This window comes from Stenotrophomonas sp. FW305-C-20-S1 (assembly GCF_058783335.1).
In genome coordinates, this window is record NZ_JBYTEK010000007.1 from 55,908 (window position 1) to 110,414 (window position 54,507).

Annotated in this window: 57 protein-coding genes and 1 tRNA gene (2 of these 58 running past the window's edge); 45 read left to right on the forward strand and 13 right to left on the reverse strand. The window is 65.4% G+C overall.

The window, feature by feature from the left end; all coding sequences use genetic code 11:
• From AC3WTC_RS05515 to AC3WTC_RS05625, 23 genes are all read left to right on the forward strand, one after another.
• Nucleotides 1-332, forward strand: partial view of a head-tail adaptor protein gene (locus tag AC3WTC_RS05515; protein WP_033832778.1) — the 3' portion only. The gene continues 19 nt to the left of window position 1, outside the view; the window shows 332 of its 351 coding nt (coding positions 20-351); its start codon lies off the left edge, out of view; it ends in the stop codon at nt 330-332.
• A gap of 14 nt (nt 333-346) precedes the next feature.
• On the forward strand, nt 347-703 hold the full coding sequence (gene gp17 / locus AC3WTC_RS05520; RefSeq protein WP_032978188.1) for a tail completion protein gp17: 357 nt from the start codon (nt 347-349) through the stop codon (nt 701-703).
• Nucleotides 704-781: 78 nt separating this feature from the next.
• Nucleotides 782-1,441 carry a phage tail protein gene (locus AC3WTC_RS05525; protein ID WP_431601527.1) on the forward strand — a complete coding sequence of 220 codons (660 nt, stop codon included), beginning with the start codon at nt 782-784 and terminating at the stop codon, nt 1,439-1,441.
• Entirely contained in the window at nt 1,441-1,749 is a 309-nt protein-coding gene (locus AC3WTC_RS05530) for a phage tail assembly chaperone (RefSeq protein WP_032978191.1), read from the forward strand. The genes AC3WTC_RS05525 and AC3WTC_RS05530 overlap by 1 nt, the downstream gene beginning before the upstream one ends.
• Before the next feature lie 50 nt (nt 1,750-1,799).
• Nucleotides 1,800-2,057 carry a DUF1799 domain-containing protein gene (locus AC3WTC_RS05535; RefSeq protein WP_032978329.1) on the forward strand — a complete coding sequence of 86 codons (258 nt, stop codon included), beginning with the start codon at nt 1,800-1,802 and terminating at the stop codon, nt 2,055-2,057.
• 162 nt (nt 2,058-2,219) lie between these two features.
• A complete protein-coding gene (locus tag AC3WTC_RS05540) occupies nt 2,220-3,494 on the forward strand; it encodes a phage tail tape measure C-terminal domain-containing protein (protein ID WP_492710912.1) in 1,275 nt (424 codons plus the stop codon).
• A complete protein-coding gene (locus AC3WTC_RS05545) occupies nt 3,491-3,820 on the forward strand; it encodes a phage tail protein (RefSeq protein ID WP_025875719.1) in 330 nt (109 codons plus the stop codon). The genes AC3WTC_RS05540 and AC3WTC_RS05545 overlap by 4 nt, the downstream gene beginning before the upstream one ends.
• 8 nt (nt 3,821-3,828) lie before the next feature.
• Nucleotides 3,829-4,977 (forward strand): hypothetical protein, encoded by a 1,149-nt coding sequence (locus AC3WTC_RS05550; protein WP_492710914.1) that lies wholly within the window; start codon nt 3,829-3,831, stop codon nt 4,975-4,977.
• A 69-nt stretch (nt 4,978-5,046) separates the two neighbouring features.
• Nucleotides 5,047-6,192, forward strand: a complete 1,146-nt coding sequence (locus tag AC3WTC_RS05555; RefSeq protein ID WP_134831858.1) for a hypothetical protein — start codon at nt 5,047-5,049, stop codon at nt 6,190-6,192.
• A gap of 38 nt (nt 6,193-6,230) precedes the next feature.
• Complete coding sequence (locus AC3WTC_RS05560; RefSeq protein ID WP_492710916.1) at nt 6,231-7,385, forward strand: hypothetical protein; 1,155 nt, start codon at nt 6,231-6,233, stop codon at nt 7,383-7,385.
• Between the two features lies 1 nt (nt 7,386).
• Entirely contained in the window at nt 7,387-7,857 is a 471-nt protein-coding gene (locus AC3WTC_RS05565) for a hypothetical protein (protein ID WP_223483431.1), read from the forward strand.
• A 10-nt stretch (nt 7,858-7,867) separates the two neighbouring features.
• Complete coding sequence (locus tag AC3WTC_RS05570; protein ID WP_492710918.1) at nt 7,868-9,004, forward strand: hypothetical protein; 1,137 nt, start codon at nt 7,868-7,870, stop codon at nt 9,002-9,004.
• Nucleotides 9,005-9,153: 149 nt separating this feature from the next.
• Complete coding sequence (locus tag AC3WTC_RS05575; RefSeq protein ID WP_099786232.1) at nt 9,154-9,849, forward strand: phage minor tail protein L; 696 nt, start codon at nt 9,154-9,156, stop codon at nt 9,847-9,849.
• Between the two features lie 61 nt (nt 9,850-9,910).
• On the forward strand, nt 9,911-10,651 hold the full coding sequence (locus tag AC3WTC_RS05580; protein ID WP_492710920.1) for a C40 family peptidase: 741 nt from the start codon (nt 9,911-9,913) through the stop codon (nt 10,649-10,651).
• Entirely contained in the window at nt 10,644-11,258 is a 615-nt protein-coding gene (locus AC3WTC_RS05585) for a tail assembly protein (protein ID WP_492710922.1), read from the forward strand. Before AC3WTC_RS05580 ends, AC3WTC_RS05585 begins: the two co-directional genes overlap by 8 nt.
• Entirely contained in the window at nt 11,255-14,743 is a 3,489-nt protein-coding gene (locus AC3WTC_RS05590) for a TipJ family phage tail tip protein (protein ID WP_492710924.1), read from the forward strand. Before AC3WTC_RS05585 ends, AC3WTC_RS05590 begins: the two co-directional genes overlap by 4 nt.
• Nucleotides 14,743-15,021 carry a hypothetical protein gene (locus AC3WTC_RS05595; protein ID WP_492710926.1) on the forward strand — a complete coding sequence of 93 codons (279 nt, stop codon included), beginning with the start codon at nt 14,743-14,745 and terminating at the stop codon, nt 15,019-15,021. The genes AC3WTC_RS05590 and AC3WTC_RS05595 overlap by 1 nt, the downstream gene beginning before the upstream one ends.
• A 1-nt stretch (nt 15,022) precedes the next feature.
• Complete coding sequence (locus tag AC3WTC_RS05600; RefSeq protein ID WP_099786231.1) at nt 15,023-15,700, forward strand: hypothetical protein; 678 nt, start codon at nt 15,023-15,025, stop codon at nt 15,698-15,700.
• Between the two features lie 225 nt (nt 15,701-15,925).
• Complete coding sequence (locus AC3WTC_RS05605; RefSeq protein WP_492710928.1) at nt 15,926-17,386, forward strand: SulP family inorganic anion transporter; 1,461 nt, start codon at nt 15,926-15,928, stop codon at nt 17,384-17,386.
• Between the two features lie 7 nt (nt 17,387-17,393).
• Nucleotides 17,394-17,945, forward strand: a complete 552-nt coding sequence (locus tag AC3WTC_RS05610; RefSeq protein ID WP_223483434.1) for a hypothetical protein — start codon at nt 17,394-17,396, stop codon at nt 17,943-17,945.
• A gap of 210 nt (nt 17,946-18,155) precedes the next feature.
• Nucleotides 18,156-19,019, forward strand: coding sequence for a lysozyme inhibitor LprI family protein (locus tag AC3WTC_RS05615; RefSeq protein ID WP_105163268.1), 864 nt, complete (start codon nt 18,156-18,158; stop codon nt 19,017-19,019).
• 129 nt (nt 19,020-19,148) lie between these two features.
• A complete protein-coding gene (locus AC3WTC_RS05620) occupies nt 19,149-19,739 on the forward strand; it encodes a lysozyme inhibitor LprI family protein (RefSeq protein WP_099844663.1) in 591 nt (196 codons plus the stop codon).
• 41 nt (nt 19,740-19,780) lie between these two features.
• A complete protein-coding gene (locus tag AC3WTC_RS05625) occupies nt 19,781-22,201 on the forward strand; it encodes a VgrG-related protein (protein ID WP_492710931.1) in 2,421 nt (806 codons plus the stop codon).
• Between the two features lie 57 nt (nt 22,202-22,258).
• On the opposite strand, the gene AC3WTC_RS05630 is transcribed toward AC3WTC_RS05625, so the two are convergent.
• A complete protein-coding gene (locus AC3WTC_RS05630) occupies nt 22,259-22,837 on the reverse strand; it encodes a hypothetical protein (RefSeq protein ID WP_301864373.1) in 579 nt (192 codons plus the stop codon).
• Between the two features lie 146 nt (nt 22,838-22,983).
• Here AC3WTC_RS05630 and dusA point away from each other — a divergent pair, with 146 nt between their 5' ends.
• The 4 genes from dusA (at nt 22,984) to AC3WTC_RS05650 (ending at nt 26,799) form a co-directional block, all read left to right on the forward strand.
• Nucleotides 22,984-24,015: a tRNA dihydrouridine(20/20a) synthase DusA gene (gene dusA, locus AC3WTC_RS05635; protein ID WP_492710933.1), complete on the forward strand. Its 1,032-nt coding sequence runs from the start codon at nt 22,984-22,986 to the stop codon at nt 24,013-24,015.
• A 212-nt stretch (nt 24,016-24,227) separates the two neighbouring features.
• Complete coding sequence (locus AC3WTC_RS05640; RefSeq protein WP_025878314.1) at nt 24,228-24,596, forward strand: hypothetical protein; 369 nt, start codon at nt 24,228-24,230, stop codon at nt 24,594-24,596.
• Nucleotides 24,597-24,668: 72 nt separating this feature from the next.
• Nucleotides 24,669-25,352, forward strand: coding sequence for a response regulator transcription factor (locus tag AC3WTC_RS05645; protein ID WP_004136763.1), 684 nt, complete (start codon nt 24,669-24,671; stop codon nt 25,350-25,352).
• A 22-nt stretch (nt 25,353-25,374) separates the two neighbouring features.
• The gene (locus AC3WTC_RS05650; protein WP_032978238.1) at nt 25,375-26,799 is read left to right on the forward strand and encodes an ATP-binding protein; all 1,425 of its coding nucleotides are present in this window, start codon (nt 25,375-25,377) and stop codon (nt 26,797-26,799) included.
• Nucleotides 26,800-26,895: 96 nt separating this feature from the next.
• Here AC3WTC_RS05650 and AC3WTC_RS05655 read toward each other — a convergent pair whose 3' ends face one another.
• Both AC3WTC_RS05655 and AC3WTC_RS05660 read right to left on the reverse strand, forming a co-directional pair.
• Complete coding sequence (locus AC3WTC_RS05655; protein WP_492710943.1) at nt 26,896-27,684, reverse strand: M90 family metallopeptidase; 789 nt, start codon at nt 27,682-27,684, stop codon at nt 26,896-26,898.
• Nucleotides 27,651-27,926 carry a hypothetical protein gene (locus AC3WTC_RS05660; protein WP_492710945.1) on the reverse strand — a complete coding sequence of 92 codons (276 nt, stop codon included), beginning with the start codon at nt 27,924-27,926 and terminating at the stop codon, nt 27,651-27,653. The genes AC3WTC_RS05655 and AC3WTC_RS05660 overlap by 34 nt, the downstream gene beginning before the upstream one ends.
• Nucleotides 27,927-28,069: 143 nt before the next feature.
• Here AC3WTC_RS05660 and birA point away from each other — a divergent pair, with 143 nt between their 5' ends.
• From birA to AC3WTC_RS05690, 6 genes are all read left to right on the forward strand, one after another.
• A complete protein-coding gene (birA, locus tag AC3WTC_RS05665) occupies nt 28,070-29,035 on the forward strand; it encodes a bifunctional biotin--[acetyl-CoA-carboxylase] ligase/biotin operon repressor BirA (protein ID WP_492710946.1) in 966 nt (321 codons plus the stop codon).
• Nucleotides 29,032-29,763, forward strand: a complete 732-nt coding sequence (locus AC3WTC_RS05670) for a type III pantothenate kinase (protein WP_025878323.1) — start codon at nt 29,032-29,034, stop codon at nt 29,761-29,763. Before birA ends, AC3WTC_RS05670 begins: the two co-directional genes overlap by 4 nt.
• 9 nt (nt 29,764-29,772) lie before the next feature.
• On the forward strand, nt 29,773-30,606 hold the full coding sequence (locus tag AC3WTC_RS05675; RefSeq protein ID WP_025878324.1) for an SPOR domain-containing protein: 834 nt from the start codon (nt 29,773-29,775) through the stop codon (nt 30,604-30,606).
• A 41-nt stretch (nt 30,607-30,647) separates the two neighbouring features.
• A tRNA-Thr gene (locus AC3WTC_RS05680) sits at nt 30,648-30,723 on the forward strand.
• A 55-nt stretch (nt 30,724-30,778) separates the two neighbouring features.
• Nucleotides 30,779-31,099, forward strand: a complete 321-nt coding sequence (locus AC3WTC_RS05685) for a type II toxin-antitoxin system RelE/ParE family toxin (RefSeq protein ID WP_492710949.1) — start codon at nt 30,779-30,781, stop codon at nt 31,097-31,099.
• Nucleotides 31,100-31,145: 46 nt separating this feature from the next.
• A complete protein-coding gene (locus AC3WTC_RS05690) occupies nt 31,146-31,523 on the forward strand; it encodes an addiction module antidote protein (RefSeq protein ID WP_154879128.1) in 378 nt (125 codons plus the stop codon).
• Between the two features lie 21 nt (nt 31,524-31,544).
• Here AC3WTC_RS05690 and AC3WTC_RS05695 read toward each other — a convergent pair whose 3' ends face one another.
• On the reverse strand, nt 31,545-32,480 hold the full coding sequence (locus AC3WTC_RS05695) for a hypothetical protein (protein ID WP_492710951.1): 936 nt from the start codon (nt 32,478-32,480) through the stop codon (nt 31,545-31,547).
• A 161-nt stretch (nt 32,481-32,641) separates the two neighbouring features.
• Between AC3WTC_RS05695 and AC3WTC_RS05700 the strand changes: the two genes are divergently transcribed.
• Nucleotides 32,642-33,418: a DUF3011 domain-containing protein gene (locus AC3WTC_RS05700; protein WP_134831872.1), complete on the forward strand. Its 777-nt coding sequence runs from the start codon at nt 32,642-32,644 to the stop codon at nt 33,416-33,418.
• 58 nt (nt 33,419-33,476) lie between these two features.
• Nucleotides 33,477-34,421, forward strand: a complete 945-nt coding sequence (locus tag AC3WTC_RS05705; RefSeq protein ID WP_492710954.1) for an ankyrin repeat domain-containing protein — start codon at nt 33,477-33,479, stop codon at nt 34,419-34,421.
• Between the two features lie 18 nt (nt 34,422-34,439).
• Here AC3WTC_RS05705 and AC3WTC_RS05710 read toward each other — a convergent pair whose 3' ends face one another.
• Nucleotides 34,440-34,787: a hypothetical protein gene (locus AC3WTC_RS05710; RefSeq protein ID WP_093820738.1), complete on the reverse strand. Its 348-nt coding sequence runs from the start codon at nt 34,785-34,787 to the stop codon at nt 34,440-34,442.
• Between the two features lie 130 nt (nt 34,788-34,917).
• Between AC3WTC_RS05710 and rocF the strand changes: the two genes are divergently transcribed.
• The 3 genes from rocF to AC3WTC_RS05725 all read left to right on the forward strand — a co-directional run bounded on the left by rocF (nt 34,918) and on the right by AC3WTC_RS05725 (nt 36,576).
• Complete coding sequence (rocF, locus tag AC3WTC_RS05715; protein WP_492710956.1) at nt 34,918-35,838, forward strand: arginase; 921 nt, start codon at nt 34,918-34,920, stop codon at nt 35,836-35,838.
• Between the two features lie 167 nt (nt 35,839-36,005).
• Nucleotides 36,006-36,143: an entericidin A/B family lipoprotein gene (locus AC3WTC_RS05720; protein WP_019661832.1), complete on the forward strand. Its 138-nt coding sequence runs from the start codon at nt 36,006-36,008 to the stop codon at nt 36,141-36,143.
• Between the two features lie 211 nt (nt 36,144-36,354).
• A complete protein-coding gene (locus AC3WTC_RS05725) occupies nt 36,355-36,576 on the forward strand; it encodes a CsbD family protein (protein ID WP_025878332.1) in 222 nt (73 codons plus the stop codon).
• Between the two features lie 78 nt (nt 36,577-36,654).
• On the opposite strand, the gene AC3WTC_RS05730 is transcribed toward AC3WTC_RS05725, so the two are convergent.
• Nucleotides 36,655-37,461 carry a hypothetical protein gene (locus AC3WTC_RS05730; protein ID WP_140227886.1) on the reverse strand — a complete coding sequence of 269 codons (807 nt, stop codon included), beginning with the start codon at nt 37,459-37,461 and terminating at the stop codon, nt 36,655-36,657.
• A gap of 108 nt (nt 37,462-37,569) precedes the next feature.
• Here AC3WTC_RS05730 and AC3WTC_RS05735 point away from each other — a divergent pair, with 108 nt between their 5' ends.
• The 4 genes from AC3WTC_RS05735 to AC3WTC_RS05750 all read left to right on the forward strand — a co-directional run bounded on the left by AC3WTC_RS05735 (nt 37,570) and on the right by AC3WTC_RS05750 (nt 42,181).
• Nucleotides 37,570-38,862, forward strand: a complete 1,293-nt coding sequence (locus AC3WTC_RS05735) for a tryptophan--tRNA ligase (protein WP_025878334.1) — start codon at nt 37,570-37,572, stop codon at nt 38,860-38,862.
• 126 nt (nt 38,863-38,988) lie between these two features.
• Complete coding sequence (locus AC3WTC_RS05740) at nt 38,989-39,297, forward strand: hypothetical protein (RefSeq protein WP_317219398.1); 309 nt, start codon at nt 38,989-38,991, stop codon at nt 39,295-39,297.
• A gap of 149 nt (nt 39,298-39,446) precedes the next feature.
• On the forward strand, nt 39,447-40,379 hold the full coding sequence (locus tag AC3WTC_RS05745) for an MBL fold metallo-hydrolase (RefSeq protein ID WP_032978267.1): 933 nt from the start codon (nt 39,447-39,449) through the stop codon (nt 40,377-40,379).
• A 149-nt stretch (nt 40,380-40,528) separates the two neighbouring features.
• Nucleotides 40,529-42,181, forward strand: a complete 1,653-nt coding sequence (locus AC3WTC_RS05750) for a M28 family metallopeptidase (protein ID WP_492711006.1) — start codon at nt 40,529-40,531, stop codon at nt 42,179-42,181.
• 167 nt (nt 42,182-42,348) lie between these two features.
• Here the strand turns inward: AC3WTC_RS05750 and AC3WTC_RS05755 are convergent, their stop codons facing one another.
• Together AC3WTC_RS05755 and AC3WTC_RS05760 are read right to left on the reverse strand one after the other, a co-directional pair.
• Nucleotides 42,349-42,684 (reverse strand): hypothetical protein, encoded by a 336-nt coding sequence (locus AC3WTC_RS05755; protein WP_492711008.1) that lies wholly within the window; start codon nt 42,682-42,684, stop codon nt 42,349-42,351.
• A 31-nt stretch (nt 42,685-42,715) separates the two neighbouring features.
• The gene (locus AC3WTC_RS05760; RefSeq protein ID WP_032978271.1) at nt 42,716-44,050 is read right to left on the reverse strand and encodes an MFS transporter; all 1,335 of its coding nucleotides are present in this window, start codon (nt 44,048-44,050) and stop codon (nt 42,716-42,718) included.
• 221 nt (nt 44,051-44,271) lie between these two features.
• Between AC3WTC_RS05760 and yedA the strand changes: the two genes are divergently transcribed.
• Entirely contained in the window at nt 44,272-45,177 is a 906-nt protein-coding gene (gene yedA / locus AC3WTC_RS05765) for a drug/metabolite exporter YedA (RefSeq protein ID WP_025878341.1), read from the forward strand.
• The gene (gene rarD, locus AC3WTC_RS05770; protein ID WP_025878342.1) at nt 45,174-46,073 is read left to right on the forward strand and encodes an EamA family transporter RarD; all 900 of its coding nucleotides are present in this window, start codon (nt 45,174-45,176) and stop codon (nt 46,071-46,073) included. Before yedA ends, rarD begins: the two co-directional genes overlap by 4 nt.
• Nucleotides 46,074-46,208: 135 nt before the next feature.
• Here the strand turns inward: rarD and AC3WTC_RS05775 are convergent, their stop codons facing one another.
• From AC3WTC_RS05775 to AC3WTC_RS05795, 5 genes are all read right to left on the reverse strand, one after another.
• The gene (locus AC3WTC_RS05775) at nt 46,209-49,067 is read right to left on the reverse strand and encodes a TonB-dependent receptor plug domain-containing protein (protein WP_140227884.1); all 2,859 of its coding nucleotides are present in this window, start codon (nt 49,065-49,067) and stop codon (nt 46,209-46,211) included.
• 454 nt (nt 49,068-49,521) lie between these two features.
• Complete coding sequence (locus tag AC3WTC_RS05780) at nt 49,522-50,838, reverse strand: ABC transporter permease (RefSeq protein ID WP_025878344.1); 1,317 nt, start codon at nt 50,836-50,838, stop codon at nt 49,522-49,524.
• A 13-nt stretch (nt 50,839-50,851) separates the two neighbouring features.
• Nucleotides 50,852-52,009: an ABC transporter permease gene (locus AC3WTC_RS05785; RefSeq protein ID WP_032978283.1), complete on the reverse strand. Its 1,158-nt coding sequence runs from the start codon at nt 52,007-52,009 to the stop codon at nt 50,852-50,854.
• Nucleotides 52,010-52,023: 14 nt separating this feature from the next.
• Nucleotides 52,024-52,713 carry an ABC transporter ATP-binding protein gene (locus tag AC3WTC_RS05790; protein WP_025878346.1) on the reverse strand — a complete coding sequence of 230 codons (690 nt, stop codon included), beginning with the start codon at nt 52,711-52,713 and terminating at the stop codon, nt 52,024-52,026.
• A 117-nt stretch (nt 52,714-52,830) separates the two neighbouring features.
• Nucleotides 52,831-54,078 (reverse strand): efflux RND transporter periplasmic adaptor subunit, encoded by a 1,248-nt coding sequence (locus tag AC3WTC_RS05795; RefSeq protein WP_032978286.1) that lies wholly within the window; start codon nt 54,076-54,078, stop codon nt 52,831-52,833.
• Between the two features lie 202 nt (nt 54,079-54,280).
• Between AC3WTC_RS05795 and AC3WTC_RS05800 the strand changes: the two genes are divergently transcribed.
• Nucleotides 54,281-54,507, forward strand: partial view of an ATP-binding cassette domain-containing protein gene (locus AC3WTC_RS05800; RefSeq protein ID WP_025878348.1) — the 5' portion only. The gene runs 109 nt beyond the window's last position; 227 of the gene's 336 nt are visible here — the first part of the coding sequence; its start codon is at nt 54,281-54,283; its stop codon lies off the right edge, out of view.

Here is a 54,507-nt window from a genome sequence, read left to right on the forward strand (position 1 = left end):
ACCGTCGCATCCGCATCGAGCGCCAGGATGGGCGCGTCGATGCCTGGGGCCAACCTCTGGATGCGTGGGTGAGCGTTGCCGATCTGTGGGCGGCAATTCCTCTTGAACGTGCCGACACGGTGCAGCGGGTGAAGCTGGACAGCGGGCTGTCCGCAGCGATTCGCCGCCAGCGCTTCCAGGTGCGCCTGGCGCCGGCGCAGCGAGCCGGCATTGGCATCGGAATGCGCATCGTGCACGACGGCCACGCGTTCGATATTACCGGTGTGGTGCCCGACCTTGGCACGCGACACACCGCCGTGCTGTTCACCGAACAGCTGGCTGCAACCGCCTGAGCGAGGACACTGCGATGAGTTACGAACCGAAGTTGCAGCAACTGCTTGGCGGATTGCTGCAGGGGCGCCTGTACCCGGATGTTCCACCGGACCGAGTCACCTATCCCTGCGCGGTCTACCAGCAGGTGGGTGGGCAGGCGCTGTGGTTCAACGAAGGGTCCATCCCCGACCAGAAGCACGCTCGCGTGCAGCTGACCGTCTGGGCAGACACCCGTGCCCAGGCCAACACCCTGATCCGTGACATCGAAGATCAGGTCTGCGCGGGTCTGCCGAAGTCTGAATCCTATGGCGCCGCCATTGCCGTGCATGAACCGGCACTCAGGAAGTACGGCGCACGGCTCGATTTCGGGCTGTGGTACGCCAACCCGTAGTTCCACTGCTCCACGTACCACCTGAAGCCCGGCACACGCCGGGCTTCGTCTTTTTCAATCCACATGAGGAAATGCAACATGGCACTCAAGCTTCCCAAGGGCACCCAGTTCGGCTTCGCACCGGTCGTCTCCACCGCCATCGCCACCAGCGCGATCTCCAAGGCTGCGCCGGCACTGGCCAGCGTCGCCGCCAACAGCGTCGACACCGGCGATGTGGTGGTCATCGAGCTGCCGGGTTGGCCGGCCCTGAACAACCGCGCCACCCGCGCCGGTGCCGAAGCCGCTGGCAGCGTTGAACTGCTGGGCATCGATACCACCGACAACGTGCTGTTCCCCGCCACCAGCGGTGCCGGCGTGCTGCGCAAGGCCGGTGCCTTCGTCGACCTGGACCAGCAGGGCGACCCGACCACCGCAGGTGGCGAGCAGCAGTACTGGAGCGGCACCCTGCTGGAGGACCCGACCGGTCGCCAGGTGCAGATGCCGACCTTCAAGAACGCCAAGACCATCACCCTGCCGCTGTTCTACGATCCGAAGAAGCCGTGGTACTCGGCCCTGAAGAACGTCGACGCCAAGGGCGAACCGGTGATCCTGCGCGCCAAGCTGGTCGGTGGTGACGTGCTGTACTGGTACGGTTACCTGAGCTACAACGGCGACCCGACGATGGCCGCCAACACCCCGATGGGCACCACCGCGACGTTCACCGCGCTGGCCGACTCCATCCTGGTCGAGGGCGCCTGATGTTCCAGGTAAAGGCGCCAGAGAGCTTCAAGAGCACCCTGACCATCATCGGTCATGGTCGCGAGCAGAAGCTCAATCTGACCTACCGGCACCTGCCGGTGGCCGACTATGCGCAGCTGCTGGAGCGCCTGGGCGATGACACGCTGAGCGTGGCCCAGGCGATCCTGGACATCGTGGTGGATTGGGATGCCGACGTGCCGCTGGACACTGCCGGCGTCGAGCTGGCCCTGCAGCAGCAGGCCGGCCTGGATGGCGCCATCATCGGTGGCTACACCCAGGCCCTGCAGGTCGCACGCAAGGGAAACTGATCGAGGCGGTGGGGGCCCTGTACTGGCGGGCCCCCACCGAGTCCGAGCTGATGCAGCTTGGATTGAAGGCCAAGCATTTTCCGCCGCCACGGGTTGAGCTGTGGCCGGAGTGCGTGCTTCCCATCGAACTCTTTTCGCGGGTTGCCACCCAGTGGCGCGTCGGCGCAGGTGGCCCGATCGGGCTGGATTACAACGTGGTCTACCGGGAGCTGGAGCGCGAAGCGCTCGATGGCGACCAGTACGACGAGGTGATGGCGGCCATCCGCGTCATCGAACGCGCTGCCCTGGAGCAGATGCAGCAGGAATGAGCCGGCCATCGCGGCAACGCCGATGCCCGGTCCCGACTCCGCCGATGCGGAGCCGACTCTCCCGAGGAACACTCAATGAGCACTACATCGCCTGGCAGCACACGGGCCACCGTGGACGCCAGCAATGCACTGGAAACGGCCATGCAGGCAGCAAGGCGCAGCATGACCGAGATGACCGGCACCACACAGGAGTTCCAGCGGCAGCTGGAAAAGATCAATACGGTGCAGCAGGCATTCAACGCCGTGCTGACAACCAGCGCCTCGCTGGTCACCGCCCTGTCCACGCAACTGACTGCCCTGAACACGCAAATGCAGGCGGTGGCGAAGTCTGCTACGGCCGCAGCGGGCGGTGACGCGGGCAAGGCCGCGAAGGCGGAGGAGAAGGCGGACAAGGACGACATAGGCCTGGCGGGCATCCGTAAGGGTCTGGGCGGCGCGCTCGGCGACTATATCGGCAAGACCGAGAACACCGCCACGGCCGCCAAGAAGGCCTTCGGCAAGGCATTCACTGGCGCCGACGAGGCGCTGCGGAGCTTTGTGACCACCGGCAAGTCCAAGTACAAGGAGCTGGCCCAGTCCATCCTGTCCGACCTGAAGATGATTGCCGCACAGCAGACTCTGGTCTGGGGAGCGAGGAAGATCGCCGGCATGATGGGTGTCGACCTGGCGCCCAAGGACGCTGCGACGGACGCGGCGGCAGCTGCAGCAGGCGTGGCAGCTCCCAAGGATGCCAAGGCCGGCGATGCCAAGGCAGGTGATACCAAGGGCGGCAAGGATGACAAGGACGCCAAGGGGTTTTCGGGGTTCCGCAAGGGTTTCGGCAGCGCGCTCGGCGAGTACATGGAAAAAACCGAGAACTCCGCCAAGACCACCCAGGATGCATTTTCCAAGGCATTCACCGGAGCCGAGGCCGCATTGCAGAGCTTCGTGAAGACGGGCAAGTCCAATTACAAGGAACTGGCCAAGTCGATCATCGCCGACCTCAAGATGATCGCCATCCAGCAGGCAATCGTCTGGGGCGTCAAAAAGATCACGGGCATGCTCGGTTATGGCACGGGGGTGGAGGCCAACGCCAAGGGTGGTGTCTACCAATCGCCCAGCCTTTCCGCCTACTCCGGCGGTATCTACAACACCCCACAGCTGTTCGCATTCGCCAAGGGCGCCGGCGTGTTCGGTGAAGCGGGGCCTGAAGCGATCATGCCGCTGCAGCGCGGGCCCGATGGCCGCCTGGGAGTGGCGGCACACGGTGCCGGCGGCGGCGGGGTGGGTGTGAACATCCGCATCGACAACAACGGTGGCAAGGAAGTCACCAGCAACGAAAGCATGCTGCAGCAGTTCGGCAACGAGATCGGCCAGTTCGTGGAGCGAAAATACCGTGATCTGCAGATGCGTGACATGAAGGCTGGCGGCGTCCTCAGCAGGAGTGCAGCACGATGACCGACACCTTTACCTGGGCAGCAACCAGCCAGAGCACTGGCACCACCACTGCCACCGTCAAGCGCGCGCGCTTCGGCGATGGATACGCACAAGCCGCACCGGATGGGCTCAATGCCCGCCTGCGCAGCTACCAGCTGCAGTTCGTCGGTAATCGCAGCACGATCAACGAGATCGTTGCGTTCCTGGATGGCCATGTGGGCCAGAGCTTCTTCTGGCGGGGCCCGCTGGGCACTGGTCTGTATGGCTGCGACACCTATACCGACAGCCATCTGGGTGGATCGGTGTTCAGCATCACTGCGACGTTCGAACAGACGTATCAGCCGTAGGAGCGGACATGGACCTTCAGCAGATCGACCTGGACACCATCCAGCCCAACGGCAAGCGGGGCGAAACGCAGCGCCCCGCTTTCACCAAGATCAACCAGAATTTCAAGGAAGTGGCCTTGGCGGTGGATGCAGTACCCGAGGCGGTCGCACGTGCGGTCTCGGGAAGAAATCGCCTGATCAATGGCAATTTCGACTGCTGGCAGCGGGGTGCCAGCTTCAACACATCGGGAAGGTACACGGCCGATCGCTGGTTCCTTCAGATGCAGGGCATCGCCGATCCGGTATTCAGGCGGAACCCCACGGCTATGGGGGACAACAATTTTCCCCGGAGCAAGTACACGCTGTCCGTCAGCTCGAGTGGAAACACCGACGCAGAGAAGCATTTCTTCGTGTTCGAGCAACGTGTGGAGGACGTGCGAACCTTCGCCGATACCCCAAGCACGGTGTCCTTCCTGGTATTCAATGCAGGTGCGGGGGGGCGCAGGATCGCACTGGAGTTCGCGCAGACCTTCGGCGCAACGGGCAGCGCTCCGGTACTGGCCGTTGCACCTGAGATTTTCGAGCTCGCTCCTGGCCTGAACAGAATCCGCAAGACAGTGACGCTGCCCTCCATCTCGGGAAAAAAACTATCTGATGAAGGTGCCGCCGTAATGTGCGTGTGGGTATCTGCGGGCACGCAGTTTGCCAACCGCACCGCCGGCCTTGGCGCGCAGCATGGCCAGGTCTACTTCGGAGAATTCCAGTGGGAGCGCGGCGCTACGGCCACGGCTTTCGAATGGCGTCCGCTGGACGAAGAAGTACAGCGTTGTCGGCGCTACTACCAGGCCGATGCCACGGGCTCCTCCTTTGACGGCGGAGTTCGCTTCAACGCGGGTGTCGGCCTCATCCGTGGTGACAACAAGGTGTACCTGATCTATCCATTCAGCCAGCGGATGCGGACCATCCCCGCGGTCGGATTCTCAAACCTGCCGCAGTGGCGACTCCTTACGGGATCGGGGGCGACGAGCCTGACGGCGCTCAACGCGGTCGAAGTGTCTTCGACGAGGATGACCATCATCGGGTCCTTGAACGAAGCCGCTGCCGGTCAGGCCGGGATCCTGCAGAGCGCAGACTCCGCCGACGCGGGTACCGGAATCAGTCTGGACGCGGAAATCTGAGATCCGCGAGCACCACTGCGGAATGCGCTGCTTTGGTGCAATCCCCGAAAAGACAAGGAAACAGCAGAAATGTCACGACGAATCATCGACCTCGATTCCATTCAACCGAATGGAAAGCGGGGTGAAACACAGCGCCCGGCCTTCACCAAGATCAACGAGAACTTCGCAGAGGTCTACGATGCCCTGGCGACGATCCCGCAAAGCATCGACGCGGTGATCATCGAGCGCATCCCGGGAAGGAACCTGTTCATCAACGGCGGCCTGCAGTTCTGGCAGCGCCGGACTTCCGGTCGGGTCGGCAGTGGGTCAGGAACATTGGGGGCTGAAACCTTCTTTGCCGACCGCTTCTCCAACTCCGCGTTGAGCTGCAATCAGGATATCCAGCGCGTCGTCTATGACGGCCAGCAGGCAGGCTACCCGGAGGATACCCGCTCCATCCTCGTTTGCACGGTTTCCGGTGCTGTCGCCACCAGTGGTGCCTGGATGGGACAGAGGATCGAGGGCGTCCGTAGTGCAAGCGGTGATATCACGATATCGGTATGGGCAAACAGCGACGTACCGGGACGCAAGGTAGGCGTACGTGTCATTCAGGATTTCGGAACGGGTGGCTCGCCCGCACCTCAAGTGGTGACCGAAGCCGGCGTTCTCACACTGGGCGCGACAGCAGCGCGCCACAGCGTCACCGTGACGGTGCCGAGCACCAAAGGGAAGACGCTCGGCAGCAATGGAAACGATCATCTGTACGTGGTGTTCGACCTGTGCGGTACCGGCCAGGGCGGGGAGCTGGTGGGGCAGAACGGCTCGTTTGGCTTCACCCAGTTCCAGGTCGAAGAAGGGCGCACGGCGTCGCGTTTCGACTGGCGGCCAGCGGGTGTGGAGCTGGCACTTTGCCAACGCTATTACGAGAAGAGCTACAAGCTGGACGTACCGCCGAACACGGTCACCAACGAAGGGCGCGAGGCGTTCTCATCCAATACACCGGGTATCGCCCACTACCAGAGCGTCCGATTTCAGACCTCCAAGCGCGCGCATCCCAACGTGAAAATAATCTCGGCCGACACCGTGCAGCAGGATGGACATATCGCCGAAGACAACATCTCAAGGGTGCCGTGCGTTGTGAACTATGCGTCCAACTCAGGCTACGAAGTCAGCTGGTCGAACAATGCAGGGCGTTGGGGCGGCTGGTGGCATTGGTGGGCCGACGCTGAGTTCTGATCCGTAGCGGTCTCTCACCAGAACAATAGGATCCCGACATGACAAGAAAGATTATCGACCTCGATTCCCTTCAACCGAATGGAAAACGAGGCGAGACACAGCGGCCGGCGTTCACCAAGATCAACGACAATTTTGCCGAGGTGTATAGCGGTTTGAAGGACGCTCAAGAGGCCGTCACGGCAATTCCAGCAGCCCTGGATGCAGCGTTGGCCGGTAGATCACTGGCCAGGAACTACCTCGTCAATGGTGACTTCCGCTTCTGGCAGCGCGGGTGGGGCCTGGCACAGGGCACAGGTTCGAACTATCTGGCCGATCGCTGGAAGCGTGACAACGGCAACGGAACGCTTTCAATGGCGCGCTTCCCGCTGGAGCCGGGGCAGACCGCAGTTCCTCGCAATCCGCGCTGGTACATGAATGTCAACGTAGGCGCCTCTTCGGCCAGGAACAGCTACCAGCGCGTTTCGCAATTGATCGAAGACGTAACACTGCTCAGTGGCAGGAAGCTGACGCTTTCCTTCTATGCGAAGGCAGCGCCCGGATCAAAGATTGCCGTGGAAATCGAGCAGGATTTCCGTGGTCAGGACTCCTCGACACAGATGTTTGCTGGCATCGCCACGCTGACAGGAACCTGGAGCAGGTACACGATGACGTTCGATGTACCCAGTGTTTCCGGAAAGAACACCAACGGTGCCGGACACTGCACATGGGTCTCGCTGTGGATGTCCACCGGTCCGGACTTCAGCAATCGGGTTCCAGGCCTGGGGCATCAGACAGGCAACTTCGACATCGCGATGGTGCAGTTGGAAGATGGCGCTGCAGCCACCGACTTCGAGCGTAGACCAGACGCATTGGAGCTGCTGCTGTGCCAGCGCTACTTCGAGAAGAGCTACAACATAGATGTACCGCCTGGCACCGCTGATGGGGCCGGTCGGGACAACCAGTTCTATGACCGCTCGGTCGGCGTGGGCAGTACCTCGCACATCCGCTGCCGCGTACTGAAGCGGGCGACGCCTGCTTACACCGTCTACAACGACACAACCGGTGCCGTCAGCCAGGTCTCTGGTGCATCTGGTGGTGCCGGCACGGTGACGTCGATCGTCAACCCAGGCCAGTCCGGAGCCCAGGTCAACTATGTGTCGGCACCCGGGAACTGGGGTTCCTCCTTCCACTGGACTGCAGATGCGGAGCTTTGACATGTATCAACTGACGCACGATCCGGACATCATCAAGTGCACAGGCACCGGAGCGTTCATTCCGCGTGGCCACTGGATGTGGCGAGATTATGAGACGTGGATCCTGGCTGGCAACGCGCCCTCGCCAGCGCCGCCGCCCTACCCGGCGGGTTCCACCGAGCACCTCCATCTGCTGCGCCGCCAGGCGGAGCAATGGATGTGCGAGTACGTCCAGACACTGGGGCATACATCCATAGAAAGCTGCTGTAGCTACATCAGCAGCGTGATCTCGGGACTCTCCTGCGAGGCCCGAGCGATGGTGGCGTGGCGCGATGCAGTCAATCTGGCATTGACAAATCTGACCATCGCATCGCCCGAAGATGCGCAGACCTGGGAACAGATCAGGCAGAGACTACCGCAGCCGGAGACATTCGACTGGGTGCGCGGGACTTCCGACAGCGGTCCGCCGGAGCGCGGGCCCACAGGAATCTAGAGGAGCGTTCATGGCAAGAAAAATCATCGACCTCGATACCATTCAAGCGAATGGTAAGCGAGGGGAAACGCAGCGCCCGGCGTTTACCAAGATCAACGACAACTTCGCCGACGTCTACGCAGGCCTGGAGGGCGTACAGACCGCCGTGGACGGCCTGGACAGCCGAATGGCAGGCCGCAACCGCCTTATCAACGGTGACTTCCGGGTCTGGCAAAGGGGTACGGCGTTTTCCGCATCTACCGGTGCCCGTCCTACCGCCGATCGCTGGCTGGTGAACTCGCACGCGACCACTCTCTCTGCATCGCGCGACGACATTGCGGCAGGCGGTGGTGCGGCGGGAAGGCTGATCGCAGGTTCCCGTCACCTGCTGAAGCTCGTCGTCGAAAGTGTCGCCGGCGCCGACAGCATGGCACTCGTCCAGCAGCGCATCGAAGACGTGCGTACGTTCGCGGGAAAGCGGGTCACCGTCAGCTTCAAGGCGAGGGCCACGGTCGACAACTTCAAGGTGGGCCTGGAATTCCAGCAGTCGTTCGGCGCCGGCGGCTCAACGGCAAGGGACAGCATCGGCGGCGGCGTCACGCTCGATACGATGTGGCGCTGGCACCAGTTGACCGTGGATGTGCCTAGCATCGCAGGGCAGACCCTGGGCGCCGACAGCTATCTACAGCTCAGCCTGTGGCTGGACGCGGGCGCGAACTTCGCAGGTCGCGCGTTCGGGGCGGGACAGAAGAGTGGCGTGGTCTATCTGGCTGAAATGCAGGTCGAGGAGGGTGACACCGCGACCGATTTCGATCGCCGGCCCGAAGCGCTTGAACTGTTGCTGTGCCAGCGCTACTACGAAGCAGTTGATGTGAACCGGATCCTGGGAATCACCTACACCGCCAACGGCGATTCGCGCGCCTGCATCCCGTTCAAGGTACGCAAGCGCGTGGCGCCCAGGATCACCTCGCCCTCCACCGCGCTCAACCTGGTGGGCTTCGGCTCCGAAGGCAGTCTCATCAACTTCAACGGCGGCGATCCGGGCTGGCAGTCCACCGTGGACGCGGCCGTGTTGTCCTCGATGTCCAACAACATGCAGCAGTACGGAGCGGTCGTGGTGTGGTCGACCACCTCCCAGGTTCTGGTGCACGCAGACGCGGAGCTCTGAGCCATGAGCGCAATCACGACCGAAACCGGCCGCGTCAGCGGCTTCACCACCAATGCGTCACTGCGCCCCGGACACCGTGTGATCGTGCCCTGCGGTCAGCCGTCCCATCCCGTACCGCCTCATCCCGCCACCGCCCAGGAGCGCACCTCATGATCACCGCCGATGCCCAGCAACTCGAGCCGGGTGGCCGCATTACCGTCTTCGAACTGGACGCCAGCAGTTTCGGTGCCGACCAGCTGTTCTTCCACGCGCACCTGCAGAGCGGTGTGATCATCTGGCAGGGTCAGGAGTACGGCCCTTGGCCGATCGAAGCCAGCGGCTTTGAACGAACCGGCGACCAGCCGCCGAACCCGAAACTTCGGGTCAGCAACATCGATGGCCGCATCACCGCGATGTGCCTGCTGTTCGATGATCTGGTCGGCGCCCGTGTCATCCGTCGGCAGACGCTCGCCAAGTACCTGGATGCAGCCAACTTCGAAGAGGGCAATTCCAGCGCCGATCCGGCAGAACACTTCCCCGACGAGGTCTGGTTCATCGAGCGCAAGGTCGGTGAGGACAAGCAGACGGTGGAGTTCGAACTGACCACGGCCATCGACCTCAATGGTGAGCAGTTGCCTGGTCGGCAGATCATCGCCGGCATGTGTGGCTGGCTGGTGCGGGGTGGCTACCGCGGCCCTTATTGCGGCTACAACGGGCCGGCGGTTGCCGATGGCGACGACGTGGCCACCGATGACCCCGCCCGCGACCAGTGCGGGGGCCGTGTGCGCAGCTGCAAGATGCGTTTCGGCCAGGACAAACCCTTGCCCTACGGCGGCTTTCCCGCCGCTGGCCTGCTTCGTTCCTGATCCCGCTCTCCGACTTTCCACTTCAAGGCCCGCTCGCGCGGGCTTTTTTCATGGGTGAAACATGCAACCAACAACCCTGCAGGCCATCCAGGCACATGCCGTGGCCGAGTACCCGCGCGAGTGCTGCGGGCTGATCGTGGCCATCGAAGGCCACGAGCACTATCTGCCGTGCCGCAACCTCGCGGGCACACCCAGTGAACACTTCCGCCTGCCGGCCGAGGACTATGCCGTGGCCGAAGACAAGGGCGAGGTGCTGGCCCTGGTGCACAGCCATCCGGACGCAGCTGCCACACCGTCGGACGCGGATCGGGTGATGTGCGAGCACAGTGGCCTGACCTGGCACATCGTCAGCGTCGGTCAGGTGGATGGCGAGGCACCCGAATGCGGTGACCTGCAGACCATCCAGCCGAATGGCTATGTTGCGCCGCTGGTCGGCCGCCAGTTCGCCCACGGCGTGCTGGACTGCTACAGCCTGGTGCGCGACTTCCACGCGCGCGAACTGGGCATTTCCTTGTCCGACTACACCCGCGACGACGACTGGTGGGACAACGGCCAGGACCTGTACAGCCTTGAACGACTGCATGCGGAAGGCTTCGACCTGATCGAAGGCGAGCCGCGGCGTGGCGACATGATCCTGATACAGATCCGCTCGCCGGTGACCAATCACGCCGGCGTCTACCTGGGCGACGGGCAGATGCTGCATCACCTGCACGGTCGTCTTTCCGAAACCGTGCCCTACGGCGGCATGTGGGCCGAGCGCACCCGTTGCATCGTCCGCCATCGCGAGGTGCGCCATGACTGACCGTCTTCGTACCATCCGCCTGTACGGCAAGCTGGGCGCGCGCTTCGGGCGCAAGTTCCGGCTGGCGGTGAACAGCCCGGCCGAGGCCGTGCATGCCCTATGCGTGATGCTGCCTGGCTTCCAGCAGTACCTGATGGGTGCAAAGGCCAAGGGCATGGAGTTTGCCGTGTTCAACGGTAAACAAAATCTCTCCCGGGAGCAGTTGCACGACCCGCCGGGGCAGGATGACATCCGTATTGCGCCTGTCATGGTGGGCAGCAAGCGAGGAGGCATATTGCAGACCGTCATTGGAGTGGTCCTGATCGTCGTTGGCAATGTCATTACCGGACTGTCGTATGGCTGGGCGGCCCCCGTCGGAGGCGCGTTGGTCAACATCGGTTGGGGCATGGTCTTCGGCGGTGTCGCCCAAATGCTCACCCCACAACCAAAAGGTATAGGCGCCAAAGACTCCCCCGACAACGCTCCCAGCTACAGCATGAACGGCACCGTCAACACCCAGGCGCAAGGCAATCCTGTCCCGGTGGCCTACGGCGGCCATGACAAGAAAGGCATGTTCATCGGCTCGGCCGTGATCAGCGGCGGCATCCTGGCGGAGGACCAGTTTTGAACCAGATCATTCATTCCGCACAGCGTGAGCGCAGTGCACCCATACCCACATTGGTGGGTGCAAAGAAGGGCGCCAGCAATGCACGCACGCCGGTGGAAACGCCGGACAGCCTGCACTCGATGGCAGTGGCCCGCATCATCGACCTGGCCAGTGAAGGCGAGATCCGCGGGCTGGTAGCGGGCAAGCAGTCGATCTACCTGGACCAGGTGCCGATCGAGAACCCGGACGGCACGCTGAACTTCTCCGGCGTGGACGTGCAGACGCGTTCCGGTACCCAGGACCAGGAGCACATCAGCGGCTTCCCCTCGATCGAGAACGAAGTCGGCGTCAACGTCGAACTGCGCAGCGACGCGCCGGTGGTTCGCACCGTGTCCGGTGCCGATCTGTCGGCGGTGCGCATCCGCTTTGCGGTGCCCGCGCTGCAGAAGACCAACACCGAAAACGGTGATACCGAGGGCTATCGCATCATGTATGCGGTGGACCTGTCCACGGACGGCGGCCCGTTCAGCACCGTGCTGAACGACGCTTTCAGTGGCAAGACCACCAGCCAGTACGAACGCAGCCGCCGCATCGATCTTCCGGCAGGCAGCCAGTGGCAGGTGCGCATCCGACGGCTGACCGCGAACGCCAACAGCAGCACCATCGCCGATACCGTCAACGTGCTGTCGATGACCGAGATCATCGATGCCAAGCTGCGCTATCCCAACTGCGCGCTGGCGGCGGTGCAGGTCGATGCCAGCCAGTTCCAGAACATTCCCACGCGCTCGTATCAGCTGTGGGGGCGCATCGTACGCATTCCGTCCAACTATGACCCGCTCACCCGCGTCTACAGCGGTGTGTGGGATGGCACCTTCAAGAGCGGCTGGACCAACAATCCGGCGTGGGTGTTCTTCGACATCGTCACCAACGATCGCTTCGGCCTGGGTCATCGCATCCCGCTGGACTGGGTGGACAAGTGGCGCCTCTACCAGATCGCCCGCTACTGCGACGAACTGGTCAGCGATGGCCAGGGCGGCAGGGAGCCGCGATTCACCTGCAGCCTGTACCTGCAGACCCGCGCTGAGGCATACAGGGTGCTGCAGGACATCGCCACCATGTTCCGTGGCATCAGCTTCTATGCAGCCGGCCAGGTCATGGCTTCGGCCGACATGCCCAAGGACCCGCTGCTGACCTACAGCCAGGCCAATGTCATCGAGGGCCGCTTCCACTATGCGGGCAGCAGCCGCACGGCGCGGCACACCGTCGCTCTGGTGTCCTGGATCGATCCGGATGATTTCGGCCGGCAGAAGGTCGAAGTGGTGCAGCACCTGCCGGGGGTCGCCCGCTATGGCATCAACCAGACCGAAGTGACGGCGGTGGGTTGCCATTCGCGTTCGCAGGCGCAGCGCGTGGGCAACCACATCCTGCACACCGAGATGCTGGAAACCGAGACGATCAGCTTCTCGGTGGGGCTGGATGCCCTGGGTTGCATGCCCGGCGACATCATCCAGGTGGCCGACCCGAACCGCGCCGGTCGCCGCAATGCAGGGCGCATCCGCAGCGCGGGTGCGCGCACCTTGGTGCTGGACCAGCCGCCGGAGAAGATTGAAGCCGGTGATACCCTGCGTGCGACGCTGCCCAATGGGCATTCCGAAGCACGTACCGTGCAGTCGGTTGATGGCGAGACGGTCACCGTCACCGCGCCGTGGTCGGCAGTACCGGTCGCGCAGTCGGTCTGGGCACTGGAGTCGCCGGAGCTGGCGCTGCAGCAGTACCGCGTGCTGTCGATCAGTGAAGGCGAAGAGCTGACCTACCAGATCACCGCGCTCAAGCATGTGCCGGGCAAGTACGCCGCCATCGACGATGGCACGCGCCTGGAGCAGCCGCCGATCAGCATCGTGCCACCCAGTGTGCAGCCGCCGCCAGCGAACGTGCGGATGGCCTCGCATGTGGTCGTCGACCAGGGTATCGCCACTTCCGTACTCACCATCGAGTGGGACGCGGCGGACAAGGCGATTGCCTATGACGTGGAATGGCGTCGTGGTGATCTCAACTGGGTCCGTGCCGGCCGCGTGGGTACGCAGAGCCTGGAAGTGCGCGGCATCTACGCCGGCCAGTACCTGGCCCGGGTTCGTGCAGTCAATGCGCTGGGAGCGGTGTCGCAGCCGATGGTCAGCGCGCTGACGACGATTGAGGGCAAGACCACGCCACCGCCGTCGCTCTCATCGTTGACCAGCACCAGTCGCCCCTTCGGCATCGCACTGTCCTGGGGCTTCCCCGAAGGCGCAACCGACACCGAGCGTACCGAACTTTGGTACAGCACCGGTCCCAATCGTGAGAGCGCGATCAAGCTCGGTGACTTCGCCTATCCGCAGGCCCAGCACCAGATGAACGGCCTGGCAGCGGGCGCGCGTTTCTGGTTCTGGGGAAGGCTGGTGGATCGCAGCGGCAACATCGGCCCTTGGTATCCCCTTGATGTCGGGGTGATCGGCGAATCGAGCAGCAACCCAGACGACTACGACAGTTACTTTGCTGGCCGCATCAACGAAAGCGCGTTGGGTCAGCAACTGAGGGGCAAGATCGAGCGCCTCACCGGGGTGCTGCCGCTGGTCTGGGACGCGGCGGCGACCTACGCCCCAGGCGAGTCCGTCATCCACGACGGTCGGATCTGGAGCTGGCAGGGCAGCGCCGCAGGCAACGAAACGCCACCGGGCAGCCACTGGAAGGACATCGGCGACGCTGTTGCTGAAGCGGGTGCCATTGTTGGTCGTGTCGATCAGCTTGAGATGGACGTCACCGACGTGGATGGCAAGGTGGCCGCACAGGGTCAGAAGGTCGACGGATTGTTCGCCCAGGTCAGTGACCACAGCGCGGGCGAGGAGGACTACAACGTCGGTGAGAACGACGTTACTGCTGGCGCCATCACCGTCTACAGCGTTATGGCCGAGAAGGACACGGCATTGGCCAAGCGGGTGGATACGGTCGAGGCATCCATCGATGGTGTGCCTGGCAAGATTGAAGGTGTCAGCGCAGCCGTGCAGCAGGTCTCGCAGGCGGTGGTGAACCTGGATGGCAAGGTCAGCGCGACCTATACGGTCAAGGCGCAGATCACCAGCGCTGGGCAGATCTATATGGCCGGCATGGGCCTGGGCGTCGAGCAGCAGCCCGATGGCAGTTACCAGAGCCAGATCCTGATGCAGGCCGATCGGTTCGCCCTCATCAATGAAAGGAACGGGCAGATCACCACGCCTTTCGTGGTCGAGAACGGACAGACCTTCATCAGCCAGGCATTGATCGGCAACGGCAGGATCCAGAACGCGATGATCGGCGATTTCATCCAGTCCAACGCAGTGGGTGCCCGAGGGCAGCCCCGCTGGCGGTTGGACAAGAGCGGTGCGATGACCATGACCGGCCCCGACAACGGCGGCTATCTGACCATCGTCAACAACGTGATCCAGGTATTTGATGCAGCCGGAACGCTGCGCGTGCAGATGGGGGTGTGGTGATGCCAGCAGGAATCCAGGTATTCAATGCCGACGGCAGCCTGGGTTACGACCCTCGGGGCAGGCTGTTCCGCGTGCTTGCACGCGTGCAGTACAGCACGGTCGACGGCAGCGCCCCCTTCTCTCGGCAACCGGAGGATACCGATCTAACAGCGGTCGCTCGCGGCTGGTATGCCCCGGATTTCACCATCGATATGGCCTCGGGCACCATCAGCTGGCGCCATGTCAATGTTCCTCTGAAGGACCGCTATCCAGGCACTGTCGAAATATGGGCGCGCTGACATGACCGCAGGAATCAAGATCATCAATGACTGGGGCACGGTGCTGATCGACGATGCCTTCCCGACACTGGCGATGCTCGCTCAAGGTACCGCTACGCTGGACAGTGAAGGCAGCCGCTACATCGGCAACCATGCTGGTTCCGTGGCCGTGCGCTCGACCGCAGTGGTGGGCAGCCAGTACTACAACCAGATCGATGGCTATCCGGCCGGGCTGTATCTGTTCGGTCCACCCGGCGCGGTGGTGCAGTGGTATGTCTACGCGCCGCCACAGGAACCGCCGAGCAGTTTTGGCCTGATCATCCGTGACAGTGCTGGCCGGCTGATGTTCGACGCAGGCAGGAAGGCCGCACGGGTGGCAGGTCTGCGTTCGGCATCGACGCGCCCCGGGTGGCAGGGCAGTGCACAGTTCGATCCTGGTCGGGCGTGGGCGGTGATGCCTCTGGTCTCCGCGTTCGATTCGGTGAATTCGTTCCGGCGATGGGGCGATCCACAGGAGTACCTGCAATACGAGGACGTAAGTGTTTCCGGAGGGGCAGTGAATGGTGGCACCATCACGTTCGGGATGACGTCCACGGCTCGTCGCACCTATGGTCCCTACTATGGGCTGCCTCTGCCGACCGGGTTCACCTATACCGGGAACAACGCGTCCCTCGCAGTGCTCGATGTCACCGGCTACTAGCGCCGCCAGCGCATAATGTCGGATGCAAAGGAGCCGGGCGGCCATTTGAGCCGCCCGGCCCCTTCCCGTAGACTGCGCCCCTTCCACGCTCCCCGACGACGCACTGCAGTGATCACGCCACCCTGACCCTTGCCGCCCCTCGGCAGCCGGCCCAACCGGCTCAGGAACCCGCGTCTTTCACTGCAGCGCCACGTGGCCCGGCCCACGTGTGCGCGGAGTTTTCCCATGCAAACGTCTTATCCCCTGCGCCAGCAATGGCTCGGCAACCTCCGTGGTGATCTGCTGTCCGGCACCGTCGTCGCCCTGGCACTGATTCCCGAAGCCATCGCGTTCTCGCTGATCGCCGGCGTCGACCCCAAGGTCGGCCTGTACGCTGCTTTCTCCATTGCCGTCATCACCGCGATTGCAGGCGGCCGCCCCGGCATGATCTCTGCCGCCACCGGCGCGATGGCCCTGGTGATGGTCGACCTGGTCAAGGACCACGGCCTGCAGTACCTGTTTGCCGCCAGCATCCTGGCCGGCCTGCTGCAGGTGCTGGCCGGCGTGTTCAAGCTGGGCTCGCTGATGCGCTTCGTCTCGCGCTCGGTCATCACCGGCTTCGTCAACGCGTTGGCCATCCTGATCTTCCTGGCCCAGATGCCCGAGCTGATCGGCCGCGGCCCCACCGTGTATGTGCTGTGCGCCGCCGCGTTGGCGATCATCTACCTGCTGCCGCGCATCAACCGCGCAGTGCCTTCGCCGCTGGTGGCGATCATCGTGCTCACCGCCGTGGTCATCGGCTTCGGCATCGATGTACGCAGCGTGGGCGACATGGGCCAGCTGCCCGACAGCCTGCCGTACTTCCTCATCCCCGATGTGCCCTTCACCTGGGAAACGCTGCGCATCCTGCTGCCGGTGTCAGCCACGCTGGCGGTGGTCGGCCTGCTCGAATCGATGATGACCCTGCAGATTGTCGAGGACATCACCGAGACGCCCAGTGAGCGCAACCGCGAGTGCGTCGGCCAGGGCCTGGCCAACACGGTCACCGGTTTCCTCGGTGGCATGGCCGGCTGCGCGATGATCGGTCAGTCGGTGATCAACGTGACCTCCGGCGGTCGAGGCCGCCTGTCCTGCCTGGTGGCCGGCGTGCTGCTGCTGGTGCTGGTGGTATACGGCAGCGACCTGGTGCGGCAGATCCCGATGGCCGCACTGGTGGCGGTGATGATCATGGTCAGCATCGGCACCTTCAGCTGGCGCTCGCTGCGCGACCTGCGCACGCATCCGCGCAGCTCGTCGGCAGTGATGCTGCTGACCGTGGTGGTCACCGTGGCCACCCACGACCTGGCCAAGGGTGTGCTCAGCGGCGTGCTGTTGTCTGCCCTGTTCTTCGCCCGCAAGGTGGGCCGCATGCTCGACGTGCAACGCGAAGACGTTGCAGACATGGACATGCAGGTCTACCGCGTGCGCGGCCAACTATTCTTCGCCTCCGCCGGACAGCTGGGTGCGGCGTTCGACTACCAGCACGTGGCGCCGAAGGTACAGATCGACCTGCGGGAGGCCCACCTGTGGGACCTGACTGCCGTCGCCGCGCTGCAACGCGCGCAGGAAAAGCTGGCCGCGCATGGCGCCGAAGTCAGTGTTGTCGGCCTCAACGCGGCCAGCCAGACGCTGATCGAACAGGTGGGGGACAGGGGCGGTGCGTACTGATGGCCGCTTGCTGTTTTCGCTTGCAAGTTTTCTGATTGAGGCCTGCCTTCACCGGATGCACTGTGATTTCGTGCATTCGGCACAGATCGGAAAAGGACGAGAGATGATCGCAATACGCGTGTTTCCGGTACTTCTGTACTCCGCACTGGGTCTTGGCTTGACGGCGCTATCGCCCAGTGCGGTTGCGACCTCGCCCCGCATCGTTATCGAACATGTTTCCCACCACCGCGCAGGAACCGCTGAGGCGGCGGCGATCGCACGGTGGCTGGACAGCATCCCGGATGCGGATCGGCGGACGATGGAGCTGGGCACGATTACGGTGCAGCAGCGCCGGCCCCCCTCCGATGCCTGGGCCTCTGCCGCAGTGGCCCCTCCCGTTCCGCTTCCGGCCTCGGGTGCTGCCGGTGAGAAGATCACCATCACCAATGAGCTTCCCGGTGGCTTCGTGGAAACCTGGACGTTCCAGTGGGTTGCGGGAGAGGGTGGGGGCGGTTGGAAGCAGACCGATTACGAAACGCACGCGCCGATCGTGCAGCCTGATCGGCCCAACGAGCTGTGACGGAGCGGTGGTGGCCGGTCGCAGCAGGCCACCACCGCTCCAAAGTTGGTCGCGTCAGGTTTCTGCGGTGCCGTCCGCGCAAGCTGAATTCAGTCAGCCATCTGAAACCGCCGCTGTCGTAGGATCTGCACCGTGATCGGGGCCGATGGACGGACCCTCCCGGCCGGCACCCGCTGGCCACAAGCAAGGGAGATGCAAGCAATGCAGGTAATGGATGCCCATGGGGGCAATGAACAGATCGCCTCCGGCCGTCGGTACTGGAAGGTGCTGGCCCTGTGCCTGGTGCTCACCGCGTGCCAGGCGCCTTCTACCCCGGCATCGGCCGAAGCGGCGGCCGCTCCGGTTCCGCTCGCCGCGGCAGCGCCGGCAGCGCCCCCCCATGCAGTGACCGGTGATTCCTCTCGGTACCCGGATGCGTCCTACACGGACGGTCGCCTGCGCCCGGCTTATGGCTGGTGCGTGGATGGCGTGGAGGATGCGGGCAAGCTGCAGGCCTGCGGCAAGGATGAACTGGCCTATCAGGAAGGGCGCCTGCAGGAGGGTGCCAGCAAGACTGTGACCGGGCTCGACGCTGCTGCGAAGCAGGCGTTCCTTGCCACCCAGGCGACCTGGCGCAGCGATACCGACCGTCATTGCTCCGCTCCGACCAATGCCGGCGTGGATGACCTGAAGGCACAGGAGTGCCGCCTGTTCCGCGTGGCCAACCGTGCCGACGCATTGATGGCGCAGAGCGGCCCGCCCGATACCTCCTACACCCAGGCAACGCTTCGCCCGGAATTCATCCGCTGTGTGCAGCAGGCCCGTGGCATGAACGACCATATCCAGGCCTGCGGCGATACCGAGCTGGCCTACCACCAGACGCAGCTGCAGGCCGAAGTGGCGCGCCTGATGAACGGCCCCGACAGTCCGGCCAAGGACCGCTGGATGGACGAACAGGCCACTTGGGCCGAGGACACCGACAAGCGCTGCAGCCCGGCTACAGAGAGCGTGGGCCAGGCGCTGGACGCGCAGTCGTGCCTCATCAACCGCTACGCCAACCGCGCGGTGGAACTGCAGGCGCGCGAGCGCCGTTGATGTCGGCTGAAACCTGAATTCAGTCAGGCACCGGCATTCTGCGCTGGCGTAGCATCCTCACCGTGATGGGGCCGATGGACGGCTCCTCTTTGCCGACCCACCCGGCGACTCACCAGGGAGAAGCAAGCAATGCAAGCCTTGAGCGCGCCTGCGCGCATTGATCGATCCGCCTTTGAAATCCGACGCGGAATTGCGCTGGTGCTGTGCCTGTTGCTGGGCGCCTGCCAGGCCCCTTCGGCCGACAGCGCCACGGTTGCCGCTGCCGCCAGCGCAGATGAGCCCACACCGGCAGCCACATCGACACCGGCCAGCGCGACGCCTGCAACTACAGCCGCCGATGCCGACGCGGATGCCGATGACTTTCCCGCGCCGCTGCCCGATGCCTCCTACACCCAGGCCAACCTGCGTCCTGCGTACACCCGTTGCGTGGACGCCAGCGAAGCGGTGACAGCACGCCTGCAGGCATGTGGCGACGAGGAGTTGAGTTACCAGGAAGACCGCTTGGCCGAGATCGTCGCCGGTGTCGTGGCAAGTCCCGACAGCAAGGCCAAGGATGACTGGATGGATGCGCAGGCTGCCTGGTGGTCGGACACCAATCGCCATTGCCGCTGGGATCCCAAAACCGATGGCCAGGGCCAGAGGCTGGACGCGCAGTCGTGCCGCATCAACCGCGTGGCCAACCGCGTTGACCAGCTGCAGGCCGCTGCACGCAGCAAGTGACCTCAATCCACCGCATTGCCAACTGAGAGGAGTCCTTCGACATGGATGTAGTGACCGATGCAAGGAAGGCGATGGAACACTGGCATCGCGGCCAGACCTCCGCCCGTTTTGAAACCGACAACCGTGGTCCAGGCTGGATTTCCTCGGGCAAGGGTGACCATGGCGGCGTGTCCTATGGCAGCTACCAGTTCGCCAGCGCCGTTGGCGGGGTGGACGAGTACCTGAAGTCGTCCCGCTATGCGGACCAGTTCCACGGCCTGAAGCCTGCGACGGAAGCCTTCAGCGAGCGCTGGAAAGCGGTGGCCGCACGCGACGAAAAGGGCTTCGCCCAGGAACAGCACGATTTCATCCAGCACCAGTATTACGACGTGCAGATGGATCGCCTGAAGAAGGCCGGCGTGGACCTGCAAGGTCGCGGCCCTGCCGTGCAGGACGCGCTGTGGAGCACGTCGGTGCAGTATCGCAACATGACCCGTGGTGTATTCCAGAATGGCCTGAAACAAGCCTATGGTGATGATTACAAGCTGTCCGAGCTGAGTGACGAGCAGATTGTCAGGGCCGTGCAGGATTACAAGCACGCCAACGTCCAGCGCCATTTCGAGAGTTCGCCCAAGCAGTGGGATTCGCTGCGCGAGCGCACGCTCAATGAAAAGTCCGAGCTGGTTGCGCTGGCGCGCTACGACAGGATCAACCACGACCCGCAGCCGTACCAGGGCAAGACCTACGAACAGGCGTTCGGCGAGCCGGCGCATCGTCAGTCCGCCGCGCGCCCGGCGCGTGCACCGATGGCCGACGGTATGCTGGTGCAGGGCGAACGCGGCAATGAAGTGCTCGCGCTGCAGCAGAAGCTGGCGCAGGCCGGCTACACCGGTGTGGATGGCAAGGTGCTGAAGCCCGACGGCGATTTCGGCAGCGATACCTACCACGCGGTGCGTCAGTTCCAGAAGGCGCATGGGCTGGAAGAAGATGGCAAGGCGGGGCGTGACACGCTGTCTGCACTGAACGCCGGGGTTCGCCCACCCGCACAGACACCGGCACCGCCATCGGTACCCTCGCCAGAACGCCACGAGCCGAAGGCGCCCTCTACGGATGGTGCGCCGGTGGCGGCCGCCCCCGGTGGCGGCCGCATCACGGTGATCGAGCCCTACGGCAATGTCACCAGCAACCGCACGCTGGCCCACGGCATCAGTGGCGAAACGGCCTATCGCGAACTGAAGATCCATCATCCCAACACCAATGCCGAAGCCGTGCGCACCGGCGATGCCCGCAAGGCCGACCGCCAATCGGGCATGGTCGAAGGCGAGATGGAGAACATCCGCACACGTGAGGACAAGAATGACATTCCGCTGGTGCGCAAGGACCTGATCCTCACCGATCGCCTGGGCAGTCGCGATGTGATGATTCCGAACCCGGTGGCCGGCTACGCGCAGTTCAACAAGGACGCGACCAATTCGATCAGCCTCTACAGCCACCCGGCCGGCGATCCGCGCCGTGAGCTGGTAGGCCAGGTGCTGCACGGCGCCGCCGGCACGTCGCCCTACAAGAACGGTGACTTCGTCGAGTATGGCGCCCCGCTGATCCAGCAGTCGAACGCCGGCAGCAAACCGGTGCATGCGCATATCGAAGTGGAGCCGGCGCAGTTCCGCCGCTACCTCGGCGACATGCTCAACGACCGCATCACCCTCGGCGGCAAGGTACACGCGCAGGGGCCGGAAGCAGCGCAGGCCGCACGCGCCACGCAGCAGGCGCCGATGGCCGACGGCATGCTGGTGAAGGGCGAACGCGGCGATGAGGTCAAGGCACTGCAGGGCAAGCTGGCCGCGCTGGGTTACACCGCCGCCGACGGCAAGGCGCTGGGCACCGATGGCATCTTCGGCAAGGACACGCTGGCAGCGGTCAAGCAGTTCCAGGCCAACAACGGCCTGGAGCAGGATGGCAAGGCCGGCCGCCAGACCCTGGCGCGCCTGGACGACCCGGCCGCAGTGAAGGCCGGCGCGCAGACCGCCGCCGCCCCGGCACGCACCGAACCGACCGCACCGGCAGCACCGGCAGCACCGGCAGCGCCCAGCATGCGCGATCCTTCGCATGCCGAGAATCCGCGCTTCAACCAGGCCCTGGAGAAACTACAGGAGCTGCAGCAGCAGCGCGTGCAGGCTGGCCTGTGCCCGCTGTTCGCCAATGCACAGGAAACCGAACGCGCCGCCGGCCAGCTGGCCTACGAGAGCAAGGTCGCCGGCATGCGCCAGATCGACCATGTGGTCGCACGCCCGGATGGCAGCGGCTTGTTCGCCGTGCAGGGCAATGTCGGCGACCCGGCTGCGCAGCGCACCTTCGTCGACAGCCGACAGGCCGTGTCGCAGTCGGTCGAGGCCAGCACCCGCCAGACCGAGGAACTGGATGTCCAGTTCAATCAGCGCGTGCAGGAACAGCAGCAGGAGCAGGTGCGCAACCGCGGCCTGTAAGCCTGCTGCACTGTGGCCGAAGGCTCCGGGCCCAACGACCCGGGGCCTTCTGTCGATTCATTCTGCAGGGTCGACCCGCCGGTACACCCCGAACTGGGTCCTGCGCTGGCCCATCGGGATGATCAGGGCCAGCAGGACCGCGCCTCCGTCCACCTGCTTCACCACCAGATCGTTTTCCACCGTGCAGGACAGTTCCACGCGTGACCAAACGCAGCCGGCGCCGGCCTCGCCCGGTTTGCACGATGACCACCGGTTGATGACCAGCTGTTCTCCTTCGGCGCTGTAGCTCTTGCTGGCAGCGCTGCCTGCAGCCTCGATGCCGGTGCCGTCGGCGGCATGGAAGCGGGCCACCAGCCGGCTCGCCTCCTGGCGGATCGTGACCTGGTGGATGTCCTTGTTGTAGACGCCAAAGAGCCTGGAAAGCGCGCCGATGGGCGCATTTTCCTGTCCTGCCGACAGGTAGGACGGCCGGTTGTCGAAGGTGGCGCCTTCGGTGAAGTCGCATCGTGGGCCGGGCTTGATCTCCGCGATGCGCGCGTCGCGGACGCTGCTGCAACCACTGCCCAAGGCCAGCACCGTCAGCAGGGTGAGGCAGGCGAGGCCAGGGCCCGCCAGCGAGGATGCAGTCGGTTTCATTGTGGCTTCCCTTCCAACAGATGCGGTGCAACAGGAACTCGCGTACCGAGTATCCCCACGCAAGGGCGGCAGCGGCAACCCGGCCTGCATCCCCGGCTGCCCGCCGCCATTCATCCGCCCGGTGTAAACTATTGATCTCACTGGCAATGCCAGTCTCCACGATCAACCGCCCGATGACGTCCGCCACCGCCCGTTACGCTGATTCCCTGCGCCTGTCCGTCGCTCCCATGATGGACTGGACCGACCGCCATTGCCGGGTGTTCCACCGCCTGCTGGCGCCGGGTGCGCGGCTGTACACCGAAATGGTGCACGCCAATGCGGTCATCCATGGCGATCGCCAGCGCCTGCTCGGTTTCGATGCCAGCGAACAACCGCTGGCACTGCAGCTCGGTGGCAGCGATCCGGCGCTGCTGGCGCAGGCCGCGCGCATCGCCGCCGACTGGGGCTACGACGAGGTCAACCTCAACTGCGGCTGTCCGTCCGACCGCGTGCAGGCCGGGCGCTTTGGTGCCTGCCTGATGCGCGAGCCGGTGCTGGTGGCCGAATGCATGTCGGCCATGGTCGAGGCAGTGGACATCCCGGTGACGGTGAAATGCCGCTTGGGCGTGGACGAAGACGACAACTACGAGGTATTCGCCAGTTTCGTCGATCGCCAGGTCGAGGCCGGCGCCGCGATGGTGGTGGTGCACGCCCGCAATGCCTGGCTGAAGGGTCTGTCGCCGAAGGAGAACCGCGAGGTTCCGCCGTTGAAGTACGACTGGGCCTACCGGCTGAAGCACGAGCGCCCGGCACTGCCGGTGGTGCTCAATGGTGGCCTGGCCAGCATCGAGGCGGTGCAGGCGCAGGCCGCGCACGTCGATGGCGTCATGCTCGGTCGCGCGGCCTACCACGATCCCTACCTGCTGCATCAGCTGGAAGCGCTGCAGACCGGCGCGCCGCTGCGTCCGCGCGGCGAGCTGCTGCGCGCACTGCGCCCGTACATCGAAGCCCGCCTGGGCGAGGGCCTGGCCCTCAAGCACATCACCCGCCACATCCTCGGCCTGTTCCACGGCCAGCCCGGCGGCCGCGCATTCCGCCAGGTGCTGAGCGAGGGTGCCCATCGCCCCGGTGCCGACTGGGCGCTGGTCGAGCAGGCGCTGGCAGTCACCGAACGCGAAGCCGACCGCGCCGCTGCGTGACGTCAGTCACATTCCTGACTTGACAAGGGCAGCCGTTTCGTCCCGAATGTTCACTTAGCTGAACAACGGTCTGGAGCATCTGGAAAAGTTCAGACCGGATTCACTGCCCGAAACCAAGAATTTGCAAAAGATTTGTAAAACGCCGGGTTCCATTCCGGTGCCCGGATTTACGACTTTTGAACGAATCGCCGTGCTCGGCTAGGATCGCATCGATGTCTTCCGCTCCCTTCCACCGCTGTATTGCCCTGGCCACCTGCGTGGTCCTGGCGGCTGCCCCGCTGTCTTCGGCGCTGGCGCAGGACCCGCAGCGGGAACAGGGGCGCGCAGAAATGATGGAGCGTGGAGGCCGTGGCGCCAGCAACGAGCGCTCGCTGTCCGATGCCGTGCGCCGCGTGCAGCGCACCACCGGTGGCCACATCCTGGGCGCCGAGCGTGTGCCGTTCGATGGTCGTGACATCAACCGGGTCAAATACATGGACGACCGCGGTCGGGTCCGCTACATGGACGACCCCGCCCCGGCACGTTCACAGCCGCGCACGCCGCGGTCGGATATGTCATCACTACGCGGCGATAACCCCTGAACAGGGATAGTTGTCGCTATCAACCCGTACCCACAGGCCTCCGGGCCGCACCCAGCACACTAGGGAGAGTTCATGCGTATCCTTCTGGTCGAAGACGAAGCCCCGCTGCGTGAGACCCTGGCAGCCCGGCTCAAGCGCGAAGGTTTTGCCGTCGATGCAGCGCAGGACGGCGAAGAAGGCCTGTACATGGGCCGAGAAGTGCCGTTCGACGTCGGCATCATCGACCTTGGCCTGCCCAAGATGTCGGGCATGGAGCTGATCAAGGCCCTGCGCGACGAAGGCAAGAAGTTCCCGGTGCTGATCCTGACCGCGCGTTCGAGCTGGCAGGACAAGGTCGAGGGCCTGAAGCAGGGCGCCGACGATTACCTGGTCAAGCCGTTCCATGTGGAAGAGCTGCTGGCCCGCGTCAACGCGCTGCTGCGCCGCGCCGCCGGCTGGAGCAAGCCGACCCTGGAATGCGGTCCGGTTGCCTTGGATCTGGCAGCGCAGACCGTCAGCGTGGCCGGCAGCAATGTCGACCTCACCAGCTACGAGTACAAGGTGCTGGAGTACCTGATGATGCATGCCGGTGAACTGGTCTCCAAGGCCGACCTCACCGAGCACATCTACCAGCAGGACTTTGATCGTGACTCGAACGTGCTGGAAGTGTTCATCGGCCGCCTGCGCAAGAAGCTGGACCCGGATGGCGAACTGAAGCCGATCGAGACCGTGCGCGGTCGTGGCTACCGCTTCGCGATTCCGCGTAACGAGGGCTGAGGCCTTCAACAGGCGATAAACGATGTCCGGCCGTCTGTGGTTCTTCCGACGCTGGCGGCCGCGCTCTCTGCAGGCGCGCCAGATGTTCGCCGCGTCAGTGGGTCTGGTCGCGTTCCTGGCCCTGGCCGGTTACGCGCTTGATGCCGCCTTCGCCGATACGGCGAAGGCGAACCTGCGCGAGCGCCTGAAGAACTATGCCACCGCCTATGCGGCCGGCATCGACTTCACCCGCGACCGCTCGCTGTACATCCGCGAGCAGCCGCCGGATCCGCGTTTCGACGTGCCCGGCAGCGGCCTGTACCTGCAGGTCGTCATGCCCGACGGCAAGGGCAATTCGATGTCCGCCGAAGGCCCGATGCTGCCCACCGTCGGCGGCGGCCTGCTGGCTCCGCGCCAGGAAGTGTTCGAAGGCCCGCTGCCGATGATCCAGATCGACGGCAGCCAAGGCTCGGTGTATCGCTATGGCCTGGGCCTGGTGTGGGATGCCGACGCCGACCCGGCCACCGAATTCCCGTACACCATCTACGTGATGGAAGACTCGCGCGCGCTGGGTGCGCAGCTGCGCGTGTTCCGCAGCCGGGTCTGGTTCTATCTGGGCGGCATCGGCCTGATCCTGCTGCTGCTGCAGACAGTCATCCTGCAGTGGAGCCTGCGCCCGTTGCGGCGGGTGATCACCGAACTGACCAAGGTCCAGCGCGGCGAGACCGAGCGCATGAGCGAACGCCACCCGCGCGAGCTGGAGCCGTTGACCGACAGCATCAATGCCTTCATCGAGGGCGAGCGTGAGAACCTGGAACGCCAGCGCAATACCCTGGCCGACCTGGCGCACAGCCTGAAGACGCCGATTGCGGTGCTGCGTACGCAGATGGACAGCGGCGCCGGCGATGGCGCCCTGCGCGAAGAGCTGGACGTGCAGCTGCAGCGCATGAACAACCTGGTGTCCTACCAGCTGGCACGCGCGGCCTCGTCGGGCCACAAGCTGTTCTCGGCACCGCTGCCGATCGAATCCAACGCCGAGGAAATCGTGCGCGGCCTGGAGAAGGTCTATGCGTCCAAGGGCGTGCTGTGCGAATTCGATATCGACCCGGCCGCGCGCTTCCACGGCGAACCGGGCGACTTGCAGGAGCTGCTGGGCAACCTGCTGGAGAACGCGTTCAAGTGGGCCAAGCGCCGCGTGCTGCTGACCGCGCAGCCGTTGCCGGCGCCGAATGCGCGTCGCGCCGGCCTGCTGCTGGCGGTGGATGACGATGGCCCGGGTATTGCTCCGGAGGACATCGGCAAGGTGCTGCAGCGTGGCGTGCGCGGCGATGAGCGCGTACAGGGCCACGGCATCGGCCTGTCGATCGTGCAGGACCTGATCAAGGACTACCGCGGCGAGCTGCAGGTGTCCCGTTCCAGCGAACTGGGCGGCGCCCGTTTCGAAGTGCGGCTGCCGCCGGGGCCGTAACGATCCGTTGCAACCCGATCCGCCGGGCACGGCCCGGCGCTACCGGTCTACGTACACCCTCGGGTAGCGCCGGGCCATGCCCGGCGGACGGATGAATCACCCGACCATTGCCGGCGGCTCACCATAGAACCGCCGCAGATGCGCAGCCACCTCCGGCAACGCTTCTGCCAGCAGGTCCGGCGCAGAGAAGTGGTACTCGCTGGCCACCGCGAAGAACTCTTCCGGCGCCTCGGCCGCATACGGATCGATCCGTGTTTCCACGCCGGCATCCACCTGCGCACAGAACGCGTCGTACGATTTCTGGAAGTCAGCAGCCCACTCGCGTTGCCACGCACGCGGCAACGGCGGCGTGCCGTCCATCGCACCGTCGAGCGCATCCAGCTTGTGCACCATCTCATGCACGGCCACGCAGTAACCCTCATGCGGTGCCGCCAGGTCGGCCTGCACATCGGCCCACGAAAGAATCAACGGACCGCTGTCCCACGACTCGCCGATCAGCTCGTCATCCCACTCGTGCAGTACGCCGGCGGCGTCCATATGGCTGCGATGCACGCGGAACGCATCGGGGTAGACGATCAGCTGCGACCAGCCTTCCAGCCCCACCTCGCCGAACTCCAGCAGCGGCAGGCAGCACAGTGCGGCCAGCAGCACGCCATCGGCCGGCTGCAGCTGCAGTTCGCCGATCGGGGAGATGGTCTTCTCATGCAGGAAGCGCGTGGTCAGCGCGCGCAGGCGTGCATGCCGTTCGTCGTCCAGGCCGCGCAACCACGCTGCGCGGTGGCAGGCATCGTTCCAGTGTGCGTCTTCGATCGGTCGCGGCGCGGGCCGCAGCCACTGCAGCAACGCCTTGATCAGCGGAACATACCCGGCAGGTAGCTGTGCCACTTCGGCGCACGGATGCGCTGCAGTACATCGTCGTCACCGCCACCGCCGCTGCTGGTCGCGGCGGCCGGACGTACCGGTGCCGGCTTGGCGGCCGTCGCTGTCGGCGCGTTGGTCGGCGTGTGCTGCGAGGCGGCATCGCTGGCCGAGTAGACGCAGGCGCCACGGCTGTCATCAAGCGCTGCTGTGGCAGATGCCGCGAAGGGCATCGTCAGCAGGATCAGGCAATGGGCATAACGGCGCATTGACGACATCCACGTTAAGGGAAGGTGAGTTCCCGATTCTAGCCCGAACCCGGCGCCAGATTGGAAGCCCGCCGCAACCGGGGCCGGCGGGCGCCGCTGGCGGGTTTCCCGCATAATTCCGTCCTGACCTTGTGGAAGCTGCCGTGGACGATCGCCAATTGCTGGCCAAACTCGCTGCCGGTCGCCTGTCCGGCGACGCCCTGGCCCGTGAGCTGGGCCAGACCCGGGCCGCCATTTGGAAGCGAATTCAAGGGCTTAGAGCCGCTGGCGTCGAGGTTGAAGGTCGCGCAGGCGAGGGCTACGGGCTGACCCGGCCGGTCGACCTGCTGGACGCCGGGGCCATCCGCGCCGGCCTGCCCAAGGAGGCCGCAGCACTGCTGCACGACCTGCAGGTGGCCTGGACGGTGGACTCCACCAACGCCGAATTGCTGCGCTGCAGCGCGCCCCAGCGCGGTGTCAGCGTCCTGTTGGCCGAGCGCCAGACCGGCGGCCGTGGCCGTCGCGGGCGCACCTGGGCGTCGCCGCTGGCCGCGCATGTGTATCTGTCAGTGCTGCGCCTGTTCGAGGGTGGCCTCGGCCGCTTGGCCGGGTTGAGCCTGGTCGCCGGCGTCGCCGTGGCCGAAGCCCTGCACGACCTGGGCTACACGCAGGCGCAGCTGAAGTGGCCGAACGACGTGCTGGTCGATGGCCGCAAGCTGGTGGGCCTGCTGGCCGAGGGGGGGGGCGAATACGCCGGCCCGGCGCGTGCAGTGATCGGCATCGGCATCAACGTGCACATGCCGCCGGCCTTCGCCGAACAGATCACCCAGCCGTGGGTTGACTTGGACACACTGGCCGGCGCATCGGTGGATCGCAACGCGGTGGTGGCCGCGGTGCTGGCACGCCTGCTGCCGGCGCTGGAGGAATTCGACCGGGAAGGGCTGGCGCCGTTCCTGCCGCGTTACGCAGCGTTCGACATGCTGGCCGGGCGCGAAGTGCGCGTGCAGCTGGATGGCGAATGGCAGCACGGTACCGCGCTCGGCCTGGCTGACGATGGCGCGCTGCGCGTGCGCATCGATGGCCGCGAGCGCCTGCTGCATGCCGGCGAAGTCAGTGTGAGAAAAGCATGAGCGACTGGTTGTTCGATCTGGGCAATTCGCGCTTCAAGTTCGCGCCGTTGCAGGGTGACCGTGCCGGTGATGTGCAGGCCTGGGCACATGGCGCCGAAGGCATGGCCGGGCAACCGCCGCACAGCCTGCCCAGTGGCGGCACCGCGTTTGTGGCCAGCGTCGCCGCGCCATCGCTGACCAGCGCGATGCTGGATCAGCTGCAGCGCCGCTTCGAGCACGTGCATGTGGTGCGCACCAGCGCCCAGTGTGCGGGTGTACGCATTGCCTACGCCAAGCCGGAAAAATTCGGTGTCGACCGCTTCCTGGCGCTGCTGGCTGCCGCCAAGGCACAGCGGCCGGTGCTGGTGGTCGGTGTCGGCACCGCGTTGACCATCGACCTGCTTGATGCCAACGGCCAGCACCACGGTGGACGCATTTCCGCCTCGCCGACCACCATGCGCGAGGCGCTGCACGCGCGCGCGGTGCAGCTGCCGGCCAGCGGCGGTGACTACAGCGAATTCGCCAACGACACCGCCGATGCGCTGGCCTCCGGCTGTGATGGTGCCGCCGTGGCGCTGGTTGAGCGCAGCGCCCGACAGGCACAGGCGCTGTTGGGCGTCATGCCGTCGCTGCTGGTGCATGGCGGTGGTGCACCCGCGCTGATGCCGCTGCTGGACGGCGCCGACTATCACCCCTCGCTGGTGCTGGATGGCCTCGCCCGCTGGGCGGTGCACCAGCCCGCAGGCTAGTATCGGCGCATGCTGACCCGTGCCCTGATCGTCGTGCTGGCGATCCTCAATCTTGGTGTTGCCACCTGGTGGCTGTTGCGCGATGAACCCGCGCGCGCGCCGTTGCCACCGCCCCCGACCGGCGTGGCCGAGCTGCGCTGGTTGCCCGGTGGCACCGATGCGGCCGTGGCCGCGCAGGCCTCGGCAGCGGCACCCACTGAAGCACTGGTGGAGCGTGAGGCGGCGCCGGCTACCGCAGTGGCCGCTGCACCCGCACCGGCAGCGGCGATGCCTCCGGCATCCAGCAAGCCCGCCGAACCAGTGAAGGCGCCTGAGCCGATGGCCGCCGTCGCCAAGCCAGCGCCGGAACCGGTGGCTGAGAAACCCGCAGCCCCGGCCGTACCGCCGCGCTGCCTGGCGCTGGGCCCGTTCGCCGACCGCGCCGCTGCCAGCGCTGCGCAAAGCCGTGCGGGCAACCTGTTGAGCCAGGTGCGCCTGCGCGAGCAGCCCGCCGCCAGCGGCAGTGCCCGTTACCGCGTGCTGCTGCCCGCCGCCGCCAGCCGCGATGACGCGCAGGCCACGGTCAAGCGCATCGTCGCTGCCGGGCTGAGCGACTACTACATCATCAGCCAGGGCGACGAGACCAACGCCATTGCGCTGGGCCAGTACCGCAACCGCGAGGGCGCCGAACGGCGCATGGCCGCGGTGCAGGCCGCCGGTTTCCAGCCGCGCCTGGTGGCCAGTGGCGATGCCGGCCAATGGTGGCTGGAAGGGCAGCTGGCCACCGGCAGCGAACCGGCCCAGGCACAGCAGCGCAGTGGCGCCGCGCAGCAACGGTCGCTGGAATGCACGCGACTGCGCTAGAATTCCCAAACCACGGCGCTGCCGTCGGCGTTTCACCCCGTGCCGCTTTAGCTCAGTTGGTAGAGCAACTGTCTTGTAAACAGTAGGTCATCCGTTCGATTCGGATAAGCGGCACCATCCACTGACTGCGATCAGTGCAAGCAATCCAGTGGCGTTCCCCACTTGATTTGCCATGGCCGCATGTGTCCATTATAGTGGACATGTGGCGAGAATTCAGACAACCACTGAGTTCAACAGTTGGCTCAACGGTCTGCGTGACAAGCAGGGCCGTCAGCGCATCGCTGTACGCATCACACGGCTGGCGCTGGGTAATCCCGGCAAGCACCGGGTGCTCGCCGGCGGTATCGCCGAACTGAAAATCGACTTCGGCCCGGGATACCGCATCTATTACACGCAGCGCGCGGGGATTACCTACATCCTGTTGTGCGGCGGCGACAAAGACAGCCAGTCACGCGACATCGAGCAGGCCCGCAAGATCGCCAGTCTGCTTTGACCACGTGGCTGCAGCGTATACGCGACAGAAGATGAGGCAGACCGTCATGAACAACAAAGTACAGCTGCACGATTGGGACGCTGCTGAACACCTGCGCGATGAAGAAGACATCGCTTTTTTCATCGAAGCCGCGCTGGAAGAGGCTCCCGATGACTCGGCCTTCATCGCATCCGTACTGGGTATCGTGGCGAGAGCACGGAACATCTCAGATCTTGCACGCTCTACGGGAATCGCCCGCGAAACGCTCTACAAGATGCTGCGTGGAGAAGGAAACCCAACCATGGGCAACCTCAGCAAGCTGGCCAGATCGCTCGGGTTCCGTCTGAGCCTGGTACCGGTCGACGGCAACGGCAAGCCGATCAAGGCGAAGTCCAAAACCAAGCCAGGCAAGACCACTTCGAAGAAGGTGAAGAAGGTCGCGTGAGTTGGCAATGTTCGTGTGCGATCAACGCGTCCCCGGATCACCCGGCACCAGGTGGCGCCACGGAAACACATCCTTGGCGAAATGGCTGACATAGCCTCCCGTCGCAGCCTGGATGACCATGAACGACAACCGTGGGCGCATGGCCTGCAGCGTCTGTAGCCGCGCCACATCCAACGCGCTGTTTCGCAACCGGAAGGTATGCAGCGCATCGAAGGCATCGCTGGCGAACAAGCGCTCATAGGCCGCGAAAGGCGTGACCGCTTCAGCCACGCGCGCGTCGGCCCAGGAGAACTGCAGCTCCGTCGATTCGCAAAAATCCAGCAGGCCCAGGGCAGGCAGGTTGCGTGATGCGGCGAGGTTGTCGATGAAGCGGTGCGTGTCAGAGCCACCACCGATGCGCAGGCTGTGCAGGTGCGGCAGCGGCACCTCGAAGAACGCGGCGTCCGGTGCATTTGGCACCACCAGTTCGCTGAGGTACGGCGCCCTGGAAACGAAGCGGGCGATCTCGCCGTCTTCCTCCATGATGGTGCCCGCGCGCTGCACCTGCGACATGTTGTGGTCGGCCGGCTCTGTGGGGGAGATCGACAACGCGCGCAGGCGCGGGAAACGCACATCGCTGTCCAGCAGCGCGGTGAACTCCCACTCGCGCGTGCCATTGGCCCCTTCGTCCGGGCCGGTGAACGACAGCGACATGATCGCATCGGCCATGCCCTGGTCGGACAGGCAGGCCAAGGTCCACGCGAACGGCTCATCCCACGGGTTGCCGAAGAACTCCACGTGCAGGCCGCCGTACAACGGCGCCACGGTCACCCGTTCCTGCAGCGCTGCCCACAGCGGGCCGGCCGGGTCCTGGATGTCCAGTTCATGCTCGGCGGCACTGTCCAGATTGAAGGCATGGATGCGTTGCTGCAGCGCCAGCAGCTGCTGCTGCGCGTGGTCGAAGGGCGGAACTGTCATGTGTGCATACCGGACGTCCGTGTGATGCGCCCGATGATAGCGCTGGCCCGATGGCGGTGGTCTGCGGCCCGTGATCGGTTGCTTGATATTCCTCACGGTCGAGCAACTCCGGCAGCCCCCATACTGGCGCCCTCCGCTCACTCCTCACAAGGAAGCCGACCATGCGCCGCCACCGCTTGCCGTTGACCGTTGCGCTGCTCGCCAGCGCCTTCACAGCACCGGCGATGGCCGCCGTGCCGTTCTTCAATGCCAGCTGCCCCGGTGGGCTGGATGTCCATGCAGACGAGGGCGGGCCGGTCTACGTGCAGGGCCGCGAGACCACCCTCAAGCGCTTCAACGATCGCTATTTCGAAGCGCGCGATGCCAACAGCGGCACCACGCTTTCAATCAGCACCGGTGACGACGGTACGCCGCAGGTCAGCTACACCGGACGCGGCGGTGCCAACGGCATCTGCCAGGTCAGCAACAACGGCACGCCGGCGACTGCCGTGGAAGGTGGCAGGCACCACCGTGATCAGGATCGCGATGACGATGCAGCACTGCCACGCGAGGTGACCTGCGAATCCACCGACCAGCGCCAGGTGTCCTGTGACATGGACACGCGTGGCAATGTGGAGATCGTGCGCCAGCTCAGCCGTACCCGTTGCGAGCAGGGCAGCAACTGGGGCCTGTCGCGGCATTCGGTCTGGGTCAACGGCGGCTGCCGCGCGACGTTCCGCAACATGTCCAAGGCTGCAGCCAACGCGCCAGCGGGCGATACCGCGCTCGTTTCGTGCAATGCAAGCAAAGGCGCACAGGGCACGCTGGTGACCCAGGTGCCGGTTGGAACCGATTATCAGGAACTGATCATCGATTATCCCGAGGGCCGCTTCCTGTGCATGATGCGCAACGACGGCCGGGTGCAGAGCGTGACGCCGATTCGCCGCCGCGGGGGTTGAGCTCATCGTGCCTGCAGCCCTAAGGTGACCACCCTTACACCCGTCTGGCGGCACCACCATGTCCCATCTTCTGGCCAAGGCAGCCGAGAAACAGGATCTTGACCGAATCGACGCATTGCTGGATGCGGGTGCCGATATCGAGTGGCAGCACAAGGGCACCGGACGTACTCCGCTGCTTTCGGCTGTGATCACCGGAAGGACTGACTCGGTGTTGCGGCTTTTGGACCGTGGCGCCAACATCCAGCACGCCTGCACGGCGGTGGGCTTTACCGCAATGGGATGGGCGGCCGAGCGCAACGACGCAGACATCGGACGCCTGCTGATCGCACGCGGCGCCTCGCTGGACGCGGCCTCCCCGGAACTGCATCGCACACCGCTGATGGTGGCGGCGCAGGGCGGTCATCTGCCGATGGTCGAGCTGCTGCTGGCTGGCGGTGCTGATGTCGCACGCGTGGATTTCGAAGGACGTAATGCGCTGTCGCTGGCCGAAGCGCGCGGGCATGCGGCTGTGGTGCAGTGCCTGCAGGCAGCGGGCGCGCAGATGCCACCGATGTTGGAGGAGGCGCCGCCGCTTGCGTGGCCTGAACCGGCCGCAGAGGGGGAACCGGCATCAGTGGTGCGTGGCTATATGCTGGCCTGCAATGAGTGGGAAACGCGTGGTTACCGTGATGCCAAGGTCGGTGGAGTCCTGCTCGGTAGTGCAGCATTCCAACAGGAGCGCGCGGACATCCTCGCGGCCTGGTGTACCGACCGGAAGCGGGTGTATTCCACGGGCATGTCGGTGGGCAATCCGCCGGTGCACGTGCCGGAGGACCTGCTGGCCGCGGTCGGTCAGCCGACGGCCTCCAAGGCCGAAGTCCTGGTACGTGACCATGCACAGAAATCCCGCGCGCTGCGTTACGAGCGCCTGTTCGTGCTCAAGCGCGTGGCTGGGCAGTGGCGGATCGACATGCTGAAGAAGCGCCTGTTCCGCACCGAAGCGTGGTCGTCGGCGATTCTCTGAGCACGGCCCGAAGTGCCGTCAGCCGGCGGCGTTGTACAGCACTACCCACGCCAGCATCAGGGCGAACATGCCGGCGAACGTCAGGCCAAACCACAGCGCCGCCACCTTCACGTTGCCGATCAACGCTGCCAGCATCCGCTGCGGCTCGCTCTTCAGGATCGGATATTCGGCGTGTGCCTTGCGCAGACGCTGCCAACCCAACCCGAGGAATACCAGGGTCGAGAACGGCACCAGCAGGAGCGTCGCCTGCATCAGCCAGCCATTCGGCGACGCATCCATCGAGCTGCTCAGCAGAATCGCAAAAACGGCGATGGGCAGCGCCCCGATGAAAAAGCGCGGCCAAGCGGTGTTGATGAAGGGCGACATCGCAATCTTCCATGAGGGGCGGTCGGGTCCGCGCGGCATCATGCCATGCGATGGCCCTGCTGCACCGCCGCGAGTGGTGTCACATGCGTCTGGCTAGACTGTGCTTCTTTTTCGTTCGCAGGAGGCACCCATGGCCCATCATCCCGCCGTTACCCTGATCGGCGTCCCCACCGACATCGGGGCGGGCCATCGCGGCGCCCGGCTGGGGCCGGAAGCCCTGCGCGTGGCCGGCCTACCTGAAGCACTGGAAGCGCGTGGCGTGGACGTGCGCGACCTTGGCAACCTGGACGGCCCGCGCAACCCGTGGACCGCGCCGGTGCAGGGCTACCGTCACCTGGACGAGGTAGTGGCGTGGAACCATGCGCTGATGGAGGCCAGCTATGCCGAACTGCAGGCCGGCCGCATGCCGATCATGCTGGGCGGCGACCACTGCCTGGGCATCGGTTCGATCACTGCCGTCGCGCGCTGGTGCCGCGAGCAGGGCAAGGACCTGCGCGTGCTGTGGCTGGATGCGCATTCGGATTTCAACACCAGTGACGTGACCCCGTCGGGCAACATCCACGGCATGCCGGTGGCCTGCCTGTGCGGCCTCGGCCCGGATGCGCTGACCAGGCTGGGCGGCACTTCGCCGGCGATCAAGCCTTCACAGGTGCACCAGATCGGCATCCGTTCGGTGGACCCGGAAGAAAAGCGCCTGATCAAGACCCACAAGGTCGATGTCTACGACATGCGTTACATCGACGAGAACGGCATGAAGCGCACCGTGGAAGCGGCGCTGGCCGGCATCGACGAGAACACCCACCTGCACGTCAGCTTCGACGTCGATTTCCTCGACCCGAGCATTGCCCCGGGCGTGGGCACCACCGTTCCGGGCGGGGTGAACTACCGCGAAGCGCAGCTGGTGATGGAGATGATCGCCGACAGTGGCCGCATGGGCTCGCTGGATATCGTCGAACTCAATCCGCTGCTGGACAACCACAACAGCACCGCCGAACTGGCCGTGGACCTGGTCGAAAGCCTGTTCGGGAAATCGACCCTGATGCGCGACTGAGAGGGTCCAGCCTGAACGGTTGGACGAACCGTTCACACGCGCTCCACGCCCCTGCCGCCAGATTGCACCTCACGCGGCAGTGTTGGCTTCGAGCCAGCCTGTCGCCCCGATCAATACAACCGAACCCCGTGATTGAGCGGTGTAGCGGCAAACCCAAGGAGAAGCCCATGAAGCGCGTAGTTGCCCTGATGCTGTTGTCGATGTTCTCGGTGGCCCTGCTGGCCGGTTGCAACACCGTTGCCGGTGCCGGCAAGGACGTGCAGAAGGCTGGTGAGAAGGTTGAGGATGCCGCCAAGGGCAACTGAGCCTGAGGTGGTGCGCACTACGGAAAAGGCCGGGATCTTCCCGGCCTTTTTCATGCGCGCTTGCTGCGTGTGGACGCCGCGTGTCGACCGGTAGTGAACCATTCAAGCAGGTGAGCAGCGCTTTCATGGCCGGTTGACCGTGCTTCAACGTGCACTGCGCGATGCTGCAGCCACGGTAACAACGCCGTTGCATTCCAAGGAAGCCTCAGCAATGAACAAAGACATCATTTCCGGCAAGTGGTCCCAGCTCAAGGGCAAGGCCCAGGCGAAGTGGGGCGATCTGACCAATGACGATTTCGATGTGGCCGAGGGCAACGCCGAATATCTGGCGGGCCGCCTGCAGGAGCGCTATGGCTGGGCCAAGGACCGCGCAGAAACCGAAGTGCGCGATTTCGAGAAAGCGATGCACAAGGATTACCCGGACTACAAGTAACCGGGCGTCGAACGCTCGCGTTATGCCCCCACCGACAACGCCCGCGCCGGAAGGTGCGGGCGTTGTGCTGTGTGCAGATCAACGCGCCGGCGGGTCGGGCACGTAACGGTTGGGGAAGGCCTGTGGCTGGCGGTCCAGGCGCGAGGGCGAATCGAGCAGGATGCCGCGTGCACGCAGGTTGCGGGCGCTGTCGTAGCGCAGCTGCAGCACCTGTGCCGGGCTGCGGGTGGCGCGTTCGAAATCGGTATCGCGCACCGATGAACTTTCGCGCGCACCATGCCCGGTGCCCAGCGCGGGTGCCTGCGACTTGGCCGAATAGCCTTCGATACGGCTGGCGCTGGCGTCGGCCGCCGCCGAGGCTTCTGCCGCCGCCGGTGCCGGCCCGGCGCGACCGCGCAGGATCGGCTGCGGACGCGGGTACCAGCGACGTGCTTCCTCGAACACCGCCACGCCGACCACGCCGACGTTGTCCGGGCGGCCGGTGCGGCTGGCATAGCTGCCGCTGGGGCTGCTGAAGACGAACTGGGCCACTTCGTCCTGGGTCTTGCGCCAACCGGTGATGTCGGCGCGCTGGCCAGGGTTGAGCACGTAACCGGTCTGCGAGGGATCGGCGTCTTCACCGGAGATGGCGTTGACCCCGTCCACCGACAGCACCACCAGCACCCGTCGCGGGCTGTCGTTGTACAGGCGCACGGCATAGCGGTGGCCGCGCTCACCGGCCACCCAGCGCTGGCCGTCGGCCGGGTAGCTGCGCAGCTCGGTACCGCGGTCGCGGTCGACCAAGGCCACGCGCACCGGGCCGTCCTGCGGCATCGGCGGGGGCAGCGGAGCCGGGCGGAAGCCGGCCAGGGGCAGGATCAGCAGCAGGGGCAGCAGGCGTTTCATCGGGCGTCTCCAGCGGGGTTGGGTGAATGAACGCGCCGGAGGCCCTGACGGGGTTGACCGTGTGCACGGTAAACTGGCCGCGTTCATAGAAGGTTTCCGCACGCAGTCATGACGACCCGAGTCCTTACCGGCATCACCCCCTCCGGCACGCCCCACCTGGGCAACTACGTTGGCGCCATCCGCCCGGCCATTGCGGCCAGCCGCGCGCCGGACATCGAGAGCTTCTTCTTCCTGGCCGATCTGCACAGCCTGATCAAGTCGCAGGACCCGCAGCGCACCCAGCGCGCGACCCTGGAGATCGCTGCCAGCTGGCTGGCCTGTGGCCTGGACCCGGAACACGTGTGGTTCTATCGCCAGAGTGACATCCGCGAGACCACCGAGCTGATGTGGTTCCTGACCGCCATCGCCAGCAAGGGCATCCTCAACCGCGCCCATGCCTACAAGGCGGCGGTGGACAAGAACCGGGAGGAAGGCCAGGACGAGGACGCAGGTGTCAGCGCCGGCCTGTTCATGTACCCGGTGCTGATGGCGGCCGACATCCTGATCTTCAAGGCCAACCAGGTACCGGTGGGCCGTGACCAGATCCAGCACATCGAGATGGCGCGCGACTTCGCCCAGCGCTTCAACCATGTGTACGGCAAGGAATATTTCCCGCTGCCGGACGTGGTGATCGACGAGCAGGTGGCAACCCTGGCGGGCCTGGATGGCCGCAAGATGAGCAAGAGCTACCACAACACCATTCCGCTCTTCGTGCCGCGCGAGGAGCTGAAGAAGCTGGTGTTCTCGATCCTGACCGACTCGCGTGCCCCGGGCGAGCCGAAGGACACCGAAGGTTCGGCGCTGTTCCAGATGTACCAGGCGTTCGCCACCCCGGAGCAGACCGCAGCCTTCGCCAAGGCCTTCGCCGATGGCATCAGCTGGGGCGATGCCAAGCAGCAGCTGTTCGAGCGCATCGACAGCGAACTGTCGCCGCTGCGCGAGCGCTACAACGCGCTGATGGCCGAACCGGAGAAGATCGAAGCACTGCTCAAGCGCCGTGGCCAGCAGTTGCGCGAGCAGCTGGCAGCACCGCTGCTGGAAGAACTGCGCCATGCGGTGGGCCTGCGTGATCTGTCCGATGCCGGCGACATCGCCAGCGAAGATGCCGGTGAAGCCCGCGCCGCTCCGCCGCTGTTCAAGCAGTACCGCGAGAAGGACGGCCGTTTCTACTTCAAGCTCACCGCCGGTGACGGCACGCTGCTGATCCAGAGCGAAGGCTTCGACTCGCCGCGCGATGCCGGCCAGCTGATCGCCGTGCTGAAGCAGGCCGAGCAGGGTGACCAGCTGCAGAGCGACCTGTTCAAGCTGGAAGCCGAGGTGGATGCGGTGCTGGCGGCGCTGGCTGTGCTGCGCGCCGACTGATCGGTAGATGCCGACCTTGGTCGGCGCTGTTGAGGGCGAAATGCCGGCCAGCGGCCGGCACTACCACGGCATTGCACCCATGGCATGATGTCCGCGCGCCTCAGGCGCGATGACATGGAGTCTGCAATGGCCTGGTTGTCGCTGCTGTTGTTCCTGCCCTGGTTCATTCTGCTGGGCAGCCTGTACTGGCTGTTTCCGCGCCAGCCGCGTACCGCGCGGCGACGCCTGTTCGATAGCACTACGCTGGCATTGGCGCTGGCCCTGAGCATCGTGGCGATGCTGTGGGGCCACCACATCGGTCTGGTACAGCCGGGCGCCGGGCCGATCTGGCCGCAGGTGCTGGCGGTGCTGTATGCCTATGGCGCGTTCCTGGCGGTGCTGGTACTGGCGCTGCTGCTGCGGCCGCGATTTGCATTGCGCCAGGCTGATCGGTAGTGCCGACCGCTGGCCGGCAACTGCATTCAACTGGCTAACCCGGGGTTGCCGGCCAGCGGCCGGCACCATCCGACCAAAGCCGCATCGATCACGCCATGCCGGCGCGCCTACCATGGGTGTCTGTTCCCGATCCTGCCAGGTGCGCGTCGATGACCGCCGATCCCAGCATCCACACCATCGATACCGGTTTCCAACGGCCTGACTTCGATGCCGCCTACCTGATCATCGAAAACGGTCGTGCTGCGTTCGTCGACTGCGGTACCGGCCTGTCGGTGCCAGCGATGCTGCAGGCCCTGGCCGACAACGGGCTGGGCGTGGAGGCGGTGGACTGGTTGCTGCTGACCCATGTGCACCTGGATCATGCCGGTGGCGCTGGCCTGCTGATGCAGCAGCTGCCCAATGCGCGCGCGGTGCTGCACCCGCGCGGCGCGCCGCACATGATCGATCCGACCCGGTTGATCGCCGGTGCCACGGCCGTTTATGGCGCTGAGGAAATCGCCCGCAGCTATGGCCGCATCGAAGCGATCCCCGAGCAGCGCGTGGTGGTGGCTGACGACGGCCAGCGCATCGACCTGGCCGGCCGCGAGCTGGTGCTGCTGCATACCCCGGGGCACGCGCTGCACCACTACTGCGTGTGGGATGCGCGCAGCCGCAGCTGGTTCACCGGCGATACCTTCGGTATCTCCTACCGCGAGCTGGACAGCGCGCAGGGCGCTTTCATCTTCCCCACCTCATCGCCGGTGCAGTTCGACCCGGAAGCGATGAAGGCGTCGATCCAGCGCATGCTCGGTTACGCACCGCAGGCGATGTACCTGACCCATTACGGTCGTGTCGAACAGGTCGAAAAGCTGGCCGAGGATCTGTTCGAACAGATTGATGCGATGGCGGCAATCGGCCGCCAGTGCGACGGTCGCCCCGATCGTCATCGCTGCCTGTTGGCCGCGTTGCAGGCGCTGTACCTGGAGCGTGCACAGCAGCATGGCTGCGCGCTGGACCAGGCTGCAGTGGGCGAAGTACTGGCGATGGATATCGAACTCAACGCGCAGGGCCTGGCCTGCTGGCTGGACCGTGTATCGCGCTGACCTGCGCACGCCCTGGCGGCGGAGATCCGCTGCGCCCTTGGTAGATCCACGCCATGCGTGGATGACACGGTCCCGGGCCGCGCCGCGATGTCATGACCACGTTACACTCTGGTGACTTTCAAGCTAGCCGTGGTGTTGCCGTGAACCCGATGCGCGTGTTGCTGCTGTCGTCCTGCCTGTTCGTCGGTGGCCTGGCCCATGCGGCCAATGACCTGCCCGGCGGCGGCATCGATCCGCAGGCGCTGTCGCGTCATGTGCGCGTGCTGGCATCGGACGAATTCGAAGGCCGCGCACCGGCCACCGAAGGTGAAGAACGCACCGTGCAGTACCTGATCGAGCAGTTCCGCAGCTACGGCCTGCAGCCGGGTGGCGTGGACGGCAGCTGGGTACAGCCGGTGCCGCTGGTGCGCGCGCAGCTGGACGGCCAGGCCAAGGCCAGTCTTGCCCTGAAGGGCGGCAAGCGCGCGCTGGCCAATGGCGTGGACGTGACCCTGCAGAGCCTGCAGCCGCGCAAGCGCGTGCAGATCAAGGAGGCGCCGTTGGTGTTCGTCGGCTACGGCATCGATGCGCCCGAGCGCCACTGGAACGACTACAAGGACGTGGACCTGCACGGCAAGATCGCCGTGATGTTGATCAACGACGCCGATTTTGAAGCCGATACGCCGGGTGCGTTCGATGGCAAGGCGGTGACCTACTACGGCCGCTGGACCTACAAGTTCGAAGAAGCCGCGCGCCGGGGTGCCGAAGGCGTGCTGATCGTGCACGAGACCGCACCGGCCGCCTATGGCTGGGCCACGGTGAAGAGTTCGGGCACCTCGCCGCTGTTCGACATCGAGCGCGGCCAGGCCGAGGCGATGGCCCAGCACACGCCGCTGCGTGGCTGGATGCAGCGTGAGCTGGCCGAACAGATCTTTGCCGACGCCGGTCTGGATTTCGATGCAGAGAAGCGCAAGGCGATGAGTGCGGACTTCCGCCCGGTTGCGCTGGACAACGCGAAGCTGAGCGTCGATTTCGCGCTCAAGCGCGAGCAGGTGGTGACCCGCAACGTGGTGGCCAAGCTGCCCGGCGGCGAGCACGCCGATGAGGCGGTGATCTTCTCGGCGCACTGGGATGCCTTCGGCATCGGCCAGGCCGACGCCAAGGGTGATCGTATCCGCCGTGGTGCGATCGACAACGCCACCGGCGTGGCCACCGTGCTCGAACTGGGCCGGGTGTTCGCCGCCGGCCCGCAGCCGCAGCGCACCCTGTACTTCGTCGCCCTGACCGCCGAAGAGAAGGGCCTGCTGGGCGCCAGCTACTACGCCGCGCACCCGCTGGCGCCGCTGGACAAGACCGCTGCGGTGCTGAACATCGAGATGTTCAGCCCCGATGGTGCCACCCGTGACATCGCCTCGTGGGGCAAGGGCCGGGTGTCGCTGGAAGGCGATCTGGAACGCGTGGCCAAGGCCCGTGGCCGCAGCTACAGCCCGGATCCGAACCTTGAAGCCGGCTTCTTCTACCGTGCCGACCACTTTGCCTTTGCCCGCCTGGGCGTACCGGCGATCACCATCGGCCCGGGCCTGGACAAGCTTGAGGGCGGCGTCGAGGCCGGTCGCGCGCTGCGCGAGAAGTACTTCGCCGACTGCTACCACCAGGCCTGCGATGCATGGACGCCGAGCTGGGATCCGGCGGGCCACGCGGCCGACACCCTGCTGGTCTACGACCTGGGCGCCGAACTGGCCAACAGCCGTCGCTGGCCGCAGTGGGAGAAGGAATCGGAATTCCACGGCGCCCGCGAGAAGAACGAAGCCGCCCGCCGGTAAACGCACGGCAATGCCGGCCGCTTGCCGGCAACCTCCAAACGCATGGTAGTGCCGGCCGCTGGCCGGCAACCTTCAAACGCACGGTAGTGCCGGCCGCTGGCCGGCAACCTCATGGACCTTCCGAAAGGATGTGCAGATGCCGGCCAGCGGCCGGCACTACCGCATCTTCAGCCACGTGGCCGCAGCAGCTTCCACGCGCCCCAACCGGCGAAGGCAAGCGCGCCCAGGTAACAGGCCACCATCGTACGCAGGCTGGCCACCGGTGCGGGGTTGATGCCCCGGCTCAGACGCAGATGCAGGGTGCTGGCACCGCTGCCCAGATCCACTGCCAGCTGCAACACCAGGGCAACGCAGAACGCCAGCAGGGCAATACCGAAGCCGATACGTGGCCAACTCGCCTGGGCGTCGGGCCGGCGGATCAGCCATGCCAGCAGGGTCGCCGCGCCCAGGCCCAGTGCGAGCCATACCAGCGGCGTGGCAGGAGACGCGGCGGCCACCGGCATTGCACCGGTGGCCGCGATCACTACGGCGCGCTTACTTGCGCGTGCCGTCGAGCCAGTTGGGGCCCTTGTTGGTGAGGAAGAACACATAGACCACCAACGATACCGCGATCGTCGCGGTGACGTAGATGGCGAACCAGTCCACGTGGCCGGTCTTCAATGCGCCCTGGTACAGCAGCGGCGCGGTGCCGCCGAACAGCGAGTTGGCCAATGCATAGCCGAAGCCCACACCCAGTGCACGAATGTGGGTGGGGAACAGCTCTGCCTTCACCACGGCGTTGATGGAGGTGTAGCCGGTGAGGATGACAAAGCCCAGTGCCAGGGTAAGGAAGGCGAGGGTGGCATCGTGCTGGTGCGGCAGCTGCGTGATCAGGTACCAGCTGTACAGCACGCCGCCCACACCGAAGAACACCAGCAGGCTCTTGCGGCCGATGATGTCCGACAGCCAGCCGCCGACCGGCTGCAACACCATCAGGAAGGCCAGCACACCCAGGTTGATCAGGGTGCCGGTCATCGGGTCGTTGCCGGCGAAGGCGCTCTGGATCATCTTCGGGCCGTTCACCGAGTAGGTGTAGAAGGCGATGGTGCCACCGGCGGTGATCAGGAAGCACAGCAGCAGCGGACGCCACTGGTGCACGAACAGTTCGTACATCGAGCCGGACTTCTTGTCCTTGCCCTCGCGCGCGGCTTCGATGGAGGATTCCGACAGCGACTCGTCCATGCCACGGCGCAGCCAGAACACGACCACGGCGGCGATGCCACCGATGCCGAAGGCGATGCGCCAGCCCCACTCGGAGATTTCCGGCTTGGCCCAGAACGTCAGCATCACGAACAGGGTCAGCTGGGCCAGCACATGGCCGCCCACCAGGGTGACGTAGTGGAACGAGGACAGGAAGCCGCGGCGGCCCGGAATGGCGGCCTCGGACATGTAGGTGGCGCTGGCACCGTACTCGCCACCGGTGGCGAAGCCCTGCAGCAGGCGCGCGAACAGCAGGATGATCGCCGCCCAGATGCCGATGCTGGCAGCGGTGGGGGTGATGGCGATGATGAACGAGCAGAAGGCCATCAGCGTGACCGACACGGTCAATGCAAGGCGACGGCCATGACGGTCGGCGAAGCGACCGAAGAACCATGCGCCGATCGGGCGCATCAGGAAGGTCGCGGCGAAGATCGCCCACACGTACAGGGTGGAGTTCTTGTCTTCAGGCGAGAAGAACTGCGATTCGAAGTACACGGCGAACACCGAGTACACGTAGACGTCGTACCACTCCACCAGGTTGCCGGCGGAGCCCTTGAGGGTGTTGGAGATGGAACGCCGCAGGGCGGCGCCGTCGGTGCTGGGGACAGCGGATTGGGACGTAGTGCTCATCCGGGTGGGGATCCTCGATGCGGTGCGTCCATGCGGGAAATTGCGCTGCCAGGCGCGCGGTGCGCTGCCGGCCAGCCTCCTTGGTACTGCAACCCACGTCAACGCCGGGTGCCGGAAGGGGCGGGCGGGGCATGGATGGATGACAGCGTGCCACTACATGGGCTGCCGGACCATAACCAAAACGTCCTAAAATCCGTGTTCCCCCAGCTCCCTGGTGCGTCATGTCGGCTCCCCCCGTTCCGTCTGCGGCTGCCCCACGGGGCGGCCTTGTCGTGCTGGCACTGCTGCTGGTCTACGTGGTCTGGGGCTCGACCTACCTGGGCATCGCCAAGGCCCTGCATGGCGGCGCGCTGCCACTGACGATGGTCTCCGGCAGCCGGTTCATCATTGCCGGCGGCCTGATGTACCTGGCGCTGCGCCTGTTCTGGAAGATGCCCAGACCCACCCTGCGGCAGTGGCGCAACCTGGTCATCATGGGCGTGACCATGCTGGTGCTGGGCAACGGCATGGTGGTGCTGGCCGAACGCGAGGTGTCATCCGGCCTGGCCGCCACCGCGGTGGCCTCGGTGCCGTTGTGGATGGCGCTGTTCTCGGCCCTGCGCGGGCAGCATGCCAGCAAGGGCGAATGGCTGGGCATCGCCGTTGGCTTCGTCGGCGTGGTCTGGCTCAACGCCGGCAGCAGCCTGACCGCATCGCCCACCGGGCTGGTGCTGCTGCTGATCGCGCCGGTCGGCTGGGCGTTCGGCTCGGTGTGGGCACGCGGGCAGGACCTGCCGGGGCCGTTCATGACGGCGGCCGGGCAGATGATCTGCGGTGGCGTGCTGCTGGTGCTGATCGGCCTGGTCGTCGGCGAGCGCCCCACCACCCTGCCCGACAGCGGTGGCCTGCTGGCGATGGCCTACCTGTGCGTGTTCGGTTCGATCGTGGCGTTCACCGCTTACGTCTGGCTGCTGCAGAACGTGCGCCCGGCGCTGGCCGGCAGCTATGCCTACGTCAATCCGGTGATTGCTGTCCTGTTGGGGGCTGCATTGAATGGTGAACGCTTTGGTTGGCGCGACTTCCTGGCCATGGCGGTGATACTTCTGGGTGTGGTGGTACTGACGATGGCAAGGACACGCAAGCGATGAGCATGGACGAGAAAGAACAGCGGCGGGGCCTGTTGATCACTGCCTCCACCTTCGTGCTGTGGGGGCTGGTGCCGGTGTACTGGCATCTGCTCAACGAAGTGCCTTCGTTCCAGATCATCGCCCACCGCATCATCTGGAGCACCGTGCTGGTGGTGGCCTGGCTGCTGATCGCATCACGGCTGGGCTGGTGGAAGAAGATCGCCGCGCAACCACGCGCGCTGCCGATCCTGGCGGTATCGAGCCTGACCATCGCCTTCAACTGGGGCCTGTACATCTGGGCGATCAACGCAGGACATGTGATCGAAACCAGCCTGGGCTACTTCATCAACCCGCTGGTGAACGTTCTGCTGGGCGTGCTGGTGCTGAAGGAGCGCCTGCGCCGCGTGCAGTGGCTGGCGGTAGCCATCGCCGCGGTGGGCGTGGCCTGGCTGACCATCGATGCGGGCACGCCGCCGTGGATCGCGCTGGGCCTGGCGTGCTCGTTCGGCCTGTACGGCCTGCTGCGCAAGCTGGTGTCGGTCGATCCGGTGGCCGGGCTGGGCGTGGAAAGCCTGTACCTGTTCCTGCCCGCGCTGGGCTTCGCGCTGTGGTCGGAAAACGGCCATGGCGGTGGCTTCTTCGGTGGCTGGGGCTGGGCAAACGACCTGATGCTGATTTTCGGCGGGGTGATCACGGCGGTGCCGCTGATCGGCTTCGCCTACGGGGTCAAGCGCATCCCGCTGTCGCTGGTCGGCATCCTGCAGTACATCGCACCGAGCCTGCAGCTGCTGCTGGGCGTGTTCTTCTTCCACGAAGCGTTCGACACCGGCAAGGCGATTGGTTTTGCGGCGATCTGGGCCGGCCTGGTCCTGTACGTCGGTGACAACGTACGGGCGATGCGCGGCGCGAAACGATAGCGCCTCCGGGGTCAGATCCCTTCGCGATGCAAAGGGATCCGACCCCGCAAAAAAGAACGGCGCCCCGAGGGGCGCCGTTCTGCTTCCATCCACGGCCAGGAGAGAGTTGGCCGGGGCGGGAACGCGGTTACAGGCTTAGAAGCGCTGCTGGTATTTCATGTACATGAAACGACCGATGTCGAAGCCACCGTAGTAGGTGAAGCTGCTGTTGGGCTGGCTGTACATGATCGGACCCTGGTGGTCGAACACGTTGTTCAGGCCCAACGACACGGTGCCATCCCACGGCAGGCTGTAACGCACCTGCAGGTCGTGGAAGGTGTTGGAACCCACCTTGCGGCTCGGCTGTGCATCGGTATACGGCGAAACAAAGTCGGCCATGTTGCAGTCCGGGCCACCGCCCAGGTCGTACGAGCAGGCTTCCTTCATGCCCGAGTAGTAACGGGCGGTCCAGCCGATGCCGAGGTTGCCGTACTGCCAATCCAGGTTGAAGGTCGAACGTACGCGGAAGTCACCGGCCCAGCCCACGCGCTGCTCCACCGGGGTGGTGGCGGCGCTGTCGTTGCGCTGCTCCAGGTAGTCGGTGTAGGTGGTGTTCCAGTTGATGGCGAACTTGCCGTATGCGGTTTCCGGCAGGCGGTAACGCACACCGATGTCATAGCCGGCGGTTTCGCGGTAGCCGGCGTTGACCAGCGAACGATCCAGCGCCGAAACCTGGCCGCGGGTGGCCGCAGCGGTGGAACGGGTGAAGCGACCGCATGCCGAATCCACGCCCTGCACGTAGCACTGGTTGAGGATGTCGGTAGCCGACTCGCCCACGATGGCGTTGTCGATGCGGATCTTCCACCAGTCCAGGCTGACGTCCAGGCCCTGCACGAATTCCGGGCTGTAGACCAGGCCGACGGTCCAGGTCTTGGCGGTTTCCGGCTTCAGTTCCGGGTTGGAACCGGAGTTGAAATCGGAGGTGGCCTGCTGGCCCGGGCGGTTGGCAAGGTTGCCGTCCGAACCGGTCTGCTGACGGAAGTTGGCGGGCACGTTCAGCGCCTGGCAGCGTGCTGCCACGGTCGGGCTGCTGGCGGCGATGCCGAACTTCGTATCGCACGGATCGGTGAACGAATCGCGGCTGGAAACCGCGCCGCCGTAGAGATCGTCCACGGTCGGTGCACGGAAGCCGGTGCCGTAGGTGGCGCGCACCAGCAGGCTGTCGATTGGCTTCCACTTCAGGCCGAACTTGCTGTTGGTGGTCGAACCGAAGGTGTTGTAATCGGTGTAGCGACCGGCCAGGTCCAGCGACAGCTCGCGGGCGAAGGCCATGTCGGCCAGCAGCGGCACCTGCATTTCCAGGTAGACCTCGTTGAGCGAGTAGTCGCCACGGGTCGGCTGGCCGGTGGTGCCGGCGATCTGGCCCTTCTGCACCATCAGGTCCGGGGTGTAGCTGGCTTCTTCGCTGCGGTGCTCAAAGCCCATCGCGCCCATGATGTCGCCGGCCGGCAGGGTGAACAGCGAGCCGGAGATGTTGGCGCTGGCGACCTTGGTGGTGCTGCGCATCTTGTCGACGAAGCGGGTGAACAGGTAGTCCTGCACGTCCTGGTTGCCCAGCGAGCCCGGGCCGGTGTAGCCCATCGGCGCAGCCGGATTCCACGGCACGCAGCCGGCGATCACCGCACCCGGCGTACCGCAGCGGGCCACGTCGCCGTCCATGAAGGACGGGCCGACGGCGAGGTTGACGTTCGGCTGGTACATGCTGCCGGTGCCAACGCGCTCGCCTTCATTGCGGTTGTACATGTAGCTGACGTTCCAGTCCCAGTAGCGCGAACCGGTTTCGAAGCTGCCTTCCAGGCCGAGGCTGGCACGCTTGGTTTCCAGCGTGTTCTCGGTACCGCGCGGCAGCTCTTCGGTGCGGTGCGAGAACAGCACGTCCTGGCCCCACTTGTTGAAGGTGCTGTCCTTGGACAGCGCAGCGCGCGTGCCGTTGCGCGACTGCGCAGCCGAGACCGAGTACGGGTAGCCGGCCAGGTGCTTGGTCGACTCGCGCTTGCTGTACAGCGCATCGGCGACGATGCGCAGGTTGTCGGTGATCGAGAAGCCGCCGTTGGCGAACACCGAGGTGCGCTCCAGGCCGCTCAGCAGGCTCATGTTGGTCTTGGCGTTGGCGCCGTCAGCCGGATCCGGCGTGTGGAAGTTGCTGGCGTTGCTCGGGTCGCCGCCCGGGCCCACGGTCAGCGGCTTGCCACCGACGGTGACCGTGCCCCACTGGGTGGTCGGGCTCAGCGCGTCGACGTCGTCGGCATGGCGCGGGCCACCCGGGTAGCGGCTGAACTCGCGCGCATCGCCGAGGATCTCGTCTTCCTTGGTGCGCTCGGCGCCGACGCTGAACCAGCCGCGGTCGAAGGTCTTGCCGAAGGTGGCGCTGTAGGAGCGCTTCTGGCCGTCGCCTTCACCGTACTGGCCGACATAGACGCTGGCTTCGCCACCGTCGAAGTTCTTGCGGGTGATGATGTTGACCACGCCGGCGATGGCGTCCGAGCCGTACAGCGCCGAGGCGCCATCGGTCAGCACTTCCACGCGTTCCACGATCGCCGACGGAATCGAGGCCAGGTCGGAGTATCCGCCGGCGCTGACGCCCATGCGGCGGCCGTCGATCAGCACCAGGCTGCGTTCCGGGCCGAGGTTGCGCAGGCTGACATACATGCCGCCGAAATCGCGCGAGGAGCTCAGCGAGGACGAACGGCTCAGGCTCGGTGCGCCGGCTGCCGTGACGTCCTGCAGGATGTCGGCAACGTTGACGTAGCCCTTCTTCTCGATGTCGGCGCGGTTGAGTGCCACCACCGGCTGCGCGGTCTCGACACTGGCCTGGCGGATGCGCGAGCCGGTGATCTCGATGCGGTCGAGGTTGGTGGGGGTATCGCCGGCTTCCTGTGCGAAAGCGGGCGTGGTGCAGCTGGCGGCCAGCGCGATGACGATCGCGTTGCGCAGCGGGGTGGTCTTCAGGGACATCCGTGAAATCTCGTGTTTCAGAAAAAACATGCGTCCGTTCTATGGACGCGTGGGGTGCTGCAAACCAACGTGGGGGCCGGATTCTAGAGTGTTTTCATCGGTAACTGTTTGTCCGCGCGCGCTGTAACGCCGCGAAAATGAATCGCAACCAACAATCCACAGGTGCACTGTGCGCGGCGTCACGCGCGCTGCGTTTGCGATGGGCAGAGGCACCCATAGCGGCGGTGTTTGCGCAATCTGTAATCGTTGTTGCTTGCGTACACGCATCCATCCACGCATGGCGTGGATCTACTGCAACAATGTCGGCGTCCACACCGTGCGGATAGGCCAGTAGATCCACGCCATGCGTGGATGGGCCAGTAGATCCACGCCATGCGTGGATGACGTGCAAAAAAAAGGGACGGAGCCTTCGCCCCGTCCCCTGCGCAACGCTCAATAAATCAATGCGTGATGCTCAGGTTTCGCGCAGCGCCGTGGTGATCGGCAGCCGTGCCGCGCGCAGTGCCGGGAACAACCCACCCACCAGGCCGATGCCCAGCGCCCACTTCAACCCACTCCACAGCAGTTCCGGCGATACATGGAACTTGAACACCACCGCGCTGAAGTTGCTGCCGATGGTGGACACGCTGTAGCCGTTGAACAGCAGCCATGCCACCGCGCAGCCAAGCAGTCCGCCGAGCAGGGCCAGCAGCATGGTTTCCAGCATCACCGCAGTCACCACCGGCAGGCCACGGAAGCCGATCGCACGCATGGTGGCGATCTCGCGCGCGCGCGTGGCCACGGCGGCATACATGGTGTTGAGCGCACCAAACACAGCGCCTACGGCCATGATGGTGCCGATCACCTTGCCGAGGATGTCGATCAGCTTGGTCAACCCGCCACCCTGCTTGCTGTAGTAGACGCGGGTGGTTTCCACGTCCAGCTTCAGGCGCGGATCGGCGGCCACGGCGGCCTTGAACTGCTCGAAGCCAGCCTTGCCGTCGGTACGCACGCTGATCGACTGCCAGGCACTGCGCTGGTAGGTGGTGGCCAGCGTGTCGGCGTCGGTCCACAGTTCCGAGTCATGCGCATCGCCGGTAGCGAACACGCCCACGACCGTCCAGGTCTGGTTGCCCAGGGTGAGCGTTTTGCCAACATCCATGTCGCGGAACTGGCTCCTGGCGCCCTGGCCGACTACGATCTCGCGCAGGCCGGCGGCGAACCGGCGGCCTTCGACGATCTTGACCTTGTCATGCACGGCCCACGCCTGCGGGCCGACCCCGCGGAACTGCGCATTGACGTCGGTGCCATCGGCCTTGGACACCAGGTTGACCACCTGCGAAAGTTCCGGCGACAGCAGCGGCCGCCCCTGCGCATCGCGGGTGATGCCGGGCAGGGTGGACAGCGTCGGGACCTGCTCGCGGGTGATGACCGAGTTGGTCTCGGCCTGCGAACCGCCGCGCAGCACGATCGCGGTGGTGTCATCGCCGGTGTTGTTGAGCGTGGCCTGGAAGCCTTCGCCCATCGCCAGCATCGCGACCAGTACGCCGACCACGCCGGCGATGCCGACCACGATCACCGAGGAGGCACCCCAGCGTTGGGGCAGGCTGGCGATGCCGATGCGGGTGGCGGCCAGGGCCAGCCGGCCACTGCGGGTGAGCGCCAGCCACAGCCCCAGCAGCACCGCGATGGCAGCGACGCCGATCCACGGCAGGCTGATCCAAACCACCAGGCCAACGACCAGCAGCAGCACGGTCACCGCGTTCCCCAGCCACTTCTTGAGCTTGTTCATGTCGGTGTCCTCTTCAGCGGCCGGCGAGCGCGTCGACGATCTTCAGGCGCTTGGCGCGCAGTGCGGGCAGCAGCCCGACCACGATGCCGATCACCACGATCAGGACGATGCCCACCAGCCAGGTCGGCGTCGGTACGTGCGGCGGCAGCATGCCCATGCTCTTGGGGCTGATGGCCGGCAGGATCAGCGCCGCCAGGCCCATGCCGATCAGTCCACCGAGGCCGATCAGCAGCACCGATTCGACCATCACCAGGGTCAGCACCGTGCTGTCCTTGAAGCCCAGCGTCTTCAGCGTGGCCAGTTCCGGAACGCGCTCGCGCACCGCCTGGGCCATGGTGTTGCCGGTCAACAGCAGCAGGGTGAAGAACACCGCGCCCATGATCGAGGTGACGATCATGCCGATGTCGGCGAACTGTTTCACGAACGCCTGCTGGAACGCCGATTCGGTCTGGGTCTTGGTTTCGTGGTCGGAGTTGGCCGAGATCGCATCGATGGCCTGCGCCACTCTCGACGACTGCTCCGGGTTGTCCAGCGTCACCGTGTACCAGCTCACCTGGTTCTTGATGTAGTCGTTGGACTCATCGAAGTACTTCCAGTTCATCATCAACTGGCGTTCTTCATTGGCCGCCAGTGCGCGATCCTTCGAGCGGTAGATGCCTTTCAGTTCCAGCGGCCAGTCGTTGCTGCCGCCACGGGGGAAGATGGTGGCCTGCAGCGGGATGGTGTCGCCGATCTTCCAGCCGAACTGCTTGGCCAGCGTCTCGCCGACGATCGCGCCGGTACGGGTCTGCTGCCAGTCCTGCAGCTGCGCCGGGTCGATCTGCAGCTCGCGGTAGACATCGAAGTAGTTGGGCGCCACCGAGAAGTTGGGGAAGAAGTTCTTCGGGTCCTGGTAGATGCCGCCGAACCACATGCCGTAGGTGACATCGCGCACGCCGCTGACCTGGCGGATCTGCGTTTCCAGGCGGATCGGCAGCGACTGGGTGATCGACAGGCGCGAAGCCACCACCAACCGGTTGGCACCTTCCACACTGCCACCGGACGAGAACGCCACGCGCACCGAGTCGAGCATGCCGAACAGCAGGAACGCGGCCACCACCGACAGCAGGGTCAACAGGGTGCGGGTGCGGCTGCGGAACAGCTGCGCCCAGACCAACGAGAAGTATTTCATCGCTGTGGCCTCCGTCAGTGGGCCAGCGGCGCGTCGGCCAGCTCGCCCTTGTCCAGGTGCACCGTGTGGGTGGCGTACTCGGCGGCCTTCGGGTCATGGGTGACCATGATGATGGTCTTGCCGTGTTCGCGGTTGAGCTGCTGCAGCAGGCCGAGGATCTCTTCGGCGGACTGGCGGTCAAGATCGCCGGTAGGTTCGTCGCAGATCAGGAAGGTCGGGTCGGAGACGATCGCGCGGGCGATCGCCACGCGCTGCTGCTGGCCGCCGGACAGTTCGTTGGGACGATGGCTGCGGCGGTCGGCCAGGCCGACCAGGGTCAGCGCGATCTCGGCATTGCGCTTGCGCTGCGCCGCGCTGAGGTGGGTCAGCAGCAACGGCAGTTCCACGTTCTTCTGCGCGGTCAGCATCGGCATCAGGTTGTAGAACTGGAACACGAAGCCGACATGGTGGCTGCGCCACGTCGACAGCTGGCCGCCGCTCATCTGGTCAATGCGCTCGCCTTCGATGCTGATCTCGCCGCCGGTGGGGTTGTCCAGGCCGCCGATCAGGTTGAGCAGGGTGGTCTTGCCGGAACCGGACGGGCCCATCAGCGCGACGAAATCGCCACTGGCGATATCCAGGTCGATGCCGTGCAGCACCTGTACCTTTTCGGGGCCACGCTGGTAGGTCTTGGTGATGTTGCGCAGTGAAACCAGGGTCGACATGGGTGGTTCTCCACGAAAGGCGGGAAACGGGGATGCGTCCCGGCCAACGGCCGGCACGCGTCGAACAGTGGTGCTTTCCAGCGGTACTGCCGGTGGCGCCATGCGGGCGCCGGGCCGTTACTGCGCTTGCTTCTGCTTGACCCTGGTGCCGTCGCGCAGGGTGTCCGGCGGGTTGACCACCACCGACTCCCCTGCGCTCACGCCCTTGAGGATCTGGCGGTCCTTGCCCATCGCCTGGCCCGCCTCGACCGTGCGTTGCTGCACACGGTTGTCATCGCCCAGTGCGAAGGCCACCGACGCGCCCTCACGCTCGACCACCGCAGTGGCCGGAACGCGCACGCCCTGCGGCTTGGCTTCGGTCTGCGGCTTGGCCTGTTCCAGGAAGCTGACCCGCACGCCCATCTCCGGCACGATGCGCGGGTCTTTCACCTTCAGTGCCACCCGCACCTTCACCGTGGCCTTGCCGCGGTCAGCGGTGGGAACGATGGCGATCACCTCGGCCGGGATCTTCCAGTCGGGGTAGGCGTTGAGCGTGGCTTCCACCGGCATCTTCGGCTGCACGCGGCCGATGAAGGCTTCGCCGACCTCGACTTCGATCTCCAGCGATTCCATGTCGACGATGGTGCCGATGCCGGTACGGGTGAAGCCACCACCGGCGGACAGCGGCGAGACGATTTCGCCGGGCTGCGCGGCCTTGGCGGTGACCACGCCGGAGAACGGCGCGCGCACGATGTTGTTGTCCACGCCAAGGTCGGCGATGGACAGCTGATCGTTGGCAACCTTGACGTTGCGTCGTGCGGTTTCCAGCTGCGCACGCAGGCTGTCACGCTGGGCCACGGCCTGGTCGTACTGCGAACGCGAGACCAGCTGCTGGCCGACCAGCGCCTGCAGGCGGCTGGCTTCAGCGGCGGCCTGCTTCTGCTGGGCTTCCAGGCCGACCACCTGGCTGCGTGCGGCCTGCAGCTGCGAGGCGTACAGGTTGCGCTGCGCGTCGGCATCGATCGGGTCCAGGGTGGCCATGATCTGCCCCTGTTCCACCCGCATGCCTTCTTCGATCATCACCTCGCGCACCTTGCCGGTGATCTTGGCCGACACCGTGGCCATGCGCCGGGCGACCACGTAGCCGCTGGCGTCGAGCACCGAGCTGCTGGCGCTGCCCTGCTGGATGGCCACCGCCGGCGCGGTGTCCACTTCCACGGTGGGCGCGCGGCCGAACAGTGCGAATGCACCACCGGCCAGCAGCACGATGATCACGGCCACGGCGATCCACAGCCAGCGGCGGCCACCACTGCCGCCACTGGAGGCGGGCGGCGGCGACTTGCGGTCGATACGGAGTTCCTTCAACAGCTCGGCAGAAGCGTTCATTCGTTCCATCACAGGCGTTCGGGCGGGTGTGACCGGAAGGGCAGGCAGCGGCGGTTCCGGCGGTGGAGCGTGCGGCACAGCATGAAGGCAGGTGCATCGGCGATGGCAGTGACAGCTGTCATCCGATGTCATTGACGGCGGCAACTGCGAAATGTGACCACGGCGGCACAGGATGGCAACGTCCCCGCTACCGGTACCGCCCATGGATACGATCGCTCCGTCGCTGGCCCGCCTGCAGCAGGTGCAGGTGCGTTACCGCGACCATACCGCCCTGCACGGCATCGACCTGCAGGTGCGCGCTGGCCAGGTACTGGCCCTGCTGGGCCGCAACGGTGCCGGCAAGAGTACCGCGATCAGCGTGCTGTTGGGCCTGCGCCGTGCCGACGCCGGCCAGGTCGAGCTGCTGGGCGGTGATCCGCAGCAGCGCGA

What these genes read in the sequence shown, in the direction of transcription:
- AC3WTC_RS05700 (WP_134831872.1), top strand. Translation starts at nt 32,642, where the DNA reads ATGCGCCGCCACCGCTTGCCGTTGACCGTTGCGCTGCTCGCCAGCGCC.
- AC3WTC_RS05720 (WP_019661832.1), top strand. Translation starts at nt 36,006, where the DNA reads ATGAAGCGCGTAGTTGCCCTGATGCTGTTGTCGATGTTCTCGGTGGCC.
- AC3WTC_RS05565 (WP_223483431.1), top strand. Translation starts at nt 7,387, where the DNA reads ATGTATCAACTGACGCACGATCCGGACATCATCAAGTGCACAGGCACC.
- AC3WTC_RS05615 (WP_105163268.1), top strand. Translation starts at nt 18,156, where the DNA reads ATGGATGCCCATGGGGGCAATGAACAGATCGCCTCCGGCCGTCGGTAC.
- AC3WTC_RS05685 (WP_492710949.1), top strand. Translation starts at nt 30,779, where the DNA reads ATGGCCGCATGTGTCCATTATAGTGGACATGTGGCGAGAATTCAGACA.
- AC3WTC_RS05780 (WP_025878344.1), bottom strand. Translation starts at nt 50,838, where the DNA reads ATGAACAAGCTCAAGAAGTGGCTGGGGAACGCGGTGACCGTGCTGCTG.
- AC3WTC_RS05670 (WP_025878323.1), top strand. Translation starts at nt 29,032, where the DNA reads ATGAGCGACTGGTTGTTCGATCTGGGCAATTCGCGCTTCAAGTTCGCG.
- rocF (WP_492710956.1), top strand. Translation starts at nt 34,918, where the DNA reads ATGGCCCATCATCCCGCCGTTACCCTGATCGGCGTCCCCACCGACATC.
- AC3WTC_RS05535 (WP_032978329.1), top strand. Translation starts at nt 1,800, where the DNA reads ATGCAGCTTGGATTGAAGGCCAAGCATTTTCCGCCGCCACGGGTTGAG.
- gp17 (WP_032978188.1), top strand. Translation starts at nt 347, where the DNA reads ATGAGTTACGAACCGAAGTTGCAGCAACTGCTTGGCGGATTGCTGCAG.
- AC3WTC_RS05675 (WP_025878324.1), top strand. Translation starts at nt 29,773, where the DNA reads ATGCTGACCCGTGCCCTGATCGTCGTGCTGGCGATCCTCAATCTTGGT.
- AC3WTC_RS05790 (WP_025878346.1), bottom strand. Translation starts at nt 52,713, where the DNA reads ATGTCGACCCTGGTTTCACTGCGCAACATCACCAAGACCTACCAGCGT.
- AC3WTC_RS05660 (WP_492710945.1), bottom strand. Translation starts at nt 27,926, where the DNA reads ATGCGCCGTTATGCCCATTGCCTGATCCTGCTGACGATGCCCTTCGCG.
- AC3WTC_RS05585 (WP_492710922.1), top strand. Translation starts at nt 10,644, where the DNA reads ATGACTGACCGTCTTCGTACCATCCGCCTGTACGGCAAGCTGGGCGCG.
- AC3WTC_RS05735 (WP_025878334.1), top strand. Translation starts at nt 37,570, where the DNA reads ATGACGACCCGAGTCCTTACCGGCATCACCCCCTCCGGCACGCCCCAC.
- AC3WTC_RS05595 (WP_492710926.1), top strand. Translation starts at nt 14,743, where the DNA reads ATGCCAGCAGGAATCCAGGTATTCAATGCCGACGGCAGCCTGGGTTAC.
- AC3WTC_RS05605 (WP_492710928.1), top strand. Translation starts at nt 15,926, where the DNA reads ATGCAAACGTCTTATCCCCTGCGCCAGCAATGGCTCGGCAACCTCCGT.
- AC3WTC_RS05710 (WP_093820738.1), bottom strand. Translation starts at nt 34,787, where the DNA reads ATGTCGCCCTTCATCAACACCGCTTGGCCGCGCTTTTTCATCGGGGCG.
- dusA (WP_492710933.1), top strand. Translation starts at nt 22,984, where the DNA reads ATGCCAGTCTCCACGATCAACCGCCCGATGACGTCCGCCACCGCCCGT.
- AC3WTC_RS05730 (WP_140227886.1), bottom strand. Translation starts at nt 37,461, where the DNA reads ATGAAACGCCTGCTGCCCCTGCTGCTGATCCTGCCCCTGGCCGGCTTC.
- AC3WTC_RS05555 (WP_134831858.1), top strand. Translation starts at nt 5,047, where the DNA reads ATGTCACGACGAATCATCGACCTCGATTCCATTCAACCGAATGGAAAG.
- AC3WTC_RS05755 (WP_492711008.1), bottom strand. Translation starts at nt 42,684, where the DNA reads ATGCCGGTGGCCGCCGCGTCTCCTGCCACGCCGCTGGTATGGCTCGCA.
- AC3WTC_RS05530 (WP_032978191.1), top strand. Translation starts at nt 1,441, where the DNA reads ATGTTCCAGGTAAAGGCGCCAGAGAGCTTCAAGAGCACCCTGACCATC.
- AC3WTC_RS05695 (WP_492710951.1), bottom strand. Translation starts at nt 32,480, where the DNA reads ATGACAGTTCCGCCCTTCGACCACGCGCAGCAGCAGCTGCTGGCGCTG.
- AC3WTC_RS05630 (WP_301864373.1), bottom strand. Translation starts at nt 22,837, where the DNA reads ATGAAACCGACTGCATCCTCGCTGGCGGGCCCTGGCCTCGCCTGCCTC.
- AC3WTC_RS05560 (WP_492710916.1), top strand. Translation starts at nt 6,231, where the DNA reads ATGACAAGAAAGATTATCGACCTCGATTCCCTTCAACCGAATGGAAAA.
- AC3WTC_RS05575 (WP_099786232.1), top strand. Translation starts at nt 9,154, where the DNA reads ATGATCACCGCCGATGCCCAGCAACTCGAGCCGGGTGGCCGCATTACC.
- AC3WTC_RS05580 (WP_492710920.1), top strand. Translation starts at nt 9,911, where the DNA reads ATGCAACCAACAACCCTGCAGGCCATCCAGGCACATGCCGTGGCCGAG.
- AC3WTC_RS05725 (WP_025878332.1), top strand. Translation starts at nt 36,355, where the DNA reads ATGAACAAAGACATCATTTCCGGCAAGTGGTCCCAGCTCAAGGGCAAG.
- AC3WTC_RS05750 (WP_492711006.1), top strand. Translation starts at nt 40,529, where the DNA reads ATGCGCGTGTTGCTGCTGTCGTCCTGCCTGTTCGTCGGTGGCCTGGCC.
- AC3WTC_RS05550 (WP_492710914.1), top strand. Translation starts at nt 3,829, where the DNA reads ATGGACCTTCAGCAGATCGACCTGGACACCATCCAGCCCAACGGCAAG.
- AC3WTC_RS05545 (WP_025875719.1), top strand. Translation starts at nt 3,491, where the DNA reads ATGACCGACACCTTTACCTGGGCAGCAACCAGCCAGAGCACTGGCACC.
- AC3WTC_RS05650 (WP_032978238.1), top strand. Translation starts at nt 25,375, where the DNA reads ATGTCCGGCCGTCTGTGGTTCTTCCGACGCTGGCGGCCGCGCTCTCTG.
- AC3WTC_RS05745 (WP_032978267.1), top strand. Translation starts at nt 39,447, where the DNA reads ATGACCGCCGATCCCAGCATCCACACCATCGATACCGGTTTCCAACGG.
- AC3WTC_RS05705 (WP_492710954.1), top strand. Translation starts at nt 33,477, where the DNA reads ATGTCCCATCTTCTGGCCAAGGCAGCCGAGAAACAGGATCTTGACCGA.
- AC3WTC_RS05775 (WP_140227884.1), bottom strand. Translation starts at nt 49,067, where the DNA reads ATGTCCCTGAAGACCACCCCGCTGCGCAACGCGATCGTCATCGCGCTG.
- AC3WTC_RS05620 (WP_099844663.1), top strand. Translation starts at nt 19,149, where the DNA reads ATGCAAGCCTTGAGCGCGCCTGCGCGCATTGATCGATCCGCCTTTGAA.
- AC3WTC_RS05570 (WP_492710918.1), top strand. Translation starts at nt 7,868, where the DNA reads ATGGCAAGAAAAATCATCGACCTCGATACCATTCAAGCGAATGGTAAG.
- AC3WTC_RS05600 (WP_099786231.1), top strand. Translation starts at nt 15,023, where the DNA reads ATGACCGCAGGAATCAAGATCATCAATGACTGGGGCACGGTGCTGATC.
- AC3WTC_RS05785 (WP_032978283.1), bottom strand. Translation starts at nt 52,009, where the DNA reads ATGAAATACTTCTCGTTGGTCTGGGCGCAGCTGTTCCGCAGCCGCACC.
- AC3WTC_RS05760 (WP_032978271.1), bottom strand. Translation starts at nt 44,050, where the DNA reads ATGAGCACTACGTCCCAATCCGCTGTCCCCAGCACCGACGGCGCCGCC.
- AC3WTC_RS05690 (WP_154879128.1), top strand. Translation starts at nt 31,146, where the DNA reads ATGAACAACAAAGTACAGCTGCACGATTGGGACGCTGCTGAACACCTG.
- AC3WTC_RS05645 (WP_004136763.1), top strand. Translation starts at nt 24,669, where the DNA reads ATGCGTATCCTTCTGGTCGAAGACGAAGCCCCGCTGCGTGAGACCCTG.
- yedA (WP_025878341.1), top strand. Translation starts at nt 44,272, where the DNA reads ATGTCGGCTCCCCCCGTTCCGTCTGCGGCTGCCCCACGGGGCGGCCTT.
- AC3WTC_RS05525 (WP_431601527.1), top strand. Translation starts at nt 782, where the DNA reads ATGGCACTCAAGCTTCCCAAGGGCACCCAGTTCGGCTTCGCACCGGTC.
- AC3WTC_RS05640 (WP_025878314.1), top strand. Translation starts at nt 24,228, where the DNA reads ATGTCTTCCGCTCCCTTCCACCGCTGTATTGCCCTGGCCACCTGCGTG.
- AC3WTC_RS05540 (WP_492710912.1), top strand. Translation starts at nt 2,220, where the DNA reads ATGACCGAGATGACCGGCACCACACAGGAGTTCCAGCGGCAGCTGGAA.
- AC3WTC_RS05625 (WP_492710931.1), top strand. Translation starts at nt 19,781, where the DNA reads ATGGATGTAGTGACCGATGCAAGGAAGGCGATGGAACACTGGCATCGC.
- AC3WTC_RS05795 (WP_032978286.1), bottom strand. Translation starts at nt 54,078, where the DNA reads ATGAACGCTTCTGCCGAGCTGTTGAAGGAACTCCGTATCGACCGCAAG.
- AC3WTC_RS05740 (WP_317219398.1), top strand. Translation starts at nt 38,989, where the DNA reads ATGGCCTGGTTGTCGCTGCTGTTGTTCCTGCCCTGGTTCATTCTGCTG.
- rarD (WP_025878342.1), top strand. Translation starts at nt 45,174, where the DNA reads ATGAGCATGGACGAGAAAGAACAGCGGCGGGGCCTGTTGATCACTGCC.